General features: G+C 69.9%; 53 protein-coding genes and 2 pseudogenes (2 of these 55 cut by a window edge). 24 read left to right on the forward strand and 31 right to left on the reverse strand.

What is annotated here, in order from left to right; all coding sequences use genetic code 11:
- Positions 1–199 carry the 3' end of a TetR/AcrR family transcriptional regulator gene (locus AB0K05_RS11950; protein ID WP_364228715.1) on the forward strand. Its footprint begins 485 nt before the window's first position, so 199 of the gene's 684 nt are visible here — the last part of the coding sequence; the start codon falls outside the window, past its left edge; the stop codon is at positions 197–199.
- On the opposite strand, the gene AB0K05_RS11955 is transcribed toward AB0K05_RS11950, so the two are convergent.
- From AB0K05_RS11955 to AB0K05_RS11970, 4 genes are all read right to left on the reverse strand, one after another.
- On the reverse strand, positions 166–2244 hold the full coding sequence (locus AB0K05_RS11955) for an iron ABC transporter permease (protein ID WP_364228717.1): 2079 nt from the start codon (positions 2242–2244) through the stop codon (positions 166–168). The two genes, AB0K05_RS11950 and AB0K05_RS11955, sit on opposite strands and share 34 nt — an antisense overlap.
- On the reverse strand, positions 2241–3218 hold the full coding sequence (locus AB0K05_RS11960; protein ID WP_364228719.1) for an iron-siderophore ABC transporter substrate-binding protein: 978 nt from the start codon (positions 3216–3218) through the stop codon (positions 2241–2243). Before AB0K05_RS11960 ends, AB0K05_RS11955 begins: the two co-directional genes overlap by 4 nt.
- 11 nt (positions 3219–3229) lie before the next feature.
- On the reverse strand, positions 3230–4048 hold the full coding sequence (locus tag AB0K05_RS11965) for an ABC transporter ATP-binding protein (protein ID WP_364228721.1): 819 nt from the start codon (positions 4046–4048) through the stop codon (positions 3230–3232).
- 109 nt (positions 4049–4157) lie between these two features.
- Complete coding sequence (locus tag AB0K05_RS11970; RefSeq protein ID WP_364228723.1) at positions 4158–4592, reverse strand: hypothetical protein; 435 nt, start codon at positions 4590–4592, stop codon at positions 4158–4160.
- Between the two features lie 223 nt (positions 4593–4815).
- Here AB0K05_RS11970 and AB0K05_RS11975 point away from each other — a divergent pair, with 223 nt between their 5' ends.
- From AB0K05_RS11975 to AB0K05_RS11995, 5 genes are all read left to right on the forward strand, one after another.
- Positions 4816–5268, forward strand: coding sequence for a hypothetical protein (locus tag AB0K05_RS11975; RefSeq protein ID WP_364228725.1), 453 nt, complete (start codon positions 4816–4818; stop codon positions 5266–5268).
- A gap of 101 nt (positions 5269–5369) precedes the next feature.
- Positions 5370–5942: a hypothetical protein gene (locus AB0K05_RS11980; protein WP_364228727.1), complete on the forward strand. Its 573-nt coding sequence runs from the start codon at positions 5370–5372 to the stop codon at positions 5940–5942.
- Positions 5943–6209: 267 nt separating this feature from the next.
- Entirely contained in the window at positions 6210–6560 is a 351-nt protein-coding gene (locus AB0K05_RS11985) for a hypothetical protein (protein ID WP_219545269.1), read from the forward strand.
- Positions 6561–6589: 29 nt separating this feature from the next.
- Positions 6590–8215, forward strand: coding sequence for a YDG/SRA domain-containing protein (locus tag AB0K05_RS11990; RefSeq protein ID WP_364228824.1), 1626 nt, complete (start codon positions 6590–6592; stop codon positions 8213–8215).
- A 192-nt stretch (positions 8216–8407) separates the two neighbouring features.
- Positions 8408–9382: a hypothetical protein gene (locus AB0K05_RS11995; protein ID WP_364228729.1), complete on the forward strand. Its 975-nt coding sequence runs from the start codon at positions 8408–8410 to the stop codon at positions 9380–9382.
- On the opposite strand, the gene AB0K05_RS12000 is transcribed toward AB0K05_RS11995, so the two are convergent.
- Positions 9356–9706 (reverse strand): hypothetical protein, encoded by a 351-nt coding sequence (locus AB0K05_RS12000; RefSeq protein ID WP_364228731.1) that lies wholly within the window; start codon positions 9704–9706, stop codon positions 9356–9358. The genes AB0K05_RS11995 and AB0K05_RS12000 overlap by 27 nt on opposite strands.
- A complete protein-coding gene (locus tag AB0K05_RS12005; protein WP_364228733.1) occupies positions 9703–10149 on the reverse strand; it encodes an ATP-binding protein in 447 nt (148 codons plus the stop codon). The genes AB0K05_RS12000 and AB0K05_RS12005 overlap by 4 nt, the downstream gene beginning before the upstream one ends.
- Positions 10150–10359: 210 nt before the next feature.
- Here AB0K05_RS12005 and AB0K05_RS12010 point away from each other — a divergent pair, with 210 nt between their 5' ends.
- The 3 genes from AB0K05_RS12010 (at position 10360) to AB0K05_RS12020 (ending at position 12069) form a co-directional block, all read left to right on the forward strand.
- Positions 10360–11175 (forward strand): helix-turn-helix transcriptional regulator, encoded by an 816-nt coding sequence (locus tag AB0K05_RS12010; RefSeq protein ID WP_364228735.1) that lies wholly within the window; start codon positions 10360–10362, stop codon positions 11173–11175.
- Positions 11163–11372: a DUF397 domain-containing protein gene (locus AB0K05_RS12015; protein WP_364228737.1), complete on the forward strand. Its 210-nt coding sequence runs from the start codon at positions 11163–11165 to the stop codon at positions 11370–11372. The genes AB0K05_RS12010 and AB0K05_RS12015 overlap by 13 nt, the downstream gene beginning before the upstream one ends.
- A 211-nt stretch (positions 11373–11583) precedes the next feature.
- Positions 11584–12069 (forward strand): hypothetical protein, encoded by a 486-nt coding sequence (locus tag AB0K05_RS12020; RefSeq protein ID WP_364228739.1) that lies wholly within the window; start codon positions 11584–11586, stop codon positions 12067–12069.
- A gap of 8 nt (positions 12070–12077) precedes the next feature.
- Here the strand turns inward: AB0K05_RS12020 and AB0K05_RS12025 are convergent, their stop codons facing one another.
- From AB0K05_RS12025 to AB0K05_RS12035, 3 genes are all read right to left on the reverse strand, one after another.
- Positions 12078–12515: an NUDIX hydrolase gene (locus AB0K05_RS12025; protein ID WP_364228741.1), complete on the reverse strand. Its 438-nt coding sequence runs from the start codon at positions 12513–12515 to the stop codon at positions 12078–12080.
- On the reverse strand, positions 12512–13714 hold the full coding sequence (locus AB0K05_RS12030) for an MFS transporter (protein WP_364228743.1): 1203 nt from the start codon (positions 13712–13714) through the stop codon (positions 12512–12514). The genes AB0K05_RS12025 and AB0K05_RS12030 overlap by 4 nt, the downstream gene beginning before the upstream one ends.
- 91 nt (positions 13715–13805) lie before the next feature.
- Positions 13806–14735 carry a winged helix-turn-helix domain-containing protein gene (locus AB0K05_RS12035; RefSeq protein ID WP_364228745.1) on the reverse strand — a complete coding sequence of 310 codons (930 nt, stop codon included), beginning with the start codon at positions 14733–14735 and terminating at the stop codon, positions 13806–13808.
- A 264-nt stretch (positions 14736–14999) separates the two neighbouring features.
- Here AB0K05_RS12035 and AB0K05_RS12040 point away from each other — a divergent pair, with 264 nt between their 5' ends.
- The 3 genes from AB0K05_RS12040 to AB0K05_RS12050 all read left to right on the forward strand — a co-directional run bounded on the left by AB0K05_RS12040 (position 15000) and on the right by AB0K05_RS12050 (position 17819).
- Positions 15000–15965 (forward strand): endonuclease/exonuclease/phosphatase family protein, encoded by a 966-nt coding sequence (locus AB0K05_RS12040; RefSeq protein ID WP_364228747.1) that lies wholly within the window; start codon positions 15000–15002, stop codon positions 15963–15965.
- Between the two features lie 155 nt (positions 15966–16120).
- Positions 16121–16576, forward strand: coding sequence for a hypothetical protein (locus AB0K05_RS12045; RefSeq protein ID WP_364228749.1), 456 nt, complete (start codon positions 16121–16123; stop codon positions 16574–16576).
- Between the two features lie 397 nt (positions 16577–16973).
- A complete protein-coding gene (locus AB0K05_RS12050; protein WP_271275009.1) occupies positions 16974–17819 on the forward strand; it encodes a winged helix-turn-helix domain-containing protein in 846 nt (281 codons plus the stop codon).
- Here the strand turns inward: AB0K05_RS12050 and AB0K05_RS12055 are convergent, their stop codons facing one another.
- Both AB0K05_RS12055 and AB0K05_RS12060 read right to left on the reverse strand, forming a co-directional pair.
- Positions 17820–18449, reverse strand: coding sequence for a hypothetical protein (locus AB0K05_RS12055; RefSeq protein ID WP_271275008.1), 630 nt, complete (start codon positions 18447–18449; stop codon positions 17820–17822).
- Between the two features lie 11 nt (positions 18450–18460).
- Positions 18461–20614, reverse strand: a complete 2154-nt coding sequence (locus AB0K05_RS12060; protein WP_364228752.1) for a glycoside hydrolase domain-containing protein — start codon at positions 20612–20614, stop codon at positions 18461–18463.
- A 199-nt stretch (positions 20615–20813) separates the two neighbouring features.
- On the opposite strand from AB0K05_RS12060, the gene AB0K05_RS12065 reads away from it, so the two are divergent.
- The 4 genes and pseudogenes from AB0K05_RS12065 (at position 20814) to AB0K05_RS12080 (ending at position 23477) form a co-directional block, all read left to right on the forward strand.
- Positions 20814–21323 carry a hypothetical protein gene (locus AB0K05_RS12065; protein WP_364228754.1) on the forward strand — a complete coding sequence of 170 codons (510 nt, stop codon included), beginning with the start codon at positions 20814–20816 and terminating at the stop codon, positions 21321–21323.
- 98 nt (positions 21324–21421) lie between these two features.
- Positions 21422–22324: a polysaccharide deacetylase gene (locus AB0K05_RS12070; protein WP_148033165.1), complete on the forward strand. Its 903-nt coding sequence runs from the start codon at positions 21422–21424 to the stop codon at positions 22322–22324.
- Positions 22325–22534: 210 nt separating this feature from the next.
- Positions 22535–23191, forward strand: a pseudogene (locus AB0K05_RS12075) (MFS transporter); the annotation flags it as partial.
- 76 nt (positions 23192–23267) lie between these two features.
- A complete protein-coding gene (locus AB0K05_RS12080; RefSeq protein WP_271275002.1) occupies positions 23268–23477 on the forward strand; it encodes a hypothetical protein in 210 nt (69 codons plus the stop codon).
- Positions 23478–23484: 7 nt separating this feature from the next.
- Here the strand turns inward: AB0K05_RS12080 and AB0K05_RS12085 are convergent, their stop codons facing one another.
- Positions 23485–24423, reverse strand: a complete 939-nt coding sequence (locus tag AB0K05_RS12085) for an acyl-CoA desaturase (RefSeq protein ID WP_271275001.1) — start codon at positions 24421–24423, stop codon at positions 23485–23487.
- A 208-nt stretch (positions 24424–24631) separates the two neighbouring features.
- On the opposite strand from AB0K05_RS12085, the gene AB0K05_RS12090 reads away from it, so the two are divergent.
- From AB0K05_RS12090 to AB0K05_RS12105, 4 genes are all read left to right on the forward strand, one after another.
- Positions 24632–25906 carry a cytochrome P450 gene (locus tag AB0K05_RS12090; protein ID WP_364228757.1) on the forward strand — a complete coding sequence of 425 codons (1275 nt, stop codon included), beginning with the start codon at positions 24632–24634 and terminating at the stop codon, positions 25904–25906.
- A gap of 2 nt (positions 25907–25908) precedes the next feature.
- Positions 25909–27492 (forward strand): peroxidase family protein, encoded by a 1584-nt coding sequence (locus tag AB0K05_RS12095; protein WP_364228759.1) that lies wholly within the window; start codon positions 25909–25911, stop codon positions 27490–27492.
- Positions 27493–27638: 146 nt separating this feature from the next.
- Positions 27639–29726: a hypothetical protein gene (locus tag AB0K05_RS12100; protein WP_364228761.1), complete on the forward strand. Its 2088-nt coding sequence runs from the start codon at positions 27639–27641 to the stop codon at positions 29724–29726.
- A gap of 61 nt (positions 29727–29787) precedes the next feature.
- Positions 29788–30030 (forward strand): hypothetical protein, encoded by a 243-nt coding sequence (locus AB0K05_RS12105; protein ID WP_364228763.1) that lies wholly within the window; start codon positions 29788–29790, stop codon positions 30028–30030.
- A 44-nt stretch (positions 30031–30074) separates the two neighbouring features.
- Here AB0K05_RS12105 and AB0K05_RS12110 read toward each other — a convergent pair whose 3' ends face one another.
- The 11 genes from AB0K05_RS12110 to AB0K05_RS12160 all read right to left on the reverse strand — a co-directional run bounded on the left by AB0K05_RS12110 (position 30075) and on the right by AB0K05_RS12160 (position 43222).
- Positions 30075–31514, reverse strand: a complete 1440-nt coding sequence (locus tag AB0K05_RS12110) for a flavin monoamine oxidase family protein (RefSeq protein WP_364228765.1) — start codon at positions 31512–31514, stop codon at positions 30075–30077.
- A 122-nt stretch (positions 31515–31636) separates the two neighbouring features.
- A complete protein-coding gene (locus AB0K05_RS12115; protein ID WP_364228767.1) occupies positions 31637–32224 on the reverse strand; it encodes a hypothetical protein in 588 nt (195 codons plus the stop codon).
- Between the two features lie 94 nt (positions 32225–32318).
- Positions 32319–33608 (reverse strand): acyltransferase, encoded by a 1290-nt coding sequence (locus AB0K05_RS12120; RefSeq protein WP_364228769.1) that lies wholly within the window; start codon positions 33606–33608, stop codon positions 32319–32321.
- Positions 33609–33723: 115 nt separating this feature from the next.
- Positions 33724–35727: a hypothetical protein gene (locus AB0K05_RS12125; RefSeq protein WP_271274993.1), complete on the reverse strand. Its 2004-nt coding sequence runs from the start codon at positions 35725–35727 to the stop codon at positions 33724–33726.
- Positions 35724–36884, reverse strand: coding sequence for a 5'-methylthioadenosine/S-adenosylhomocysteine nucleosidase (locus AB0K05_RS12130; RefSeq protein WP_271274992.1), 1161 nt, complete (start codon positions 36882–36884; stop codon positions 35724–35726). The genes AB0K05_RS12125 and AB0K05_RS12130 overlap by 4 nt, the downstream gene beginning before the upstream one ends.
- A gap of 14 nt (positions 36885–36898) precedes the next feature.
- Positions 36899–37639 carry an NUDIX hydrolase gene (locus AB0K05_RS12135; protein WP_271274991.1) on the reverse strand — a complete coding sequence of 247 codons (741 nt, stop codon included), beginning with the start codon at positions 37637–37639 and terminating at the stop codon, positions 36899–36901.
- A gap of 252 nt (positions 37640–37891) precedes the next feature.
- A complete protein-coding gene (locus tag AB0K05_RS12140) occupies positions 37892–38503 on the reverse strand; it encodes a hypothetical protein (RefSeq protein ID WP_271274990.1) in 612 nt (203 codons plus the stop codon).
- 165 nt (positions 38504–38668) lie between these two features.
- Positions 38669–40438 carry a serine protease gene (locus tag AB0K05_RS12145; RefSeq protein ID WP_364228772.1) on the reverse strand — a complete coding sequence of 590 codons (1770 nt, stop codon included), beginning with the start codon at positions 40436–40438 and terminating at the stop codon, positions 38669–38671.
- 93 nt (positions 40439–40531) lie between these two features.
- Complete coding sequence (locus AB0K05_RS12150) at positions 40532–41272, reverse strand: hypothetical protein (RefSeq protein WP_364228774.1); 741 nt, start codon at positions 41270–41272, stop codon at positions 40532–40534.
- Between the two features lie 524 nt (positions 41273–41796).
- Positions 41797–42810: an NADPH:quinone oxidoreductase family protein gene (locus tag AB0K05_RS12155; protein WP_271274987.1), complete on the reverse strand. Its 1014-nt coding sequence runs from the start codon at positions 42808–42810 to the stop codon at positions 41797–41799.
- Positions 42811–42856: 46 nt separating this feature from the next.
- Positions 42857–43222, reverse strand: a complete 366-nt coding sequence (locus tag AB0K05_RS12160) for a MerR family transcriptional regulator (protein ID WP_148034793.1) — start codon at positions 43220–43222, stop codon at positions 42857–42859.
- A 1422-nt stretch (positions 43223–44644) separates the two neighbouring features.
- Here AB0K05_RS12160 and AB0K05_RS12165 point away from each other — a divergent pair.
- Both AB0K05_RS12165 and AB0K05_RS12170 read left to right on the forward strand, forming a co-directional pair.
- Positions 44645–44689: pseudogene (locus AB0K05_RS12165) on the forward strand (hypothetical protein); the annotation flags it as partial.
- 171 nt (positions 44690–44860) lie between these two features.
- Positions 44861–45469: a LamG domain-containing protein gene (locus AB0K05_RS12170; RefSeq protein WP_271274985.1), complete on the forward strand. Its 609-nt coding sequence runs from the start codon at positions 44861–44863 to the stop codon at positions 45467–45469.
- Between the two features lie 90 nt (positions 45470–45559).
- On the opposite strand, the gene AB0K05_RS12175 is transcribed toward AB0K05_RS12170, so the two are convergent.
- Positions 45560–46039: a heme-binding protein gene (locus AB0K05_RS12175; protein ID WP_271274984.1), complete on the reverse strand. Its 480-nt coding sequence runs from the start codon at positions 46037–46039 to the stop codon at positions 45560–45562.
- 256 nt (positions 46040–46295) lie between these two features.
- On the opposite strand from AB0K05_RS12175, the gene AB0K05_RS12180 reads away from it, so the two are divergent.
- Positions 46296–48086, forward strand: coding sequence for a helix-turn-helix domain-containing protein (locus tag AB0K05_RS12180; RefSeq protein WP_148033152.1), 1791 nt, complete (start codon positions 46296–46298; stop codon positions 48084–48086).
- Between the two features lie 4 nt (positions 48087–48090).
- Here the strand turns inward: AB0K05_RS12180 and AB0K05_RS12185 are convergent, their stop codons facing one another.
- From AB0K05_RS12185 to AB0K05_RS12215, 7 genes are all read right to left on the reverse strand, one after another.
- Positions 48091–48453: a Rieske 2Fe-2S domain-containing protein gene (locus tag AB0K05_RS12185; RefSeq protein ID WP_219545305.1), complete on the reverse strand. Its 363-nt coding sequence runs from the start codon at positions 48451–48453 to the stop codon at positions 48091–48093.
- Positions 48454–48462: 9 nt separating this feature from the next.
- On the reverse strand, positions 48463–49671 hold the full coding sequence (locus tag AB0K05_RS12190) for an FAD-dependent oxidoreductase (protein ID WP_271274983.1): 1209 nt from the start codon (positions 49669–49671) through the stop codon (positions 48463–48465).
- On the reverse strand, positions 49668–50012 hold the full coding sequence (locus tag AB0K05_RS12195) for a Rieske (2Fe-2S) protein (RefSeq protein ID WP_148033149.1): 345 nt from the start codon (positions 50010–50012) through the stop codon (positions 49668–49670). The genes AB0K05_RS12190 and AB0K05_RS12195 overlap by 4 nt, the downstream gene beginning before the upstream one ends.
- Entirely contained in the window at positions 50009–50725 is a 717-nt protein-coding gene (locus tag AB0K05_RS12200; RefSeq protein WP_271274982.1) for an iron-containing redox enzyme family protein, read from the reverse strand. Before AB0K05_RS12200 ends, AB0K05_RS12195 begins: the two co-directional genes overlap by 4 nt.
- A gap of 117 nt (positions 50726–50842) precedes the next feature.
- Complete coding sequence (locus AB0K05_RS12205; RefSeq protein WP_364228778.1) at positions 50843–52300, reverse strand: aldehyde dehydrogenase family protein; 1458 nt, start codon at positions 52298–52300, stop codon at positions 50843–50845.
- Positions 52297–53049, reverse strand: a complete 753-nt coding sequence (locus AB0K05_RS12210) for an Atu1372/SO_1960 family protein (RefSeq protein ID WP_364228780.1) — start codon at positions 53047–53049, stop codon at positions 52297–52299. Before AB0K05_RS12210 ends, AB0K05_RS12205 begins: the two co-directional genes overlap by 4 nt.
- The gene (locus AB0K05_RS12215) at positions 53042–54619 is read right to left on the reverse strand and encodes a gamma-glutamyltransferase (protein ID WP_364228782.1); all 1578 of its coding nucleotides are present in this window, start codon (positions 54617–54619) and stop codon (positions 53042–53044) included. The genes AB0K05_RS12210 and AB0K05_RS12215 overlap by 8 nt, the downstream gene beginning before the upstream one ends.
- Positions 54620–54981: 362 nt before the next feature.
- On the opposite strand from AB0K05_RS12215, the gene AB0K05_RS12220 reads away from it, so the two are divergent.
- A protein-coding gene (locus tag AB0K05_RS12220) for a hypothetical protein (protein WP_364228784.1) crosses the window boundary here: on the forward strand, positions 54982–56181 show its 5' portion. The gene runs 330 nt beyond the window's last position; the window shows 1200 of its 1530 coding nt (coding positions 1–1200); its start codon is at positions 54982–54984; its stop codon lies off the right edge, out of view.

Raw genomic sequence — 56181 nt, forward strand, 5'->3', positions numbered from 1 at the left:
CGACGACCGCGTGGACGTCGCCGCGGCCTTCACCGCCGGGGCGCTCATCGGCGTGGCCACCGACTGGCTCCAGCGCGGCTGCCACCGCACCCCCGCCGACATGGCCGCCCTGACCTGGCCGCTGGTCGGCGCCCTCCAGCCGCTGTACGTCCCGGAGGGCGCCGATCAGGTGGAGGGCCGGGCCCGCCACAGCAGGTAGACGAAGTACGGCGTGCCGATCAACGCCGTCACCAGTCCGGCCGGCACCTGCGCCGGCGCGATCACCGTACGGCCGAGCGTGTCGGCCAGGCTGACCAGCAGCGCGCCGAGCAGCGCGGCGACCGGCAGCACCCGGTTGTGGTGCGCCCCGACCAGGGCGCGCGCCGCGTGCGGGGCGACCAGCCCGACGAAGCCGACGACCCCGACCGCCGACACGGCCGTGGACGTGAGCAGCACCGCGCAGGCGAGCGCGGTCAGCCGCACCGGCTCCAGCGGCACGCCCAGGACCCGCGGCGTGTCCTCGTCCAGCGACAGCAGGTCGAGGTCCCGGCGCAGCCAGGCCAGCAGCGGCACCGTGACCACGAGCGCCAGTGCCACCGGGATGAGCTGCGCCGGCACGCGCCCGTACGTGGAGCCGGAAAGCCAGGTCAGCGCCTTGGCCGTGTTCCACGGGTCGGACAGCACGATGATCAGGACGATGATCGACGTGCACGCGTACTGAACGCCCACCCCGATCAGCACCAGCCGGTCCGAGCTCAGCCCGCCACGCCACGACAGCCCGTAGACCACGGTGAAGGCGATCAGCGCGCCCACGCCCGCCGCCGCCGACATCGTCCAGATCCCGGCCATCGGCACCACGGTGAGCAGCGTGATCGCGCCGACCCCCGCCCCGGCCGTCACGCCCAGCACGCCGGGCTCGGCCAGCGGGTTGCGGCACACGGCCTGCACCGCGGCCCCCGCCACGGCCAGCGCGACCCCGGCCAGCGCGGCGGCCGCGACCCGGGGCCACCGCTGGTCGAGCACGAACGTCAGCGCCCGCCCGCTGCGCCCCTGCAGCCAGTTGACCACGTCGCCGGTCAGCAGCCACCGGTCACCACCGAGCAGCCCCAGCACCAGCGCCCCCACCAGGAGCACCACACCGGTCGCGACCACGGCCAGGAAGGCCCCCCGCGACCGGGACGCGCCCGTGCGCGCCTCCGGTGGCCGTCGGGTCGGCCCCGCGTCACGGTAGCGACGCGCCAGCCAGATCATCACCGCCGCGCCGAACACGGTGGTCACCACGCCCGGCGGCACCTCCACCCCCGCCTGCGCGCCCAGCACGGCCCGCAGCGCGATGTCGGACCCCAGCACGACCAGCACGCCGACCAGCCCCGCCAGCGGCAGCATCGTCCGGCTCCTGTGCAGGCCGGGGATCGACCGGGGGAGCAGGCGCACGATCACCGGCGCGCACAGCCCGACGAACCCGATCGGCCCCGCGATCGTCACCGCCGCCGCCGCCAGCAGCACCGCCAGCATGGTCAGCCACAGGCGCAGCCGCGGCACGTTCACCCCGAGCACGGTGGCGGTGTCGTCGCCCAGGCCGAGGATGTCCAGCCGCGGCCCGGCCAGCACCGCCGCGACCAGCGCCACCGCGATCACCGGCCCGAGCTGCGTGACCGCGACCAGGTCGGTCTGGACGAGCGAGCCGCTGCCCCACGCGAACAGCCCGGTCGTCTCCTGCTCGAACAGGATCATGAGCAGGTTCGTCAGCGAGCTGAGCGCCAGCGCGGTGGCCGACCCGGCCAGGATCAGCCGCGTCGTCCCCGTACGCCCGCCCGACGACAGCGCCAGCACCAGCGCGGCGGCGGCCAGACCGCCGATCAGCGCCAGCACGCCGGAGACCGGCACCGGCAGCGCCAGCCCGACCACGCTCCCCGCGACGACCGCCAGATAGGCGCCCGCGCTGACGGCCAGCGTGTCCGGCGAGGCCATCGCGTTGCGCGCGATCGCCTGCAGCAGCGCGCCCGCCACGCCCAGCGCGACGCCCACGCAGACCCCGGCCAGCAGCCGCGGCAGCCGCGAGGCCAGCAGCACCCGGGCCGCCTCGTCGCTGCCGCCGAACGGCAGCGCCAGCAGGTCGAGCGCGCCGACCGAGGAGGTGCCCTGCGTCACGTGCACGGCGGCCACCAGGACGACGGCCGCCGAGGTCAGGAGAAAGACCCCGGCGGTGCCCAGCCGCCGCAGCGGCGTGTCGGGCACCGACGGGGTCAGGACTTCGGTGCTCAACCGGTGAACGCCTTGACCAGCGCGTCGGCGTACTGCTGGGCGGAGAGCGGCCCGCCGAACGTCCAGATGCCGTCGGGCATCCGGGTGACCTGCTGCTTCTCCACGAACGGCAGCGACTTCCAGATGGCGTTCTTGGCCAGGCCGTCGGCGAAGACGTCCTCGCCGTCGGAGGCGTTGTAGAAGAAGCGGGTCTCGGGGTCCTTGAGCACGGTCAGGCCCTCGACGTCGGTGGTGCCCAGGCCCCACTGCTTGTCGACCTCGCCCTTCCAGGCGTTCTCCAGCCCGAGCTGACCGCCGATCTCGGACACCAGCGAGCCCTTGCCGAACAGGCGGATGGAGATCGAGCTGCCCTGCTTCCACCCGTCGGCCATCACGAACGGCTTGCCGGCGCCGCCCGCGGCCTCGATCTTCGCCTTGCCGTCGGCCAGCGCCGCGTCGAAGTCGCTCAGCAGCTTGGCGCCCTCGTCGGTCTTGCCGACCGCCGTCGCGATCATGGTGACGTCCTCGCGCATCCGCTCCAGGTTGCGCGTGGCGTCGCTGCCCTTGGCCACCAGCACCGGCACGAACTTCTCCAGCTGCGCCGCCAGCTCGACGTCGTCGGACTCCATGACCACCAGGTCGGGGTCGAGCGCGCTGATCGAGTCGACGCTGGGCTCCTGCCGCATGCCGACGTCCTGCACCGAGGGGTCGAGCTTGACGGCGGTGTTCCAGACGGCGAACCCCTTCACGTCGGCCGCGCCCACCGGCATGACGCCCAAACTGGCCAGGATCTCGGTCTCGGCCCACTCCAGGCTCACGACCCGGGTCGCCGGCTGGTCGAGCTTGACCTCCTTGCCCCGGCTGTCGGTCACGGTCACGGGGGCCGCCGACGGCTCCGCGCTCGCCGACGCCGCCTGCTCGGGTACGGGTGCTTCGGTCGTGCCGCAGGCGGCGAGAAGGGCGATGGCCGCGATGGCCGTCAGGGCACTGCGCATGGTGGTTCCTGTCATGTCGTTGCGATGACGCTCTTGCTGTGCCGGCCGATCGGCCGGGTGGTCACGGTCCCGCTCACCGGGTCATGGCTGACCTCGATGCGGATCCCGTACGTGTCACTGAGCAGGTCCTCGGTGAGGACCTGCGCGGGCGGCCCGTCGGCGCGGACCCGCCCCTGATGGAGCAGGACGACGTGGTCGGCGATCTCGGCGGCCTGGTTGAGGTCGTGCAGCACGACCCCGATCGCCACGCCGTGCTCGTCGGCCAGGTCGCGCATCAGCTCCAGCAGCTCCACCTGATAGCGGAGGTCGAGGAACGTGGTGGGCTCGTCCAGCAGCAGGACGCCGGTGTCCTGCGCCAGGCAGGTGGCCAGCCAGACGCGCTGCAGCTCGCCGCCGGACAGCTCGTCGACCGGCCGCTCGGCCATCGCCGTCACGCCGGTCAGCTCCATCGCCCGCGCCACAGCGGCGGCCCCGTCAGGATCCGCCGCCTTCCAGCGCTTCCGGTACGGGTGCCGCCCGTACCCGACGACGTCCGACACCCGCACCCCGCCGGGCGTGGGCCGGCTCTGCGCCAGCAGCGTCACCCGGCAGGCGAAGTCGCGTGCCGACAGCCCCAGCGCGTCGGCGCCGTCGCCCAGCGTCACCGCGCCGCTGTCGGGCCGGTGCAGCCGGGCGAGCGCGCGCAGCAGCGTGGACTTGCCGCTGCCGTTGGGGCCCACCAGCGCGGTCACACGGCCCGGCCGCAGGGCGATCCGGCCGTCGTGCACCACGGTGGCGCCGTGATAGCTGAGGCACAGCTCCGCCCCGCGGAGAGAGATCTCCTCGGTCATGGGAATAAGGTTAGGCTAACCTTGCTGATCGCGCTACGGCGGGGGCCGCCGGGAATCGAAAACGCCCCCCGGCAGGCCGGGGGGCGTCACTCTGACCTCGTTCAGAGGGTCACACGAGCCAGGAGCCGGTGCATGTGGCCGGGCTCCCGCCGAGGATGGACGCCTTCGCGCACGCCTTGTAGAGGCGGCCGGCGATGGCCCGGTGCGCGGGGGAGTAGGTCGTGTTCTTGATCCCTGTGCCCTGGCTGTCCCACTTCCCCGTCTTGGGGTTGTAGACCTGCAGGATGATGCGGTGGCTGTCCGCGTCGGAGTCCTTGGGCGCGCGAGCCCAGAGATAGCTGTACGACCCCCACTTGCCCGAGCGAAGCTGGATCGTGAAGCTGCCCCCGTTGCCGATACGGACCGACTTCGTCTTCAGGGTCCCCACCTTCGTCGCGTACTTCGGCGCCGACGAGCTCCAGTAGCTCGCCGCCGACGCGGGCGTGGTGCTCAACAGGGTGACCCCCGCCACGGCAGCGGCCACGGTTATACGTGCCAGTCGCATGTTGCCCCTTCATGGTGTTCGACTCGCTGTCGTCGAAGACCCTAGGGACCGGCGGTATAGAGGCAGTATGTCCACGCGTACCAGCCTCCGGACACCGCATCGGACGAGACCGGCTCGGCATACCGGCACCATCACGGCCTCCGTGGGATGAACCTGGGCACTCATCGAACCCGTACTCCTCGCTGACCGATCGCGGCGGCGAGGACCGTACGAGGAGGCTTCCATGCCACGACCCACCATGGCGTTACGCGCCGCCATCGCGCTGGCCGTCACGGCCTGCGGCGGAGGCCCGGACGAGATCACGCTTGTCGGCCGGGATCCGCAGATCATCGTCAACACGCCGAGGGACATCAGCCTTGAGATGAGCATCCCCGGAATCCTCGGCTACGACGCCAGGAGCAAGTGCCTCACCATGACCTTGGAGAGCGGCTACGAAGGGGAAGTCGCGGCCCCGGTGTGGCCCGCCGGCAGCAAGCCGGTGATGCGGCAGGGGAAGCGCGGCGTCGAGGTGCCCCACGCCGGCACGATCCTCGAAGGCGAGCGTCTGTACGGGGACTCGTACGCTCCCCACACCACCGACGGCTTCGACCACCTCAACCTGCCTGATGAATGCGTTCCGCCGAACCGCGGCTACGTCTTCATCACCCCGGACCAGCGGCCCCTGGAAGACCCCTAGGTCATCACGCCAAGACTCCGCTCCCTCTGAATCCGCTGCCGCCGTGGGATCGTCAGGCGCAGTATGTTCACCCGTACGTGTCCGCACTTGGGGGGAGCGTCATGAAGAAGGCTCCGTTGATGGTCGCGCTCCTCGCCGTGTCGGCCTGCGGTGCGCAAGGCGTGCTCAGCCAGGCCGCCATCGACCAGGCCCTCGGCCAGGGCACCGATCCGGAGCTGATCTACGTCGTGGATCTGCCCGGGTACGAGTTGCAGGAGCAGTCCGTCGGCGCGGTGGGTGAGGAAGGGTTCGGGGCCTTCTACGTCTCACGGGACGGCAGGCAGGTGCAACTGCGCGTCGACCGTGGCGCCTTCGACGACGCGGTCTGCCGCGAGCGGCCGGTCACCGACGCCGAGCCGGTCGATGCTCCTGTGCGGTGCACGCCTGATGAGGGCGGCTGGTATCGGGAGGCGGCCGGGCGGCATGAGTACGTCGCCGTCAAGGGTGATGCCTTTCTCCTCCTGGCTGGGAAGGTCACCGACGTGAACCGGGAGACGTTGAAGAACGCGATAGCCGGTGCCCGTCAAGCAGCCGTGACCGCATCGCCGTCACCATGGCGTAGTCCGGTTGAGCGCGGAGACCTGCCTACCACCGGGGACGGGGCTCCGAACAATGAGGTCGGGCCGGGCGGGTGACCACGCGAGCGGGCCGCTCCTGAGAGATGAAGCGCCATGGCGAGAACGGGACCACGATCAACCCTCGCTCGCCCCACAAAGGCCTCGATGCGGCACCGTTATGGATCAGCCCTTTCTTCTATTTCGTGCGCGCCAAATTGACGGCCAGCGAATGGTAGTCGGGGGAACCGCGCGAGGTGCCCGTTTCTTCCTCATTTGGAAGCCCGCGTGGGGCGATTGGCGGTAGCATCCCCCACGCAGATTCGTTAGCAGATTGGCGGTGACGTGGTGACTGAAACGGTCAACCTTCGCATGGATGGAGATTTCGCCGAACAAGAGCTTCGGTCGCTCTACGACTGGCTGATGAGGGATATCGAAGCTCTTGACTATATGGACGTGAGCCTGAAGTCGAAGGATCCAAAGCCTGGCGAGATGGGTGACGTACTCGACCTCATCGCCCTAGCTGTGACCAGCGGCTTGCAATGGCCGGCATTCATCGAGACACTATCGCGGTGGCGCGGTACGCGGCGTCACCTTCCAAAGGTCACGATTGAACGCGGAGGGACAACCGTCGTCGTGTCTGAGGCAGAGTCGGCGCTCATTGTCCAGATTCTCAAAGCGATGGAGGATCACGATTGAACCTCCCTGACCCTTTGACGTCGCGTGCTGTGTTGATTGGCACAAGCGAGTACACCCATCTCAGCCCTCTCCCTGCCGTCGCCAACAACCTCAAGACCTTGGGTGGGTTGCTCCAGCGCTCTGACCTGTGGGGCCTACCAGCAGAGCATTGCACAGTCGTCCATAACCCCGCGTCGGTAGAAGCGATGATGGACCCGCTGTACGACGCTGGAAAAGAGGCTAAGGACACTCTTATTGTATACTTCGCTGGCCACGGGTTGATGCATTCTGTGGAGAGCGATCTCTACCTCACTCTGGTCGACTCGCACCGGGATCGTATGTACAGCGCGGTGGCCTACGACACCGTACGAAACGAGCTTCGGGCGAGTTTGGCGCGGCGTAAAATCATCATCCTCGACTGCTGCTACAGCGGACTTGCGCTTGGGTTGATGGGTGGCGAGGACCCTGTAGAACGGGTGGCTAACAGCACCCGCATCACGGGCTCGTACATGATGACAGCGACGACCGAGAACAAGACTGCGCTCGGCGGTCTGGACGACTATACGGCCTTTACTGGCGAGCTGATCCACCTCATCCGGGAAGGGATCCCCGAGCAGCCAGAGTTGCTGGACCTGGACACGGTTTTCAAGCATGCGCAGGAGTCGCTGCGAGATAAGGGTCTGCCCGTACCACAGAAGCGGGAGACTAACTTTGCAGCTCACATCGCGCTCGTACGCAACCGTGCCCATAAGAATCAGAAGCGCTTCGTCCTCAAAGAGTTCTATGGCCCTATCGACGGCATCCACTCAGGCACCCTTTTCCACAACCGCCGTGCCCTACATGAAGCAGGTGTGCACCGGCCGCTACAGGCGGGCATCTGTGGCACAGCTGAGCGGGGTGGCGCGGAGTCCATCGTGGTGTCGGGTGGATACAAGGATGACGAAGACTACGGGGATGTGATCATCTACACCGGTCATGGAGGGCGTGATCCTAATACCGGTGTGCAGGTCAAGGATCAGTCGGCCGACGATCCGGGTAACGCTGCCCTCATCAAGAGCATCATGACTGCCCTCCCAGTTAGGGTTATTCGTGGGTCTGGTGGCAGTCCGGAGTTCTCGCCGGCGGCCGGTTACAGCTACGACGGACTCTTCACCGTTGCTGACTACTGGACCAAGCGCGGCACCGACGGGCCTACTGTGCTCCAGTTCCGGCTTGAACAGATAAATGACGGCTCTTCCCACAAGCCCTCAGCACGCCACCTGAGCCGCAAGCTTCCCCCAGGGCGGCGGGAAGAGGTTGCCCCCGGTATCTACGCAGACAGATTGCTGGCGACCGAACTCAAGCAGATGTACGACCATGCCTGTCAGGTGTGTGGCGTGGTGCTCGAAGTGCCAGGCGGCCTGCGGTTTGCCACCACGGTGCACATCCGAGGGCTAGAGCAACCTCACCTGGGGCCCGACGTTAAGGCCAACCTGCTGTGCCTCTGCCCCAACCATCGAGACCTGTTTAAGTATGGGGCGATCACCATTGAAGATGACTTCAGCGTGATTGATCAGACGGATGGCGAACCGATCGGCAAGCTGACGCTGAAGCACGACATCGACCGCGACCACCTTCAGTACCACCGTCAGCACCACACGCTTGGCCACCGACGGATCTCGGACGAACTCAGTTAGCTGCGCAGAGCCCGGACTCGGTTTGAGCTGCCGGAGTACACGCTGTCAAGGTCTGGACGTCGACGTAGCAGTTGTGTCTGCGGCCTGGAGTCGTGGTTGCCTCCGATCTGAGGCCGCTTGCCGTCCGAGTCAGTTACCAGGCTGAGACTCGAAAGATGAATATTCTTCGCATGGTCGTCCTAGGCTCCGCTCATGGCGAACCAGCTCAAGCCGGGCGAGATTCGGACACGTGGGCAGCTTGCGCCCATATTCGGAGGAAGTCCTCAAGGTGGGATCTGTCCCTCGGGAACAACCCCCAACGTCCTCCTCTACTCCGATCCTAAAGTGGGTGAACTACGTGGCTATTACGATGGTTGGCTAGCTGAAGTAGATGAGCGGGGCCTGGTATTTGAATATACCGGTCACGGCGAAAGTGATCAGACTTTCGAAGGGCAGCATGGCAGGGGAAATCGTGCAGTCTTGCATCATTTTGATGATGGGCGAGCTCTGCAAGTTTTCAAGGCTGTCGGCGTAGTTCCCGGGACCGGCACTAAGCGCCATCGTTACCTGGGGCGTTTTGAATTGGACGAGGTCAAGCCATATGTAGTGCGGCAAGTGCCTAATAGTAAAGGCATGATGCGGCGCGTTATCGTTTTCCGCTTGCGGCCTATTGCTGATGAGTATGAAAAAGTCGAAGACGATGTCGTTCCGCCGGTGGCCACGACTGTGGCGACGCTTGTGCCGGCAAGCGTAACCGCTAGCAAAATTGTCGAACCTGAGATTAATAATAAGACGAGGAGCTCACGATCTGCCGCGCCTAGGACTATTGCTGAGCGGCGTGAAGCCGAAATCTCCGAGCAGTTTCAAGCCTTTATGGCAACTCATGGTCGAGTCCTCAAGCGATTTCAGATAAGGATAAAAGGGCTCACCGGGACACTACTCACCGACCTGTATGACGCCCAAACGCATGTGTTGTACGAGCTGAAGGGTTCATCCACTCGGGAAGCCGTACGGATGGCTATTGGGCAACTTTACGACTATCGGCGGCACATTAAGCCCGATGACCCGCGACTTGCGGTTCTCTTGCCTGATGAGCCTAACGGCGATCTTCAAGCGTTGCTGGCTAAGCAGGGTATCGCGCTAGTCTACTGGGACGGTAGCTCATTTGTCGGTGTTCCACTTCATTAGCGCGCTGCGCTGAGTGTCTTCCGTATCGGATAATCTCGCCTCTCCCGTGAGGATCGAGTTCCATATCAGCTCTGCCATGCTGCGCGCCCAAGGGCCAGCGTAGGCGACTCGCGGGGGATTGGTTTGATGCGTGCGGCGAATCACGTACATCCCGCCGGAGGCGAGCAGCTCGTACACGATCGTCCGGCACGAGCAGGTGTAGCCCAAGACTCGCGACCGATACGGCCGCTCGGCCGTCCAGTCGAGCGGCATCATCGGCAGACCGATGCGGCCTGGGGGATGCGGGGCGAGCTGAGGGCAGGTCCAGTCCTCCGGGTTGATCATGACGCCTCGCCCAGCATGGCCCAGACGATCTTTCCGCCTGTCTTCGGCCACCGATACCCCCAGGTGATCGCTACAGTGTCGATCACGAGCAGCCCTCGGCCGCCGACTGCCCCCGCGTCCGGACGGCACAGTTGCGGAGGACGGCGGCAGCAGTCCCAGACCTCTAGGACGACTCCATCGGCCGCCCGGTGGAGTCCTATGCGAACCCTCCGATAGGACCCAGCGAGCATCCCGTACGCCTCAATCTCTTCCTCGCTGGGATCCGAGGCTTTGATGCCGTTCGTGACCAACTCGCTGATCACGAGTTGGGCGTCGTCGATGAGGGCGCCGCGCCCCCAGTCCGCCAGCACGCACGCCACATGTCTACGAGCGAGGGACACCGCGATTGGGTGGACCGGCAGCTCCGTGTAGTTCTGCCGGGTCGCCAACAGGTTCACGCTCATGCCGACCTCCCGTGACAAGCAGTGCGTCTAGTACGACTGCGTGGAGTCTCAGCATGAGCTTCGGGAGCGTTCCGCAGGGGCTGTACCTGGCCTTATCCGGCGACGGAAGTAGACACAAGTGCCATGTTGCGCGTCGCATTGCTGTAGTTGTACTGTCACAGAAAGTAAAGACTGCGCAACGCGTCAGCGACCTGTCTATGGAGGAGCAGCATGGACAATGGCATCAGTGACCAGATGTCGCCTCGTGCGCGCTTCGCCGCCGACCTGATGCGCCGCCGCAGGGAAGCGGGCATATCCCAGACCGCGCTGAGCAACAAGGTTCGATGTCATACCTCCCTGATCAGCCATATCGAGCGAGGGCGGCGGGCTCCCACGGTGGAATTCGCGGAGGCGCTTGATCGGGTCTTCCAGCTCGACGGTCACTTCATGGACCTATTCACACAAATATCGCATTCGCCGACCCTCGGCTGGTTTGCTCGCTGGGTAGAGGAGATCGAACCGCAAGCCGCCATCCTTCAGTCGTGGGACCCGCTCGTGATCCCTGGCCTGCTCCAGACACCCGAGTACGCGCGGGCCATCTTCGGCACCACGATCCCGACCGAGCAGGTCGAGGAACGGGTTCAGGTCCGGATGCGACGCATGGAGATCTTCAATGCCCCGAACCCGCCTGTTTTCCTGGCAATCATCGATGAAAGCGCACTGCACCGCCCAATAGGCGGCCCGAAGGTTCTCGCTGAACAGCTCGGCTGTCTTCTGGAACACGTACAGAATTCACGAATCACTATCCAAGTCGTGCCTACCGCGGCTGGGTGCGCGGCTGGCATGATGAGCGCGTTCACGCTGGCACGACTACGCGACGGCGCAGAAGTCGTGTCAGCCGATTCCGTGCTGTCGGGTCTGGTCACGGGCGATCACGAATCCGTTGTTCGGGTCAAAGTGAGGTATGACACCATCAGAGCGGATGCCTACCCTCAATCAATGTCACTGCAGGTCATAGAGGATGCGGTAAGGAAATGGACCCCGTGAACCTTGAGAATGCGGAATGGCGCAAAGCGACTGCCAGCGGCGACAACGGGCAGTGCGTTGAAGTGGCGACGAACCTTCCCGGTGTCGTCGCCGTACGCGACAGCAAGAACCCCCACGGCCCGGCGCTGATCTTCACGCCAGGCGAGTGGAAGGCGTTCGTGGGCGGTGTCCAGGACGGCGAGTTCGACCTGGCCTGACCTACGGCGGCTTCCGGACGCTCGACTGGGACCACTCCCGGAGGGGTACGCATGGCAGCCTGCTACCGGATGTCCGGTCGGGCTGCCTACGCGTCGAGGGTGCACTCAGCGGATGCTTCACCTTCGGTCCGGTCCACGGTCCGTCGAGACAGCAGTGTCACCTCTGCCTGCTTGAATCGCGTGATCGCCCACGGACGAAGGGATAGGCGTCATGGCGGAGCTCATCAAGCACGTGGTGGTGGATATCAGAAGCGCTTGGAATGGCCCCATGGTGGTCGACCCCACCGTCCTCGCCGGCGAGGATCATGCTCCTTGGGATGAGGAGTGGTCGCCGTCCGGGTTAGATGGCTGGGCGCGAGTGGGACGCAATGCGGTGGTCTTCGACAAGCACACGGACATAGACGCTTGCATCCGGCTCGAACTATGGACTGACGAACCTTCCATGACGCAACCGATGTGGAATCGCATGTGGGCCGGCGAGATCTACCTTCGGTCGGGGCAGCTCCAGATCCACGATTTTTATGAGGCATGGTCAAGGGGGGACGTGTTCGACCTGGGGCAGCGAGACGCTACCTGGGCCGTACGGATCCAGCACAGGAGACTGGAAAACGATCAGGAGCCGGACTTTCCGCGCGACATTTACCAGGTGGATATCTTCAAGCTGCAGTTCTGGATGCTTGAGTCCCTTCTCACCTGACTGCGGCGTCACAGCCCGATGTTGGCCTTGTCGCCCATGTACGACCCCGCCCCCGGCCATCCGGCCTGGGCCAACTCGACGAACCGGGAGCCGAACCCGAGCCCCGGCAGCTCGGCCAGGGGCACGAAACGCACGCCCCGGATTCGGTTGGTGTCGACGCCCTCGGTGACGACCCCCAGGGTGCCGCCCACACGGGTGACCTCGAACGTCATGTGGATGACGTGGAGGCCGCCGCCCGGAAAGTTGTCGCACACGTACAGCAGCCGGCCCACCTCCACGTCCAGCCCGGTCTCCTCGCGCATCTCCCGTACCAGCGCGTCGGCGAGCGGTTCGCCTGCCTCGACCCGCCCGCCGGGCAGTGTCCAGGAACGGGTGTCGGTGTCCTGATCCAGCAGGAGGATCCGGTCGTCCTCGATGAGGATGCCGGTGACTCGTACGATGATCATCTCGATGCCCGCCTGCCGACCAGCAGCAGCAATCCGACGGCGGCCAGGATGCCGACGGCGATGGCCGGGACGAGTGCCCCGAAGCCCAGTCCGGTCGCCACCAGGCCGAACAGCGGCGGGCCGAGCAGTGATCCGAGGCTGCCCGCCTGGGCGACCACGCCGTTGCCGACGTCCGCGTGGTCGAGGCGCTCCAGCACCAGCGGCAGGGCGGCGAAGCCCAGGGCGCCCAGGAAGCCGTTCTCGATGGAGACGATCGCCGCGCCCGCCAGCGCGGCTGACGCCGAGCCGTGGTCGCCGAACAGGAGCCAGGCGGCCGGGAGGGTGAGCAACCCGGTCAGGGCCAGGACGCCGACCGGGATGCCCCGGCGGAGCAGCACTCCCACGGCCAGCCCGCCGATCGCGCTGAGCACGGAGATCACCGAGGTCAGGGCACCCGCGGCGGCGGCCGAGTAGCCCTGCTGCTCGATGAGGAGCGTGGGCAGGAGGACGATCACCGGGAGGGTCACCAGGATGGCCAGGCAGAAGGCCGCGGCGAGCACCAGCGGCCACCACAGCGCCCCGGCCCGGGGGCGCGGGCCGGCCGCCTGCCGTCCGGGGCCCCGCGGCAGGCGCGCCCAGAGGACCAGCGCCATCGCCAGCGTCAGGCCGGCGACCAGCGCGATCCAGCCGCGCCAGCCCAGAGCGGAAGCCAGCGCGCCACCCGCGAGCGTGCTCGCCCCGAGTCCCACCGGGACGAACGTGGCCCAGATCGACAGGGCGGTGCCCCGGTCGCGTCCGGTGGCCAGGCGGACGACCAGGGCAGGGCAGGTGATGATGATCAGGAGGTAGCCGATGCCCTCGGCGACCCGGGCGGTCAGCAACCAGCCGAAATCGGGCGCGGCCACGCTCGCCGCGCTCGCCGCCGCGGTCAGGGCGAGGCCCGCGACCAGTGACCGCTCCGCGCCGATGCGGCGTACGAGGTAGCCGGCGGGCAGACCGGCGGCGGCGCCGACGCCGACGACGGCCGAGATCACCCAGCCCAGCTGCGACAGCGACAGCCCGAGCTCGGCCGCCACCTCCGGCCCGACCGGGGAGAACTTGCCGAAGCTCATCGCCGCGACGACCCCGCCGAGGTAGATGACGGCGATCGTCAGCCACGGGGTGCGTCGTGCGGACTCCCCGGCCGGCTCGGACGTGTCCGGCATCGAGGGAGAGTCCATCGGGCTCCTTGTGTGTCGTCGCGGGCACGTCCAGGCTCGATCATGGCTCTGTCGGGTGCCCGGTTCAACCCTTTTGCCGCCACCCGGATCTTCACCGCGCGGACGGCTGGGCACCGCCGGTGGTGCCTTCCAGGAGCGCCGTGCCCAGGGGAGTGAGCGTGTGCAGGACCGCGGTGCCGTCGCGGCGGGTGTCGATCAGTCCCGCCTCTCGCAGCACCGTCGCGTGCCGGCTGGCCGCCGTGGGTGAGATCCGCAGCATGCGGGCGAGCTGCGTGGTCGTGGCGCTGTGGTCGAGCGCGTGCAGCACGGCCGAGCGGTTCGCGCCCATCAGCGCGTCGAGGTCGGCGCGGCGCTCGGCTGCCGGACGCCACCGGTGCCGTTGCTCGATCGGGTAGATCAGCACGGGTGGCAGCTCGGGGTCGGCCAGCGTCATGGGCGTCCGCTGGCAGAAGTACGACGGCACCAGCCGCAGGCCGCGCCCGCCGAGCACCAGGTCCCGGTCGACGACGTACTCGGTCTCCAGGACGGGCGGCGTCCAGCTCATGAGCGGCGCGAACCCGGCGAACAGCCCCTCGACCCCTCCCCGGAGCAGGCCGCGGGCCCGGCAGGCGCGGTCGGCGGCGATGGCGGAGCCGGAGAGTTCCCTGAAGGGGGCGACGGCCGCCTCGTAGTAGTCGCGCAGCGCGGCTCCCATCTCCTGGAGCATGGGCCCGTTGCCCTGGGCGATGGGGCGTACCCACCCGGGCAGGGGCCGGTGGCGGGCGAGCAGGCGCAGCTCGGCGGCCAGTCGCCGGGCGGGGGTGCGGAGCAGCGCGGCCAGGCCGCTGTCCAGTCCGAGAAGTCCTTCGTACGGGGTGAGGAAGTCGGGGAAGTAGGGCCCGGCCGGAACCAGCACGTCGAGCAGGCGGGCTCCGCGCCGCATCCGGGAGGATCGGGCCGGGTCGGCGTGCAGCTCCTCGAACCAGGGCCGGAAGGCCGGCGATCGCACCCGGTCACGGAAGCGGAACCGCGTGAGGATCATTTCCCACAGGGGGTCGGGTTCGTCGGCGAGAGTGACGCGCGTCAGGTCTTCAGCAGTGAAATGGATCCGCAGAGTCCCCATTCCGTCCCCGGTGTTTGACAGCGCCTGTCATCCGGCACGACACCATGGTGAGAATCTCCAGTCAAGCAGGTTTGAGGCTTTTGTCGTTTTTGCGGTAGAGCGCAAAGGCTCTTTCGACCCTCATCCTCCGGGGTCACGATGGAGGGCGTCCTGATCCGTTGATCATCGATGGAGGAAGCGCCCGTGAAGATCGCCCGTCGTCTGTTGACCGCCGTGTCCGCGCTCGCCCTCGTCATGACCTCGCCCGGCTTCGCCGGCCCCGCTCACGCCGAGCCCGTCCAGGTCAAGCCCCTGTCCGTACGGAGCGTCGCGCCGATGGGCGCCGAGGCCGCGGCGCTGACGGCGAAGGCCCGCGGGGGCCAGGCCAGGTCGGCGCTCGCGGCCCGCCCGGACCGGCCCGCCAGGACGCAGGCCGCGCGGTCGTTCTACGAGCTCCAGCTCAACCTGTGCAACAGCGGCAAGGCCGGATGCTACGCCGGCGGCCAGTCGATCTACGAGGGCGGCGACCTGATCTACTACCTCGCCCCCGACCTCGTGACGCTGAACGAGATCTGCTCCGTCGACCTGCCCAACTACCTCCAGCCGTCGCTCGCCGAGGCCTGGCCGAACGACTGGACCTACTCCGTCTTCTACCCGGCGCTCGACAAGCCGACGGGCAACCCGATCACCTGCACGAACGGCGGCACCTACGGCAACGCCGTCCTCGGCCGGGTCCCCGCCGCCCTGTGGCAGGGGGCCAACGGCTGGGTCGGCGAGTACACGACCCAGGACAGCGGCAACGAGGTGCGCACCTTCGCCTGCGCCTACGCGGTGGGCGACCACCTGTCCTGCGCCACCCACCTGAGCGCGAACAGCGAGCCGATCGCGCTGACCCAGTGCCAGGCCCTGATGTTCAGCGCCGTGCCCTACATCAGGTCGCAGGAGGGCCTCTCCGGCAAGACGGTCGTCGGCGGTGACTTCAACCTGGAGTACGACACCTCCGACCCGGAGAACGCGCAGAACTGCGTACCCAGCGGCAACACCCGCAAGGGCGACGGAGACGTGCAGCACGTCATCTTCAGCAACGACTTCACCTTCGTCAGCCGAAGCCTGTACGGGCTGACCTACACCGACCACGACGGCATGCTGATCCGCCTGACCAAGCCGTGACCCCGTTCGGCGTCTGACGGCGGATCCCAGGTATGTCCTCGGAATGTCCGGCTGCTGACCTGTCTGTGATCGGAGCGAAAACGCTATTTTTCTCGCGACGGCCGTTTGTTCATCGCAGGGAAATTCAGCGGGAAATCACAAGGCAGGAGAGGAAAATGAGGAAAACGACCTGGGCTGCCGCGATCGCCCTGACGGCCGGTCTTCTGGCTGGTGGGGCGCCCTCGGCGGCGACGGCGGCCTCGCCGACGGACAACGGGGTTCACAACACCAGCACGATCGCCGTCGGCGCCGTCCAGACCTGGATAACGAACGCCTGTGTTTATCGGCAGGGTTGTTACGACGCCCTGATTCCGGCCGGGCGGTATTCGGGGTGGCGGTACACGGCCGCCGTCTACTTCGGGGACAACTACTGCCTGAGGGTCCGCGCCTGGCAAGCGGGAGGTGGTCTGGGGCCCGTGACGATCACCGGCGAGGGCCCCGCGTACTTCGTGTTCAACAGCGTCCACCCCGGCTTCGACGTGCGGGCGGTGCCGATCAACCACGCCGACTGCCACAGCGCGGCGGCGACCTTCAGCGGCGACGCGGGCGAAGTCGTCCAGGCCGGGCAGTGACATAACCGGGTGCGGGACCAGACGTCCGCGTCCGCTGCGAGATCATCACCGGCCGTGGCCGGGTGGCGATGATGACCGCCGCCCGGCCAGGTGCTGGTGATTCCGCGCGTCCACGTCGCCGGGACGCGGCGTTGATCAGGAAGGCACTCGCGTGACGCGCGATTGATCGGCGGGGATATACCCCCCGCCCCCTTGGGAAAAGCCCCGCGTAGGATGGTGCCCGCGCACGCCATCGCATCTCTACGGGGGGTTCCCGATGGGGACTTTGCGTATTCATTTTACGGCGGATGATTTAGTGCGGACCACGCTCGCCGCCGCTCCCGATCCCTTGTGGGAGGTGGTGCTGAGCCACTTCCGGCTGAGGGAGCGAAGCCTTCGCCCGGTTTATCGTTCCTGGATGGGGGACCTCCGGGCCGACCCGGAGCGGATGGCGCGCGTCAAGACGGGCGCCCGCCTGCTGGACGTGCTCGCGCCGCTGGGCCCGTACTGGCCCGACTTCCTCACACCGCACGAGTCGAAGAGCGGTCTCGCCGGCGGCCTGGACGCGATCATGTCCACGCCGCGTGCCCGATTACGTGAGGAGTTCGAGCGGCTGGCGCAGCATCGGCGCCTGCCCGGCTGGGTCGCCAGCCTGGCCGACGGTGACGTGGAGACGCTGACCCGGGTGAGCGCCGCCATCCGTTCCTACCACGACGCGGCCATCGCCCCGAGCCACCAGCTCATCCACCTGGCGGTCGCCGCCGACCGCGCCCAACGGGCCCGCGACATGCTGGAACACGGCACCGAAGGACTGCTGGCCGGGATGGGCACGCTCATGCGGTGGCGCCCCCCGGTGCTCGAGGTGGCGTACGACATCGACGCCGTGCTCCACCTGGGCGGGCGCGGGCTGAGGCTGGTGCCGTCGTACTTCTGCCAGCGCACCTCCGTCACGCTGGCCGATCCGGAGCTCCCACCCGTCCTCATCTACCCGATCGACCACCAGCACCACTGGTCCACGGTGGTGCGGCGGGGCGTCGAGCCGTTGCTGGGCAGGACCCGCGCGGCCGCCCTGCTCGCCGTCGCCACGAGCGCCCCCACCACCGGCGAGCTCGCCCGGACCCTGCGGATCTCCCCCGCCTCGGCCAGCCGGCAGGCGACGGTGCTGCGGGAGGCCGGGCTGATTCTGACGGTACGTGACGGATCTTCCGTCCTGCACGCGATCACCCCTCTCGGGGAGGCCTTGCTCGAAGGCAGGCCGCTGTGATCAGCCTCCTTGCGTACGCTGAAGCGCCCGGGCCCTGACGCGCCGGGCGGGTGTCGCCGGATCGACCGCCGCGCCCGCCAGGGGGACGGCGGGCGCGCTCCGATCGGTGCGGAGCTCCGCGGCGACCCGTGCCAGCTTCCTGCTGCCCGGCGCCACGTCGATCTGGAAGTGCGACGCCTTCACCGGGGTCAGGTCACCTCCCCAGCGCACCGTGCCCGCGCAGTCGGCGAGGATGTCTCGTACGATCAGCTCCTGGTGAGGCCAGAGCCGCTCCGAGCCGCGCAGCGGATAGGCGGCGGGGTGGATGGCGATGGCGGTCCCCGACAGATAGGCGGACTCGAACGGGGCCTCCACGACCTGGCCGGCCCTGTAGCCGAAGACGCCTCCGCCTTCTCCGCTGTCCACGGCGGCGATCTCGTAGTGCCATCGGCGGGCGACGTGGAGCAGCACGGTCGCGACGTCCCCGGCACGCAGGGCCACGGTCGCGAGCGAGCCTTCGATCGCGTACGTCCTGATCGCGCCGTGGTCGTGGGGCCGGCCGGTGAACGACTCGCCCGCTTTCCCGGGAACGGGGACGGGTACGGCCATCACCAGGGCGCCGGCGGCGATGAAACGGCGGCGTGTGATCACGTGAACGCTCCTCATGGCGAGACGACGGAGGAAACTCCCGGGTCGCCGCCCTGGCGCCACACGTTACGGTCCAGGCCCCACCCGGGCTGGAACGCGTACTCGCGGATCTGGTTGAGCGACCAGTTGGCGGGCAACGGGTAGCCGAGGTTCCCGGAGAACCCCCACGACATCCCGGAGACGAAGGACCAGCGCGCGCCGGCCTCGGCGGACACGCGGCTGCAGACGTTGCGGGAGCCGTAGACCCCGAACTGGTAACGGCCGCCGAGTTGCTCCAGCGCCGTCCTGACCCCGCGGAAATAGGGCACGACATTGCTGGTGATCTCGGTGTCCAGCGCGTCGTAGTCGACCGCGAAATAAATGCAGGCGCCCGGTGGCAGGCCGAACGCGCGGGCCTTCTCGTCGGCTTTCCTGCCCTGGTCGTAGCCCTTGTCGTAGGTGAAGTTGGCCAGCTGGGTCCCGTTGTACTGGAAAATGGGGAACATTCTCAGCCCGGCCGCGAAGATGTTCTGCAGTTCGCCGGGCTTGAGCGCCTTCCCGAGATAATCCGGGTCGCTCGGGGGGAGGTGCTCGTCGAGATAACGGCCGACGATCCGGTAGCCGTTCTGCATGAGCAGCCGGCCGCGCTCAAGCGTGATCTCGGTGATGCAGTCGCAGCCGGTGGCTTCGCGATCGGTGTCGCCCGCGGAGATGAGGAGCTGCGCCCACGTCGTGTAGTCGTTGGTCCCGGTGACGGGAATCTGGGAAAAGCTCTGGAACGTCCGCAGCCAGCTCGTGTGCGTGGCGGTCTGCGTGTCCGTGTAGATGTCCTGGGAGGAGTACGGGACCTGCCGCCCGTTGTCGTAGGTGGGTGAGTTGAAGAAGCAGGCGGCGCGGAACAGCAGGCGGAAATCGCCGGTGAGCGTCCCCGCCCCCCTCGTCCTGAGCCCCGACTGCGTGCCCGGCCCGAAGTAGCCGTTGATGTCGTTCAGCCCGATCCCCAGCTCGTACTGAATGGCCATCATCAGGCCCTTCTGCACCTCACGGGAGTAATAGCCGTCGCACGGCACGAGATTCATCGCCGGGATCGCCCGCTGGGCCACGTAACGCTTGTTGAGGTGTTGCTGGATCGCCTGGGTGGCGGCGTCTCCGCCCGGGACGAGGCGGAACTGGTCCATGGTGAGCAGCGCCCGGGCGATGCGTGCCCACAGCGCGTTGGTGATGACGACGCCGGTCAGGCCCATGTGCCCGATGAGCGCCTGGAAGGAGTCGCGCGATCGGGTGTCCCAGATATAGGGCGGATCGGTCGCGTAGTAACCCTTGCACCACAGGGCGTAGTTGTAGATGGTGATGATGCTCGGATCCGTCTCGGTGTCCGGGCGCAGCGGGTGGTCCTGCACGGCCCGCATCGTGGCCGGGCCGAAACTCTGCACCGTCGGGGAGATGCCCAGCTCGTGCTGGAGCGCCTGCGTGAGCGAGAGCACCGTGGCCCATCCAGTGCGTCCCGTCTCCAGGACCCTGACGTAGCCCGGGGCCACGCCGTCGTACCTGGTGTTCACCCACTTCTGCGCGGCGAACACGTTCATGTCCATGAGCGTGCCCTCGTCCCATGACACCGCCGGGTCGATGGGGGAGCCGTTCGTCGCGTACGGGGTCAGATTGCCCGGGCATTCGGTGTCGTAGCCGGCCGAGTGAGGAAGGATGCGCCGACCGGCCCGCCGACTGGCCGGGGCCTCGCCGCGCAGATGGGCGATGAGGTCCCTGATGCTCCGCAGCATGGCGTCGGTCGGCTGGTCCCACGACCTCAGCAGCCCGCAGATGGAGTAGAAGGCCGTGTTGCGGCCCAGGCTGACGCCGTCGACGGTGATGTAGGCGCCGAAGTTGGCCTCGCCCCGCTCGTAGCCCCGGCCCTCGTAGACGATGCCGTGCGGGCAGACGAAGAAGTTGTACTGGATATCGGCGTAGTCGCCGGTCACGTCATGGGCGAAGACCTCGGCCACGTCTTTCTTGCAGTCTTCCTCGGAACCGGGGGAGAAGGAGCGGTTGCCCCGGTGATGAAGGAAGACGCCTCCGGTCGAGGGCTCCCAGGCTCCGGAAGAAGGCACCGGAGCGGCGAATGCCTGGGCTTTCTGCGCGTCCGTGACGTCCGTCACGTAACCGGCCCAGGTGCTGCGTGCATTGATGGTCACCGACACGAGGGCAGCGTGACCGATGCGCGCCGGGCGGGTCCAGCTCTTTCCGCGTCAACGCAAAAGCCGCGTTCAGCCGCCGATTACGACCGCGCTGCCGGCGGCGGCCAGCGGTTTTCCGGCACGACGCAAAAGCTTTGTCCGCCGGTTCGGGACCGTGCGCTAATTCCGTTGATCCCGAATCGAAGAAGGAGTGCACATGTTCAAACGCCTGGCCTTGTTCGCGGCCACCGCGGTCGTCGCGGCGACCGTCGCCGGAGTGTCGCCAGCGGCGGCGGAGAGCGCTTCCACGGCGCTCGCCTGCTCCGGCACGTCCTGCAACGGGAAGAACCCCAACACGGAGGGCTGCTCGGCCACGGGCACTCCGCGCGAGCTCTTCCTCCACAGCGGGAGATACACCCTGCAACTGCGGGACGGCGCCGGTTGCCGCGCGTTCTGGGGGCGTATCGTGCGCGACGACTGCGACCTCATCCAGGGGTTCGCGCATCTGCGCGTGCAGCGCCGGCAGTGGACCACCTACGGCTGGTACACCACGCACACCTACTACCGGATACAGTCGTCGGTCCCCTGCAACGGCGGTGTCGGATACACGTCCATGGTGGGCAACGCGAACGATGACAACTTCCGTGCCTGCCACTCCGGCTACATCACGGCTTCCGCTCCGTCCACCATCCCCGAGAGCGCGTGGACCTGCACGAGCTGGTACTGAGACGTCGCCGCGGGTGCGGTCCGGCCGCCGGACCGCACCGTGCAGTAGTTCACCTGTTCATGACCGGTACACGGCGATGCTCCGGGTACGTGCGTGGCATGAAAGCCATCAACGTGTGTTTCGGCGTAGACGTGGACGCGGTCGCCGGCTGGATCGGCTCGTACGGGGGGCAGGAGTCCCCGAACGACATCCAGCGGGGTGTCTTCGCGGCCGAGGTGGGGACGCCGCGGCTGCTGCGGTTGTTCGCCCGGGAAGGCATCAGGACGAGCTGGTTCGTACCGGGGCATTCGGCGGAGTCGTTCCCGAGGCAGACGCACATGATCGTCGAAGCCGGGCATGACGTCGGCGCGCACGGCTACATGCACGAGAACCCGGTCGCGATGTCCGCCCAGCAGGAGGAGGACGTGCTGGCGCGCAGCGTCGAGCTGCTCGACAAGGAGTTCGGCGTCCGGCCGAGCGGGTACGTCGCGCCGTGGTGGGAGATGTCGGCGCGCACCATCGACCTGCTGCTCAAGTACGGGTTCAGCTACGACCATTCGCAGTCGTACCGGGACTTCCAGCCCTTCTACGCCCGCCGGGGCGAGGAGTGGACGCGGATCGACTACGACAAGGACGCCTCGACCTGGATGAAGCCGCTGGTCCACGGCGAGGAGGTGGATCTGGTCGAGTTCTCCGCGAACTGGTATCTGGACGACCTGCCGCCCATGATGTTCATCAAGAACTCGCCGAACAGCCACGGCTTCGTGAACCCGCGCGATCTCGAACAGCAGTGGCGCGACCAGTTCGACTGGGTCTACCGGGAGCTCGACTACGCGGTCTTCCCCATCACACTCCACCCGGACGTGAGCGGCCGGCCGCAGGTGCTGCTGATGCTGGAACGGCTGATCCACCACATGCGCGGTCACAAGGGCGTGAAGTTCATGTCGTTCGCCGAGGCGGAGAAGGACTTCCGGGCCCGCTACCCGTTCAAGGAGCGGGCGCGGCCGGCCGACGTCCACTGAGCCGGGGCCATACTGGCAGGCATGAGCTGGACCCCTGAGCCGCCGGTGAACGCCCTCCGCGACGGCTCCACCCACGGCTGAGCCGGGATGAGCCCATCGCCCGCGCGTCTGCGCGCCCGCATCGACGACGCCCCGATGTCCCGATCGCAGTGGTCGGCGATCGTCGTGTGCGTCCTGCTGAACGTCGTCGACGGGTTCGACGTGCTCGTCATGTCGTGCACCGCCGCGGCGGTCTCCGCCGAGTGGCGGCTGTCGGGGACCGAGCTGGGCCTGCTGCTGAGCGCCGGGCTGGTCGGGATGGCGCTGGGGTCGCTGTTCCTCGCGCCGGTCGCCGACCGGACGGGGCGGCGGCCGCTGATCCTCGCCTGCCTGGCGGTGTCGTCGTCCGGGATGCTGCTGTCGGCCCTGGCCGGGAGCGCCGTCCAGCTCGGGCTGCTGCGGCTGGTCACCGGGGTCGGCATCGGCGGCGTCATCGCCGGCAGCAACGTCATCGCCGCCGAGTACGCCAACCGGCGCTGGCGCGGCCTGGCCGTCAGCCTGAACACCGCCGGTTACGCCGTCGGCGGCACGGCGGGCGGTGTCATCGCCGTGGTGCTGCAGAACGCGTCGGGGTGGCGGTCGGTGTTCGCCTTCGGCGGGGTCGCCACCGCGCTGCTCGTCGCCGCCGTGCTCCGGAGGCTGCCCGAGTCGCTCGACTTCCTGCTCACGCGGCGCTCGCCCGGCGCCCTCGACAGGCTCAACGCGCTGCTGGCCGCGATGCGGCAGCCGCCGCTGCGGTCGATGCCCGAGCCGGACGCGCCCACCGGGCGAGCGCCCGGGCTGCGGCAGCCTCTGTCGCCCGCGCGGCGTCGTAACACACTGCTCACCTGGGCCGGCTTCTTCACGGGCATGTCCGGGTTCTACTTCGTGGCGAGCTGGACGCCCCTCGATCTACCCGCCGGAGATGCGGGCCACCGGCGTCGGCTGGGGCATCGGCGTCGGTCGCGTCGGCGCGATCCTGTCGCCTTTGGTCGCCGGCCGGCTGCTGGACGCCGGGTGGGGGCCGGGCGGGCTCTACCTGCTGGCCGCGGCGGTGCTCGCCGCCGGCGGACTGGCCGTGGGCGCCTTCCGCCTGGACGCGGGCTCGCCCGTACCCGTGAAGACGGAGGCGTGACCGCGGCTCAGGGCAGGCGGTCGGTGCGGTGGGCGGAGAGGCGGGCGGGGTCGGGCCAGCGCACGCCGTGCGCCCAGCCCGCCCGCTCGAACCAGCGGATCAGCCGCGCGCTGGGGTCGAGCTGGCCCTTGAGCACGCCGTGGCGGGCGCAGGCGGGCTCCGCGTGGTGCCAGTTGTGCCAGCCTTCGCCGAACGTCAGCAGCGCCACCCACCACACGTTGGACGACCGGTCGCGGGTGCGGAACGGGCGGTCGCCGAAGGTGTGGGCGACCGAGTTGACCGACCAGGTGACGTGGTGGACGACCGCGTAACGGACGAGCCCGCCCCAGAAGAAGGCGGTCCAGGCGCCCGCCCACGACATCGACCACAGCCCTCCGGCGGCGGCGGGCAGCGCGAACGAGAGGGCCACGACGGCCGGGTAGGCGGCGTCGAAGCGCCGCACGTCCGGGTCGGACAGCAGGTCGGGCACCCAGTGGCGGGTGCTGGAGCGGCGCCGGGCGGTGTAGAACCAGCCGACGTGCGCGTGCAGCATGCCGCGCAGCAGGCCCAGGCCGCTCTCGCCGTAGCGCCACGGGGAGTGCGGGTCGCCCTCGCGGTCGGCGTACTTGTGGTGCCTGCGGTGCTCGGCCGCCCACAGCGTGACCGGCCCTTCGACGGCCATGCCGCCCGCCAGCATGAGCGCGACCCTGAGCGCCCGGTTGCAGCGGAAGGCGCGGTGGGTGAACAGCCGGTGGTAGCCGACGGCGATGCCGAAGATGCTCACCGCGTACATCACGGCGGCGATGACCAGGTCGCGCGGGCCGATGCCCCAGCCCCAGGCGGCCGGCACCGCGAGCCCGAGGAGCAGCACGGGCAGCACGACCAGGACGACCAGATAGGCGGTGCGGCGGCCCGTGGTGACCGCCACCGTCTCCGCCGCGCTCCGGCGTGGAATGGCTGACGTCAAGCTTCCTCCCTGTGGTGACCCCGGCTCCCCATTCAACGGCGGGGGTCCTGGAGTGCGGCTATGACCTGACAGTGACGACTCGATTACTATAAGGAGGCAGAACAATGCGCTCCGTAGCCATGAAGAAACGCAGAGGGTCTCCCTAGATTGTGGTTGCACAACGTGATCATTGATGATCGCTCCGGAACCATGCGGAAAGGTCCACGGAATGGGTGCTGTCGGCCAGACGACCACGGGCGGCTATCTGGAGAGGTACGACGAGGCGCTCGCCAGCGCTCCGATGTCCGCGTTCGGGCTGGTCAGAGAGTGGATCCGGAGCGACTGGCGCGGCCTGTTCGCCGAGCTGCGCGAGCGGCGTCCCATCCTCGTCACGCCCGCCTTCACGGTCGTGACCCGCCACGCCGACGTCACCGAGGTGCTCTCCCGCGAGGAGATCTTCTCGGTCCGGGCCTTCGGCCCGCGGCTCGACGCCGCCCTGGGCGGGCCGTTCATGCTCGGCAGGGACTCCACCGCGATGAACTGGCGCGAGAAGGGCCTGATGCAGGTCATGCTCGACCCCGGCGACGTGGCCGGGGTGCGCGAGCTCGCCGGGAACCTCGCCGACGAGCTGCTCGACGCCGCCTCGCCCGGCGGGCGCGTCGAGACGGTCGGCGGGCTGTTCAGGCCCGTCGCCCTGGGGGTGTGCGCCCACTACTTCGGCTTCCCCGGCCCCGACCCGCAGACCCTGTCGCGGTGGACGCGCGCCGTCGTCACCGACGGCTTCGCCAACTTCCACGGCGATCCGGAGATCCAGGCCGCGTCCGTACGAGCCGGCACGGAGATGATCGCCTACCTGCGCGAGCGGCTCGCCGAATACCGGGCGGCGCCCGATCCGCCCGACGACATCTTCGCCCGGCTCGTCCGCTCCTCGCAGGTGCCCGACGACCGCATCCTGATCAACATGGCCGGGCTGCCGCTGGGCTTCGTGGAGAGCGCGCCCGGAGCCATGACGGAGGCGGTCGAGCAGCTGCTGATGCGTCCGGAGGTGCTGGCGGAGGCCGTCGAGGCGGCGGGGGACCCCGAGCGGTTCGACCGTTACGTCTGGGAGGCGCTGCGGTTCAACCCGTTCTTCAAGCTGCTGCCGAGGCTGTGCGAGCGCGATCACGTGCTGGCGGCGGGCACGCCGCGCGCCACGCCGATCCCGGCGGGCACGTTCGTGCTCGCGGCGCCCGCCTCGGCCATGTTCGACGCCGACGTGGTGCCGGAGCCGGGCGAGTTCCGCCTCGACCGCCCGGCGCACCACCACCTGTTCTTCGGCCACGGCCACCACGCCTGCCTGGGCGTCCATCCGGCCAGGGTCGTCGTGAGCGAGACCGTACGGCGTCTGCTGCTGCGTCCCGGCGTCCGCCTGCTGCCCCCGCCGGAAGGCGCTGTCGAGCGCGCCCTCGGCATCTTCCCCGACCGCTTCGTCGTCGGGCTCGGCACCGAGCGGGGGGAGGGCTGACGATGGCGGGCAGCACGACAGCGCGCGGCGTCGCCTCCGACGGGCTCGTCAACCGGCTCAGGTTCCTGGCCCTGACCAGCGGCCGGCCGTTCTGGGACCTCCTGCAGCGGGTCGATCCGGTGCGGCGCAGGGTCAACGCGACCCTGATCGACCAGGCGATCCGCGAGATGCCACCGCGGCCGGAGCCGCTGAGCACCATGGCCGGCTACACCTCCTGGGCCTCGCTGACCGACCGCACCTACAGCGGGCGCCACCTGCCCCCGATCACCGTGGCCGACGACAGGAGGCCCACGCCCGAGCGGGCCGCCGAGCTGTTCACCCGCGGCGAGTCCATGATCCACTGCCCGCGCTCCACGGTGCTGTTCGCGTACTTCGCCCAATGGTTCACCGACGGCTTCCTGCGCGGCGACGTGAACATCCCGCGCGACCCGCGCAAGAACAGCTCCAACCACCACATCGACCTCAACCAGGTCTACGGCCTCGACGAGCGGGCGACCGCCGCGCTGCGCACCTTCGACGGCGGGCTGCTGAAGAGCCAGTTGCTCGACGGCGGGGAGTTCCCGCCCTTCCTGTGCGAGAACGGCAAGATCAAGCCCGAGTTCGCCCCGCTGCGCGTCATCCGCTTCGACGAGCTCAGCGACGAGCAGCGCGACACGCTCTTCGCCACCGGCAGCGACCGGGGCAACATCCAGCTCGGCTTCACCATGCTCACGGTGTTGTTCCTGCGCGAGCACAACCGGGTGGCCCGGCTGCTCGCCAAGAACCATCCGCGCTGGGACGACGAGCGGTTGTTCCAGACGGCCCGCAACATCCTCATCGTGCTGCTGATCAAACTCGTGGTCGAGGAGTACATCAACCACATCACCCCCTACCACTTCCGGTTCACCCTGGACCCGAAGCTGTCGGCGCTGCTGGCGCACGCCCCCTGGCACCGGGAGAACTGGGCCTCGGTGGAGTTCAACCTCGTCTACCGCTGGCACAGCCTCATCCCGTCCCACCTGTCCGTGGGCGGGCACGACCTGCCCCTGGCCCAGACCATGATCGGCGGCACGCTGATCCCCGGCCCCGGGCTCGGCCGGCTCTTCGAGGACGCCTCACGCCAGCGGGCCGGCCGCATCGGGCTGTTCAACACCGACCCGCTGCTGCGGGAGGTCGACGCGGCGAGCATCGCCGACTCGCGCGTGCTCGGGCTGGCCTCGTACAACGACTACCGGCGACACTGCCGCTTCCCCCGGGTGCGCCGGTTCGAGCACGTCTCCGGCGACGCGCGGGTCTCCGGCGCGCTGCGCGACCTCTACCGCGGCGTCGACGACCTCGACCTGTACGTGGGACTCTTCGCGGAGGAACCCGGGTCCCCGGACGCGATCCTGCCGCCGCTGCTCACCAAGATCATCGCCATCGACGCCTTCTCCCAGGCGCTCACCAACCCGCTGCTGGCGCCGCGCGTGTTCAACGCCGCCACCTTCTCCCCGACCGGCGTGCGGATCATCACGGCCACCCGCACCCTCGCCGACGTGGTACGCCGCAACACCCCCGAAGACCCGACCCCCCGCTTCGTCAGCATGACCCGGCAGGCCTTCACATGACCTGCCCTCCCGACCCGTCCCCGTCTGTCCCGTCCAGTCCGTCCGACCTGGTCGCTCCACCTGGCGGGGTCGGCGCGTCTGGCGCGGTCGGTCCGCCTGACCCGTCCGAGGCGTCCCCGGTCGGTTCGTCTGGATCGGCCGCCGCGTTGCTGCGTGCCGCTGCCCGGGAGGTGGTCGATGTCGCGGTCACCCTTCGGGAGGCGGCGGGTCACGCGACGGCCGCGCTCACCGACGGCGAGCTATTGCGTGGCCTGCCGCGTGCCCCCGCCGAGGGCCGGTCCGCCTGCCGTGCGCTGCTGCGGGCCACCACCGGCCGCCGCGGTCTCGGGTACGCGCTCACCGGCGGTCCGCTGGTCACCCTGGCCGCCAAGGCAGGCGCCATGGCCGGGGCCGAGAGCCTGGTCGTACGCGTGCTGGCCACGTCGCTGCGGCTGCGCATCGCCGCCGTCGCGGTGGACCACCCCGAGCTGGCCGAAGACCCGATGATCGCCCGGCTCGTCGACGCGGCCGCGGCCGACCGTGACCTGGAAGCCGTCCGCGCCCTGCGCGCCCTGCTGAAGGACCGCGGCGCGGTGCGCGGGCTCAGCAGGCTCGCCCCCGTCTTCGGTGAGGTCCTCGCGCTGCGGGCGCTCCTGGACGAGAACCCGCTGAACGACGCCACCGCCTGGCTCATCGCGACCGGCCGGGGCCGCGCCACCGCCGACCCGATCACCGGCATCAGCAACCGTGCCATCGCCGTCCTCGACACCGGGGAGGGCGCCGCCCGCCGGACCGACCTGAGCGACGCCGAGTCCGCCCGGCTCGGCGACCGGGGATCACTGCTCGGGTTCCTGGGCAACATCAGCGTCATCGGCCCCACCGGGCGGATCCTCGTCCAGAGCGTCCAGGGCCCTGACGGGGTGGTCCGGCACGTCGTCCAGGTGCCGGGCATGGCGGGGCTGCTCGACGGCGACTCGCCCCAGGACCTGCTCGGCGCGTTCAGCAGCGCCGTGCTCGACAGCAGCCCCTACAGCCGCGCGCTGGCCAGGGCCGTCGCCGACTACGGGCTGCCCGAGGGCGCCGAGGTGGCGCTCGTCGGGCACAGCGCGGGCGGTGCGGCGATCATGAACCTGGCGCAGGACTCCGGCTTCTGCGCCAGGTTCACCGTCACCCACGTCATCGCCGTCGGATCGCCCGTCGACTTCAAGCGGCCCGCCGACCCGCGCACCTGGGTGGCCAGCGTCACCAACCAGCACGACATCATCCCCACCCTCGACGGACAGGGCGCGGGCAACTGCTTCGACCTGAACCCCGGCTGGTACGTCGTCGACTACTACGACTCCACCCACCTGTTCCCGCTCTGCCACCGGCTGGAGCACTACATCGACAACCTCGCCCGCGACCTGCCCGAGGCCCGCGACCACATCGACGACCGGCTCGCGCCCTACCGGGGGCGGGTCGTGCGGTCCCAGGCGTACCAGCTGTTCGACCGCGCGCCCGATCCGGCGGGTTTCCCGTTCCTGACCGTGCCGACCTACTCGCTGGACGGGTCGGTCGAGCTGCCGATCAGGTGCCGTCGCGGCAGCGCGCTCACCGCGCTGTTCGCCGCCGACCGGGAGGCGGTGGCCGGGGTGCTGGAGGGGACCGGGTTCGGGCCCCTGCTCGTCGCGGGCCGCGCCCTGGTCGCCGTGCACGCGGCCTGGAACCGGGACACCAGCTTCGGCGGCTACCGGGAGGCGCACCTCGGCGTCGTCGTGCCCGGCCCGTGGCGGTCGCCCTCGCTCTGGCCCGACCTGCTGCGGAGCGCGGGGCGGCGGCGTTCGGGCAGCCTGCTCGTCGGGTCGGCCGTCGACACCGAGGCCGTCCGTGCCGTCGCGCCGCGGCTGTGGGGTGGTGAGACGCATCTGGAGCCCGTCGATGTGCGGCTCGCCGCGGGGCGGGCGCGGGTCACCGTCGGCGACGCCTTCACCCTCTCCGGGAGACTCGGCCCCTTCCTGCCCGTCGGCGACCGCGACCTGGTCGGCTACACGGCCGGGACCGGTGCCGGCACGCTGCGCTCATGCGTACGGGTCCGCGGCCCTGGACGTCTCCACCCCCTGCCCTTGCTGCGGCTGACGGCCGAACCGGGCTCGGCGCATCCCCTGGCCGAGCGGGTACGCGCCCTCGGGCTCGACGGCGCCAGCCCTCTGTTGTCCTTGTCCTCGCCCGCCCGCCAAACCCTCAGAGACGCCGCCGTCCCCCTGCACTCCCCGTGACCGCCCGCCTGTTGCCGGAGAAGTGTCGCCGTCCTGCTGGTGATCCGCTGATGGAGGAGAAATGCCGGTCGAACACGCAGGGCTCGCCACGCACGCCGAGGTGTTGCGCTCGGACGCCCGCGCGCTCGCCGCCTGCGCCGAGCGCCTGCGCGAGATCGGGGCGCGGCTGGAGGCGGCCGGCGTCGCGCCGCCGTGGCTGCGAGCCTCGGTGAACGCCCACGTCGCCGCCTGCGCCGCCGCCGTCACCGACCTCGACGAGGCCGCGACCCACCTGCACCGCTACGCCGCCCGGGCCCGCCCTTGACGCGGCACGGCTGCCTCGTACGGGACGGACTCGCTCGGGGTGGGTCAGTTCGCTTCGTGGACGGCGCGGGCGGCGCTGAGTCCTGATTCGAGTGCGCCTTCGATCCAGGCGTGCCAGAGCGAGCAGTGTTCGCCGGCGAAGTGGACGCGGCCCTCGGGGGCGATGATGGCGTCGTGCAGGGCCGTCTGCTGGTGGGGCTCGAAGAGGGCGAACGCTCCGGCCGCGTACGGGTCGTTGTACCAGGCGTGGGAGACGCCGAACTCGAAGTGGTCGTAGATCTCCGGGTGGATCTTGGCGACGTCTTCGAGCGCCTGCTCGATGCGTTTCTGGGCGGGCATCGCGCCCCAGCGCAGCGCGTCCTGCCCCCAGGTGTAGGCCGCCAGCAGGACCGCCCGCTCGTCGCCGTCGGCGGGATGCGAGGGGTAGCAGATGCGCCGGATCGGCAGGTCGGTGACCGTGGTGCCGCCGACGATGCCGTCGGTCCGCTCCCAGAACGCCCGCCGCACCTGCAGCAGGATCTTGGTGGAGGCGTTGTAGTTGAGCTCGCGGATGGCGCGCTGCTTGCGGCGGGAGAAGGCGGGCCTGGTCTCGACGTCGCGCAGCACGGAGAACGGGATGGCGCAGATGGCGTGGTCGCCGGTGATCGACGTGCGGCCCGAGCCCGTACGGACGTGCAGGGTCACCGAGTGGTCGTCCTGCTCGATGGCCGTCACCTCGTGGCCGAACCGGATGTGGCGCCTCAGCTCGCGGTAGAACGCGACGGGCAGCCGGTCGGCGCCGCCCACGATCTCCTGCATGTCCTCGAACGCCCGCCCGACGATCTCGCGGAACTGCTCGATGACGGCCGCGTTGAGGTTGGACTCGCGGAAGCTCATCACGCCGTAGAGCTCGATCGCCCCCTCGGAGAACCCACGCTCGCGCAGGAAGCCGCGGATGGAGTAGCGGTCGTACTCGGCGCAGATGCGGTCGAGCGCCTTCTCGCCCTCCAGCGCGTAAAGGTCGTGGATCTCCTGGGTGGCGGTGCGCCACAGATCCTCGTAGGTGCGGCCGCGCTCGTGCTCGGCCAGGCCGAAGTCGACGAGCTGCGGGTTGCGCCCCAGCTCGCCGATGGTCGTCCGGACACCCTGGATGTACGCGAGCGTCCGGGGGTTGTTCATGACGAAGGGGCGCAGGGGCAGCCCGAACCGTTCGCAGTAGGCGAGGGTGAGATCGTGCACGCGGGGTATGCGCATCGCCCCCGCTTCCGCGTACAGACCGGGGGCGAAGTCGCGCAGGGTCAGCACCCGCCCGCCGGCCCGCTGCTGGGCCTCCAGGACCACGGGCTCGTGGCCCTGGCGCATCAGCTCGTAGGCGGCGACCAGCCCGGCCATCCCGGCTCCGATGACCAGCACGCGCTTGCGCGGCCGGCCACCGGCGCCGAGCCCGCGCCCGGCCGTCGCGACCAGCTCGGCCGGGACGCGGAGATCGTGACGCGGGCGGGGCACGCCCGGCGGGTTCGCTTCCAGGGTGCCACGCCCTTCCCTGACGGCTACACAAGGTAATGAAGTGACTACCTGAGGTCAATGCCTCTGTCAAGCCGGGCGCCCGGCTTGACAGTCGGCAGTGGTCAGGAAGACTCCGGCTTGCCGTGACGGTGCTCGTGCGGCCCGTCCATGTGGCGCCGGTCCTTCCCCTTCCCCTCGCCCTCGGACTTGGCCCGGATCGCGACGGCGGTGGCCGTCTCGCCGTCCACCTTCGCCAGGACGGAGACCTTCTGCCCGGTCTTCACCGTGTCGATGGTGGCGTCGCGGTTGATCCGGGTGTCGGCGCCGACCGCGTACTCCCTGGAGTAGCCGTCCTCGCTCTTGACGGTGAGCGAGTCCTGGTCGACGGCCGTGACCTCGCCGCGCTGGGTGGCGACGGTGACGTACTCGCCCTCGCCTTCCCGCACCACGAACTCGCCGTGGAGGTTGATCTTGGGACCGTCCCAGTGCCGGCGGTCCTCCTTCTTGGAAGGCTTGTCGGACGGGCCGGTCGACGGGGACTCGGTGGCCGTGGGGGCGGGGGCGGGGGTGCCCGACGGGGGTGTGGCCGCCGCGGTGGCGACGCCGGCGCCGGTGGCGACGACGAGCGCGGCGGTGGCGGCGAGCAGCAGGGTACGCGGGAAGCGGCGCTTGGACGGCTGGTTCCCCGCGGTTTCCGGCTCAGTGGTCATGTGAGGTTTCCTCCCCGATGTGCAGGTGTTACCCCAAGAGTGCATGTGGCTGCTTAAGGCTGAGTTAAGCGCTGCACCTGCCTTGACCTGCGCTTTAGGTTCGGCGGGCATGGCGGAGGACGGTCGCCCCGGCGAAGTAGGCGACGAGGGCCGGGGTCGACAGACCGGTGGGGCCGTGGTCGCCGGGGCCCGCCACCGCGGCGACGAGCAGACCGGCCAGCACGCCCGCCATCCCGGCGACGGCCGACACGATCGGCGAACTGTGCGGATCGGGCCGTGGACCGGCGCGCCGCTCGATCGGCCCGAACACCGCCACCAGGCCGGCCAGGACCAGGGACAGCGCGAGGAGCCAGGGCACCCGCAGGACGAACCAGGACGAGGAGCCGGCCGGCGGGTCCGGCAGCACCTCCGTCGGATACAGCGCCACCACGCCGATCACCGCGGCCGTCATGTGCCACAGGAACACCGTCATGATCACGGAGTTGACCGCCACGACCGCCATCCAGGGGCGCGGACGGCGCAGCCACCGGTTGGCCGGATCGCGCAGCCACAGGGCCAGGCCCGCCTGCGTGGCGGCCAGCGCCAGCAGCGCGAGGGTGGGCGGGGAGGTGTTCTGGATCTCCTCTCCCGGAATCCCCACCATGCTGATCGGATACGGCCCGGCCACCGTCATCACCACGAGGGCGGTGAACCCGCCCAGGGCGAGCGGCGGCCCGACGCGCCACCCGGACGGCAGGCGCCCGTCCTGCCAGGAGAATCCGAGCTGGTAGACGGCCAGCCAAGCGAGCAGGAAGCTGGCGTACGCCACGAAGCCGAGGACCGAGGTCATCCGCGCCAGGTCACCCACACCGACGAGCACGGTCAGCAGGATCGGCACGGCGAGCCCGTACCTGCGGTGCAGGGCGTGCATCAGCGGGGTGAGGACCACCACGGCCAGGTACGCCACGAGAAACCAGAGCGGGATCGCCGCCAGCCAGACCCCGGTGCCGACCAGCTCCGCATCGACCCCCAGCGCCCGCGCGGCCAGGGCGCAGACCGCGAGCACGCCGAGGAACGCGGTGGTGGGCCGGACGAGCCGGTCCGTACGGCCAAGGATCCAGCTCACGGCGGTGCCGCCGCGCTTCCGGTGGGAGGTGAGGGAGGCCGCGCCGGCGACCCCGCCGACCAGGAAGAAGACCGGCATCACCTGGAACAGCCAGGTCAGCCAGCGCGTCCACGGAACGACGTCCAGCACGCTGCCGCCCCGCAGGCCGCCGTCGTACGTCACGTACACGGCCAGCCAGTGACCCGTCACCACGGCGATGATCGCGACGGCGCGCAGCAGGTCGACCACTCGATCCCGATGCGCCGGGGTGTTCCCGGCCAGCTGCCGCAGCCGTCCCATAGGCATCTGCTTACCCGGGCAGGCAGGGCCGTCACACCGGCGCCGGGGTGCGGGAGATCGCGCGGGCGCCTGTGCGCAGGAGCGGGGCGAGTGGCCGGACGGACGGCGATCGGGGCTATCGATAGAAGCCGCGAGCGGCGTTCGCGAGATCCGTCAAGCGGTCTCGCTCACGCTCGCGTTCGTGCTTGATCCACTCCTTGCCTTCGGCGGCGACGCCTTCGAGGACGTGCAGGGTGTTGCCGAGTCCTGCGGTGTCGAGCGTCACCTGAGAGACGGTGCGCGGGTCCTCCTCCGGTTCCGACTCGGGATTCGGCGGAGGACCGGTCACCTCGACCTCGATCGGGTGGCCGTTCACCAGCGTCAGCTCGAACGTGCGGCGACCGTCGTCGGCATCGATGACCTGAACGGCCGCAACGGCGTCGTACCGGTAGTTGATCCGTCTCCGGTTGTGGAAGGTGACCTTCTGGAAGTCGAGGTCGACGCTCATCTGGCGGACACCGTCGGCGGTGAGCAGGAAGACCAGGAGCTTGTAGCGGGAGTAACGCCAGGGCCCGTTGCGGACCCGCGCTCGTTTGTACGAAGTCGCGGGGGCCTCGATGAAGGCGTGGGCGATGACATCGTCCGGTTGGAGTTTGTAGTGCCGCATCGCCTCCTCCGTCAAGGCCTTGCGGTCGCAGTCCAGCCAGGACGCCATCTCCCGGTCGTCGGGCTTGTCCTTGAGCTTGCGCGTCCACCGGTCGAAGGCAGCCTGGCGTTCGTTCAGCTGCCGCTTTTCCCTGATCCGGTCGGCGGCGTACCACTTGTACTCCAGGACGATGCGCAGCCAGCCGCGGACTGCGACGACGCCCACCACCGCGGCGAGGAGCGCGGCGCCGACGACGCTGAAGGGCGAGATGGTGAACCCGGACCAGAGCAGCGAGACCAGGCCCGCGCCGGAGACCAGGGCGCCGAGGGCGAAGCGCGCCTTGGTCGCTGCAGGAACCCGCAGCAGATCGCGGTCCTGGTGCAGGAGTCCCCGCTGCCAGCGGTCCTTCACGTCGCTCACGAGATATCGGATGAGCCATGAGACGCGTTTTGCGTCGATCTTGCTCTCCCGGTAAAGCTCGATCACCTCGTCCCGAAGGACCTGGCGAATGCCGTCCGTCAAAGCCAGCCATGCCTCCCTCTCGATGGTGCGGGGGACATACCTGGCGAAGTAGTCGATGAACTGCCTGTCGATCCTGCTGCTGAAGCCGCGGGGCAGGCCTTCGGCGGAGCGCTGCCGGGCGGTCCGCAGTTCACGATCCATGGCCCGCAGGCGTTCGCTGCGATAACGCCACTCCACGCCGGCGGGTACGCACCCGTACGCGCCGGCGGCCAGGAGCAGGGTCGCGAGGACCGTCGATGACCAGGAGTACAGCCAGGCCTGGAGGCTGACGTGACCGATGGCCGTCAGCGACAGTGCTGTGGTGGTCGCTGACAGGATCCAGCCGCTGATCGGTGTGTCGGGACTCCTGGCGGGCCGGGCCCGCGGCTCGAACGGCTTGGGCTGGAAGAACTTCCAGACTCGGTCGAGGCGTGCCGAATCGCACCGGTCCCGGTTCGCCTGCGCGAAGGCGCGCGCCCACGAAGCGTTCTGAACGGGGCCGTGCAGGAACAGTTCGAGATGGCGGAGGATCTCGTCCCGCCGGTCGTCGCTCAGCTCTCTGAGCCGCTCCTCGACGCCGGAGGCGTCGACGTCGCCTGCTCGGAGGGACTCAAGAAGGCGGTTGATCACCCTGACAGCCCGGGTCCACTCGTCCTCGGCGTGCCCGGCGATCTTCCCCTGCGCCATGGCCAGGCAGGAGAGCTCGTGGTCCGGCACCTGTTGCAGAGTCCGGCCGCTCAGCAGGGCGAGCAGCAGGTAGAAGCAGGAACGGCTCGTCACGTGACCGTCCACGACAGCTTGGGTGATGTGCTCTCTCGCCTTCCCCACCATGCCGCCCCGCAGGCAGTTGAGCCCTACCGTGAACGCCTGCTCGGGAGACGCGCCCGGGGGGATCATGTACACCGTGATGTCGCCGTGAAATGCCTCCCCCTGGACGGCCACCATGGCAGAACGATCCGCGAGGTTGGTCGTGCCGGGCCCTGGATCGGTCATGAGAGGCCTCGGATTCCGGTGATGACGGCCGTCACCTTGGACGCCAGTTCGGCTACGTCCATCAGCAGCCCGCGCAGTCTCTTCAGAGCTATCAGGGCGCGATTCTTGGTCTGCTCGGTGTCCGCAGGCAGGGATTCCGAGACGACGTCCAGTTCTTCCTCAGCCGCCGCGAACGTTTCTTCGTCGATCTTTCCCGCTGTGCGCGCCCGTGCCAGCGCGTCGCGGAGCTCTGCGAGGAGCGCAGGCAGGTCGGCGGCGGGGCCGGGCGTCTGCCGGATGGAGACGTTGCCGTGGATGATCCCGGCCTGCACGCCGACTTGCGCGTTGCCGGATGCGATGTTCCGCACGTCCCTGGTCATCGATTCGCCTTCCGCCTTCCTCGCCGTACGGGCCCGCCGGTCCGGGCAGGAGTCCTGAGCCAGCTCGGCGGCGAGGGCCGCGGCGAAGGCGGCGGCGTTCGCCACCGCCCGCGGCTGCCAGTTCGCGCCGTCGGAGGTCACCTTCGTGCCGTCGGCCCGGTCGCTCACCCCCCGTATCACGACCATCGGCAGGGACTTGTTCAGATGAGCGGCTTGGGCCACGCCCGCCGCCTCCATCTCGATCGCCAGCGCGTCGTTGTAGGTCTGGCGAACCCACCGGGCATGCGCGGATATCGCGGAGTCCGCGACAACCTCGCCCGCCGCGATCGGCCCGAAGCGGACCTTCGGCACAGTTGCGGCATCGGGAAGGTTCCGTGCCCAGGCGCCACGGCGATCCACGTGGTGCGCCACCTGCGCCGCTTCGTGCGAGATCTCCCATGTGCGCGGACGTGCCTTGAAACCGTCGTCTTCGCTCGTACCGCCGTGGTAGGCGTATACATGGGTCGCCACCACCACGTCGCCCAGACCGACGGCCGGCCAGAGAGCGCCGGCCACGCCGACGAACAGCAGGGCGCAGGGGTCGAACTCGGTGATCGCCCGTTCGGTGAGCACGGCGGAGGGATGGTTCCCCTTGCCCGCCAGCCCCAGCACCGCAGGACGTCCGCCGTCTCTCAGTCGGCCGACCTCGAACAGAGTGCCGGCACGGTGGCGGTGGATGCGCAGGTCGTCCAGGTGCTTCCGGACGGCCTGGTATTCGAGACCCAGCGCTGTGAGGATCACGATGGGACGCTCGTCCATAAACGCACGCCTCCTTAGGGGGCGATCGCAGCCGCCTGACTGCTCAAAGCCTGATTCGTACGGACCATCGGGGGATACAGAAACTGGACCGGTCCTGCCTTGAACAGCCGGGCGGGCCTGCCGTTCTCCGTCCGGCGTTTGGGGCCCGCCGGGACGATGAAGCCCTGCGCGCTCTGCACCTTGCGGTAGAAGTTCCGAGGATCAAGCCGGACACCCCACACCGCCTCGTACACCTGCTGAAGCTCGGTGATGGTGAAGTGCTCCCCACAGAATGCCGTCGCGAGCGTCGTGTGCTCGAGCTTGGCCCGCGCCCGCTCGACGCCGTCTGTGAGGATCCGCTGATGGTCGAATGCCAGTGGTACGCGTGCGGAGCCGGAGATGACATCCTCGACGGGTGTCCAGCGAGCGTCGGCCGCGTCCGTGCCGGCGATGGGCTCCGGCAGTGAGGGCGCGATCGCCAGGTACGCGACGGAGATCACCCGGCCGCGAGGGTCGCGACCCGGCTCGCCGTACACGCCGATCGTCTCCAGATGCACGTCGGTCAGACCGGCCTCCTCCGCGAGCTCCCGGCGCGCCGCCGCCTCGATGCCCTCGCCTTGATGGCTGAGAAAACCTCCGGGCAGGGCGAACGCTCCGTGAAAGGGCTCGACGCCGCGTTCGACGAGCAGGACGTACAGGCGCGCGTCGCGCAAGGTCAGAATCACCAGGTCAACGGCCAGCAGGACGCTCGGCGGCTCCCAGGAGGCGTCTGTCATGGCGCCAAGTTAGCTTTTTGTCGAGCTGACAAAAAGTCCGGGAAGGTGACACTTTCAGCACCGTCCGGTCAGGCCCAGGCCAGGGTGCGCCTCCACGACCGCACTCGGTGAAGCGCAACGTCCCCTGATCGCGGGCAGTGAAGGGCGCCGGTCAGGCAGGGCCGTCACACCGGCGGCGGGGGTTCCACTGCGCCATTTACGGGATATGTCCAGCTGGCCTCGCCGGAGAGATGTCAGGTGTCGTCGATCTCGCTACTTGGGGCGGAACTCCTGTCGGAGCCGCCAGAATTTTTTGCCGGACGCGGTGGTGCAGGCGGTCGCCCCGGAGTAGCCGTACGTGGAGTCGAACCCCGACCGGTTCATCGTCGTGCCCGCCGCGGCCGTGTCGTAGACGCTGTCGACCATGACCTCGACGTGCTTGTCGAACAGCCGGACGACGTCGTCGCAGAAGTACTCCAGGCGTTTCTTGCACGCGTCGCAGGGGCCGATGTTGCTCACCACGAGGACGTGGATGGTGCGGACATTCTGGAGTTGCGTGCCCTGTCCCTCGATCCAGTCGTAGGCGTCCTGCAGCGCGGCGACTTCGCTGTCACGGCTGGACAGGCGTGCCTCGTCCGCGCTGATCCCGGACGGCCGGGGGTGCGCGCCCTTGCTCGCGGAGGTCAGGGAGTAACGCTCCTCCCCTCCGGAGCCGGCCGCCTTGACCGCCGTCCGGTAGCTGTTCGCGTCGTCGAACGAGACGTCGCTGTCGACCATGACCAGGACCTGGGTGAACAGGCCCTGGTGCTGGGCGTGCACGTCCGTCAGCGCCTGGACGACGACCTGGTCGAGCGGGTCGTGCGAATGCGGGGTCGAGGTGGACATCAGGCCTCCTTGCCGATGCGAGAACCCCAATGTTTCACCGGCGGGAAGGGAGTCAACGCCGCGGTGCCGTCCAGGATTGACAGGCCACATCCGGCCGGCACGTGTATCACGGTGAGCCGACGGCCCGGCCAGGGCGGGTGAACGCCTGGGCCGGGCCGGTGGATGTCAGGAGGGTCTGTCGTCAGGTGGGGGTGCGAACTGGCCGAAACGGACGTCGCGGGTCCGGTCCTCGTAGGGCGGCTGGGGCCGGCCCCGCGGGGGCGCGGGATGCCCGTACGGGCCGGCGCCGTGCGGGCCGCTGTGCTGACCGTCCGGCTGGTGGGCGCCGTAGGGACCGCCGCCGTACTGGCCGTGCTGGCCGCCCTGGTGGCCGCCGTACTGGTCCGCGCCGTACGGGACGTTGTTGTGCTGCGGGCCTGAGCCGTACGGGCTCTGCGCCTGGTGATGCGGGGCGGCGGGGAGCTGCTGCATCGGGTACGGCGACGGCTGGGCGTAGCCGCCGCCCGGCGGGTGCGGAGGGAAGGACGGCGGGGGACGCCGGCGGCCGCGCAGGACCTTGACCAGGATCAGCGCGACCACCAGGGCGACCAGCACACCTGCACCGATCAGCACCCACATCAGCATCGGCCGGGGCGACTGGTCCTTGCCCGCGGAGATCGCCTGCTGGGTGTCGCTGATGTACTTGGCCACGTACGGGTGGTTCGGGAACAGCGCCTGGACCTCGCGGAATTTCGGCAGCGCGTCCTCGTAGTAGTGACGGAAGTAGTCGTTCAGCGCCTCGTTGTACCGGGTGGTCGTGGTGGCCTGGGCCGCCTTGATGTTCTTCTCGCCGAGCTTCTCCTTGACGATGCTCACCGGCAGCACGAAGCTCTCGCTCTCCGAGGCCTCGCCGCCCTCGCTCACGGTGCCGGCGATCAGCATGCCGATGACCTTGCCGTCCTTGCTGAAGACGGGGCCGCCGGAGTTGCCGTGGTAGGAGGGCGCCTGGGTCTGGATGTACGGCACGCCGGTCTGCGTCGCGCGCGTGGCGTTGTACGGGCCCTCGGTCAGCGCCGGCTCCAGCCTCGACTCCAGGCTGAAGAACGCCGTGTTGGTGACCAGGCCGGGGAAGCCGCTGATGTAGAGCGTGTCGCCGGTGCGCACGTCGCCGTCGTCACCGAGCGGCACGGTCGGCATGTTCTGCTGGCCGTTGACCTTGAGCAGCGCGAAGTCCTTGCCGGGGTAGTTCTCGCCCACCGAGACCAGCTCGGCCGGTACGGCCTTGGCGGTCTTGTCCACGCCGCCGCCGGGCAGGCTCTGCAGAACCGTCAGGCTCTGCTGCAGGCCGCGGATCTTCATGTGGGTGCTGTTGAACGTGACGAAGATCTGCTGCGCGAGCTTGAGGATCTCCTCGTCCGTCTCGATGCCCTGCAGACCGCTGACGATCCCCTGCGCGTCTTCCTTGTTGAACGTGGCCAGCGCCTGCTGCGCGAACATCTGCGCGAGCTCGGTGTCGCCGACCTGGACGCAGTGCGCGCCGGTGACCATGTAACCGTCGGGGGTCACCCACCAGCCGGTGCACAGGCCGCCGACCTCGGCTTCGACGGTGCGCTCCGGCGAGCTCACGGTGAGGTAGGCGTCCACGTTGCCGGCGATCCGCTGGAACATCCACTTGGCGATGCTGCGCTCGTCCGCGGAGATCTTGCCGGACGTCACGGCGTCGGTGGCCTGCACGGTGAGCTGGTTGAACGCGGCCTGGTTGAGCGCGCTCGACGGCACGGCGACCGTGCCGGTGTAGGTGAGGCTGATCAGCTGCACCGCCGGCTGGGTGCGGGCGGCCAGCCAGGTGCCGACGGGCACGTCGGGACGCTCGTCGGCGCCGTCGTCGGCGACCGCCGGTAGGGCGGGCAGCGCGACCGCCATCGCGACCACCGCGGCTGCGGCGATCTTTCGCAATTTACTGCTGTGATTTCCACGCACAACCGCACATGGTGACGAATCGATCTTGTGGATGACTTGTGGATGACTTGGCGACAGTGCCGCCGAGGGTCACGTGGTGACGGTCACGTCGCGCAGCAGGAGTCGGCTGGCCGCGTAGGCGTGCAGATAGAGGTGGAAATCCTCGGCCTTGGCCTTGGCCGACCTGTCGGCGGTGACGACCGTGGCGACCACGTAATTCTGCGACGGGTTCGTACGGATCATCCCGTAGGCGAAATCGGCATGCGTCATGTCCCTGCGGGTGTTCACCGAATTGCCCGCCTGTTTCTGCAGCTTCTTGGCCGTGGCCCTGGCGACGGAGGCCGTCGGGAACTCCATCATGACCTGCACCGCTTTCACATGTCCGCGGTAGGCCGTGTAGGCGATCTGAATGGCGCGCTGACACTTGTTCCCGGCCAGCACACCCCGGGCGTCCACCGGGTCGCACGTGTCGTACGTCCAGCCGTCGACTTTCTTGGCCGAGTAACGCACGCCCTGGAACTCGAACCGCCAGTCCTGGAACTCGGTGTGCGCGAATCGCGTCCCCGACTCGTCCGGCGCGGCTGTCGGTTCGGGCTCGGCGGTCGGCTCCTGCGAGGGCTCCTCGGACGGCTCGCCCGACTGCCAGGGCGCCGTCGTGGGGAACGAGGGCGCGGTGCTCGGCTGGGCGGCGGGCGCGGAGCCGGAGGCGTTGACGTAGTAGGCCGCACCGGCCACGCCCCCGCCCACCAGGACCACGGCCAGGCCGACGGAAAGCGCGACGATCAGGCCGGTGTTGCGCCTGGGCGGCGGGTCATACGGAGGCAGGTTCATGCCGAACCCGTCCTGCCAGGCCCGAGGGTCGAACTGGTCCTGCGGGCCGTGGTTCCGGTGGCCGGTTCCCCGGGTCTGACCGGTGTTGTCCCACTGTCCGAAGTCGGACCGGGGGAACGCGTGATCGGGGGACGGTTGCCGCCCGTGTCGCATCGGTGGCCGCTGTGGCCGGGAGGCCCAGGGGTCGTCCGGATGAGGCTGTCGAGGGTCGGTCATTGCCCCATTGTGAGATGACTTTTCGCAGTTAATCGGACTACGCCGGTTAATGGCATGGAAGTGAACCGGGCCGCCGCTTTCGTGCGTACTACCTCAATCGAGCCGTCTCGCGAACAACGGGATCCTCACTCACGGGGAAAGGCTGAAACCATTCTCCCTATGCGCCTTTCCCTCCGTCATCGGCAGCGCCGGCCATAAGGAGCAGGGCGGCATGTTCCGCCGGTACATCATCTGGCGGAGCAAGCATGCCGCCGACGAACGGCTCCGCGAGGTCGTGAACAGGGCGGAGGTTGCCGGACGCGGCACGACTAGCGCCACGGATCGAGGGCGTGTTTGCCGCGGGTCCGGCCGGCTTCGAGTTCCCGCAGCACCGTCGCCCCCGCAGCCAGGGGGTGAACCTGGGGGGTGCCGGGCGTGTACACACCGTGGGCGATGAGAGCGTCGATCTCGACGAGCAACGACTGATAGATCGACGGGACCGCGGTCGCCAGCGCACCGATGTGCAGGCCCTTGACTTGAACCTGGTGGGTGAAGACCAGGTCGTGCGTGGTCAGGGTGGCGTCGCCGGAAGCGGCGCCGAACACGATGACGCGTCCGGTGAAGGGTTTGGTGACCGACAGGCTGGTTTTGAACGTGGCCTGTCCCACCGATTCCAGGACCAGGTCGACCCCGCCGGTCAGGCGGGTGATCGCCTCAGCCAGATCGGGACGCCGGCTGTCGAGGATCTCGTCGGCGCCGAGCGCTTCGACGGTGTTGTGCTTCGCTGGTGAGGCCGTGGCGATCACGCGTGCACCGTAGTGGCGGGCGAGACGAACGGCGGCCTGCCCCACGCCTCCGGCCGCGGCATGAACGAGCACCACCTCACCCGTCTTGATCTCGCCCAACGGCTTCAGTGCCGCCAAGGCGGTAGCCCAGTTCAGCACCAGGCCGAGGGCTTCGGCATCGCTCCAGCCGGAAGGCACGGGCAGCACACCCGCAGTCGGCATCGTCATGTACTGCGAGAATGCGCCGGGGCCGGCTCCGACGACGCGGGTGCCGAGCCGCAGTGGCCTCTCAACGTTCGGGCCAACACCCACGATCTCCCCGGCGGCCTCGAAACCCGCCACATAGGGCGCCTGCGGGCCTCCTCCGTAAGTTCCACGGGTCTGCATGACGTCAGCGAAGTTGACCCCGGCGGCGCCCACGCGGATCAGGTACTCGCCGGGCCCTGGGGTGGGGCGGCGATGATCGGCCGTGAGGGTCAGATCCTCCGGTCCCCGGTGCGACCGCTGGACCAGCGCTCGTACCCACTGCTCAGCGGTGTGCTGCTCGTTGATCTCCATGCGCCGAAGGTAGGAGCCTCACACTTACGTCAGGGTCAAGTAGCTGTCAGAGATCAGTGCGGCAGGCTTCTCGAAGGTAGGCGTCGAGTGCCGCCTGCTGATCGCTGAGAATCGCGATGCGCGCGGCGAGCCGATCGCGATAGCTCTGCACCTCGTGCAGGAACTCCGCGCACACCACGCCGGTGCCGGCATCGGGTCCGTCGGTGAGGCGGGGCAGGGCTTCCCTGATCAACCGTACGGGCAGCCCGGACTCCAGCAGCGAGCGGATGATGAGCACCCGGTCGATCGTGGACTGGCAGTAGTCGCGGAACCCATTGCTGAATCGGCCAGGGACGATCAAGCCCTCATCCTCGTAGTGCCGCAGCGATCTCACACTCACACCGCTGACCCTGGAGGCTTCGCTGATCTTCACACTCGGAGACAACACCCAGGAGCACCGCGGTCTTCCAGCGATCACCACGACGAAGTGCACCGCGCCGGGATCAGCGCACGTCACAACAGGGCGAACGTCGCCTGATGCGGCATTAGGGTTGTCGACGCGCGCGCAGGTGGTGACCGGACCGTCCACACCAAGACCGTCAACACCCCCTGGCAGCACGAGACCGCCTCCCGCACCCGCTCCTGGGGCACCTCCGCCGCGGTCCTGACCGGCGTCGCCACCACCCGCACCTGGACCGCCATGGACGGCGGCGGGTGGCGGCAGACCCGCACCGACACCGCCCACGACACCGTGACCGGCCTGCCGACCGAGGTCGACGCTACACGGACGGCCACCCCTACACCGAGCGGATCGACGCCTACGACCACCAGGGCCGTGCCGTCAGATACACCGTCGTCATCCCGGAGACGGAAGGAGCCCTGGCCGGAAGTTACACCTTCACCACCGCCTACAACCCGGACGGCACGGTCCGCACCCAGGGCTTCCCGGCGGCAGGCGGTCTGCCCGCCGAGAGCGTGACCACCACCTATGACGAGTTGGCCCGTGCCACCCGCCTCACCGGCAGTCTCGGCACCTATGTCGGTGCGACCGTGTACTCCGCGATCGGCGACCCTCTGCAGTACGAGCTGACCACCGGTGGCAAGAAGGTGTGGCAGACCTTCACCTACGAGTACGGTTCGGGCCGGCTGGCCACCGCCCGAGCCGAGCGCGAAGGCATGACCGGCGCGGACCGCAACGCTACCTACACCTACGACCAGGCCGGGTCTTTCACCTCGATCTCGGACGTGTCCCGGTCGGGCACTGATACGCAGTGTTTCGACTACGACCACCTCCAGCGCCTCATTCAGGCGTGGAGCCAGGCCACGCCCGGCTGCTCGGCGGTCCCGGCGGTCTCCGCCGTCGGCGGGCCGGCGCCCTACTGGCACAGCTACTCCTACGACGCGACCGGAAACCGCACCCGGGAAGTCCGGCACGGCATCGGCGGCGAGACCGACACCGTCAGGTCCTACGCCAACGCGCCCGCAGGGCAGGGGCACCAGCTCCGCTCGGTCTCCCAGACCGGTGGCGCGAGCCCCCGCACCGAGACATTCGACTACGACGCTGCCGGCGGCGTGACGCTGGGGGTGGACGGTCAGGTGGGGACCGCGATGCGCGGTGACGGCTCGACGGGCCATGCCGAGACGTCCGCATCGGTCGTCGACACCTCCAGGACGTACGCGGTGGGCGCCTGGGTCAGGCTCGCCCACACCGACGGCTTCGCCACCGTCGTCAACCAGGACGGCGACGTGGTCAGCGGCTTCTACCTGCAGTACGTCAAGGACGAGAACCGCTGGTCGTTCAGCCTGACCGACGCCGACGCCGTCCAGGGCCGTCACCTGGAACGCCACCGGCCCGATGGCCATCGGCCGCGCGAAGCACAACGGCGCCGCAGTGGACTTCTTCCCCGGGGAGATCGACGATGTACAGGTCTACGACCGCCTGGTCAGTGCGGAGGAGGCCGCAGACCTGTTCACCCGTCACCCCGTGCTCTCCGGCCGCTGGACGCTCAACACCGACGGGCAGGACGGCACCGGCCACGGCCGCCACCTCACCATGGGGGGTGACGCTCACGTGGATCAGGCGGCCGGCTGGCTGGGCTCCCCGATGGGCGCCCTGGTGCTGGACGGCGCCGGCGACCACGCCGCCACGACCGGGCCCGTGGTGTCGACCAGCCGCAGCTTCGCCGTCGCCGGCTGGGTGACCGCCGCGGGCAGGCCCACCGCCCGATCGGCCGTCTTCTCTCAGGCCGGCAGCACCAACAGCGGCTTCACCGTGCGGTATGACCCTTCCGCCGCGGATGGCGCCGGCGGCTGGCAGGTCGAGATGCCGGGCTCCGACGCGTCAGGCGCGGTGGCTCAGCGGGCGGAGCACTCCGCCTATCAGAGCCAGCTCGACTGGGACCATGTGGCCATCGTGTACGACTCCTTCGCGGACGTCCTGCGTCTGTATGTCAACGGCTGGCTTGAGGAGACCGAGGAACGGGTTTCGGCTCGCTGGCACACGATCGGCTTCGACGCCACCGGCCCGCTCCAACTGGGCCGTACGAAGACCGCGGGTGCCTGGGGCGAGCACTGGTCCGGCGTGATCGACGACGTGTGGGCCTTCTCCGGGGTGCTCACCCAGGAGCAGATCCAGACGCTCGCGGGCTACACGGAACTCCCGTCGGACTCTCCTTTCTGACTTTGGGTGAGATGGCGAATCATCGGTAAACAGAATGGATCTGTAATCGGCGTAAGAAAGAACCGGGCGTGCCTTTTGGCGCCGGTCCGGTCAAGCCGGGGCGTGCGGCGGTTCGCCGTCATTCGGGGCCGAAGCCGCCACCTTCTCCCGGAAAGCGCGCAGTGCCGCGGCGCCCACCGCCTTGTCCTGCTCGCCGTTGCCGCCGCTCACGCCCACGGCGCCGACCACCTGGCCCTCGTGCACGATGGGGAAGCCGCCGACGAAGACGGCGAACCTGCCGGGGTGCATGTGGCTGATGCCGAAGGCCTCGTTGCCGGGCAGGGCGGGGCCGTTCGGGGGTTCGTTGAAGAGGTGGGTGTCGCGCTGGTGGCCGGCCGCGGTGAAGGCCTTGGCGATCGCGATCTCCACTCCGGTGAGGCGGGCGCCGGTCATCCGGTGGAGGGCGATCGGATGGGCCCCGTCGTCGGCGACGCAGATGGTCTGTTTGACGCCGATGCGGCGGGCCTCCTGTTCGGCGGCCTCCAGCATGACGAGGGCGTCCTCAAGGGTGAGGCGGAAAACCGTGTGCATTGCCTTTTCAGCTCCTGCCCGCATGAATATTCCGGCCGTCTGACAAGAGAAAGCGGCGCGACGCCATTTACCGGCGACCCGCGGTCCCTGACATCGGGCTATTGCCTTCCGTTCCCCCGAAATGGAAAATGAGGGAAATCCGTCCTCCCTCCTCACCCGTGACTCGCGGCGACTCCGTTGACACCGTCAGTCTCCGAGGGCCGGTGGCCCACGGCTACGTACACACTGCCGAACCGGCGAGACAGGATTTGGGCACATGGCACAGACGTCCCCCAGCAGTGTCGACCTGATCGATGCCCAGGACCGTGACCCCAGTGGGCAGATCTCCCTGCGAGCGCTTCTGGCCGAACCTCTGCTGCGCGGCCGGGTCATCGCGGGCACGGCCGGGCTGAGCCGGAGCGCGTCCTGGTGCCTGCCGCTGTCCGAGCTGGGGGAGGCCGGGCCGGTGTCCTCGCCGGACCTCTCCGGCATGGTCGTCCACCTGCCCGCGGACGCGCTGGCCGAGCCGGACGAGGCGTGCGCGCTGGTCGCCGACCTCGCCCGCAGGGACGCCGTCGCGCTGCTGGTCTGGCCGTCTCCCGAGGGCCGCGTCCCGGACCTGACCAGGGCCGCGCGGGCGGCCGAGGAGGCCCGCATCCCGCTGCTCGTGCTGCCGGCGGAGGCCGACTACCGTGCGGTGAGCCGTCTGGTGGGGCAGAAGGCCCTGGCCCAGACCTCTCACGTGCTGGAGTACGGCTCGCGGGTGCACCGCACGCTGGCCGAGGTGCTGGCCAGGGGGTCGGGAATCCCGGCCATGGCGCGGGCGGTCGCCGGGCTCGCCCGCTGCCCGGTCCTGGTCATGGACGCCGACGGCGAGACCCTCGTCTGCGCGGGCTTCGAGCCGGGCGCCGCCGGTCTGGCCGCCGAACCGGCCAGGATCGCCGACCTCATCGCCGAACGCCTGCCCGACCTGCGGGAGAGCGACGACTGCGCCCGGACGCTGACGGAGCTCAACCTGCGCGAAGGCGAGCTGGACGACCCGGTCCGTGTCCTGATCGCGCCCATCGTGGTGGGCGGCGACCTGTACGGCAGGCTGGTGCTCGTGGAGAACGTCTGGCCGCCGGACGCCCACGACCTGGCCCAGCACCGGGTCATCGCCGAGCACGGGGCCACCCTGACCGGCTCGGAGATGTTACGCCAGCGTTCGGTGCGGGCCGCCGAGGAGCAGGCCAGGGGCGACTTCGTCGAGTCGCTCGTGCACGGCCGCTTCGCCGACCCGCACGAGCTGGAGGCCCGCGCCCGCCACCACGGCTTCGACCCGGAGGGCCGCTACGCGGTGCACGTGCTGACGGCGGGCGCCCTGCTGCCGGCCGGCCGGCGCGACCAGCGCCGGGCGGGGGCCGTGACCCGCATGGTCCAGGTGGTCGAGCCCTCCGACACCCAGCGGACGCTGGCCGCCGCGATCGGCCCCTTCATCGTGGTCATCCGGCAGGTCACCGGGGACGCGCTGGCCGGGCAGGCGTCCGTGGCGCAGTTCGCCGGGCAGCTGCACCGGGCTCTCCGCCCCCACCTGGGGGACGACCTGCGGCTCACCCACGGGCGCGCGGGCCGGGGCGCGGCGGGGGTGGCGGCCAGCTACTACGAGGCGCGGGTGGCGATGGGGCTGGCCCGGCACACCGGTGCCGCCCCCGTGTGCGGGTACGACGACCTGCGCGTCCACGCCGCGCTGAAGGACGTGGCGGCCAGCGTCGAGGGGCGGGCGTTCGCCAGGGAGATCCTGGACGCGCTGCGCCGCGTGCACAGCCAGACCGGTGACCTGGAGCAGGTGGTGCTCGCCTACATCAGGTCCGCGGGCAACCTGAACGCGGCCGCCCGGACGCTGAAGCTGCACCGCAACACCATGCTGTACAAGCTGGACCGGGCCTCCAGGGCGCTGCGGATGGACATCCGGTCGGCCGACGCCCAGTTCATGGTCTGGCTCGCGCACCACATCGACACTCTCGCGGCGGTCACCGGCGCGCTCTCCGACGAGTTGTCGCCGCCCGTCGACTCCGTCGAGGCCCTCTGACGGCTCAGCCCTGGGCGGCCTGCCGCCGGCGCCTGGGCCCGTCCTGCTCCTTGGCGTCGTCGGGAAGCAGGACGAAGATCTCGCCGTTCTCCTCGCGCACCGGATACACCCTGATGGGACGCGTCGCGGGCGGCAGGATCGGCTCGCCTGACTCGTAGTCGAAGACGCTGCCGTGGCAGGAGCAGAGCAGCCCCTCCTCGGTGGCCCGGCCGGAGGAGAGCAGGCAGTCCAGGTGGGTGCAGTAGTTGGACATGGCGTGGACCCGGCCGTCCCAGCGCGCCACGGCGACCTCCACCTCGTCCACGAAGAATCTGCGTACGAGCCCGTCGGGCACCTGCCCGGACCGTGCGACGCGCCGGTATTCCATGGTCTCTCCTCAGAGCAGGTCGATCAGGTCGGTGTCCTCGTCGCGGAGCGCGGCGGGGTCGGGTGCGGCCCCGGCCGCCATGAGCTGCCGGGCCGCGGACACCTCGGCGCCCCGGTCCATCCCGAAGGCGGCCTTGAGCACGCCCTTGCGCAGGTAGAAGGCGACGAAGTCGAACTCCTCGGCCGAGCCGCGCACGACCAGCTCGTCCCAGCCCTCGGCGTGTCCCGCGTACTGCAGATCGCGGCCGAACTGCTCCGACCAGAACCAGTGGGGGGCTGTGTACGGGACGTCGCGGCCGAGGATGTTCCTGGCCGCCGCGGCGCCCTGGCCGCTGGCGTTGTCGAAGTGCTCCACCCGCACCGGCCTGCCGGCCAGGGGATGGAAGGCGCGGGCGACGTCGCCGGCGGCGTAGACGCCCGGCACGTTCGTCCGGCAGTACTCGTCGGTCAGGACCCCGTCGTCCAGGTCGATGCCCGAGCCGGCGAGCGGCTCGACGTTGGGCACCATGCCGACGCCCACCACCACCACGTCGCCCTCGACGATCCGGCCGGCGCTGGTCCGCACGGCGGCGACGTCCGGCGTCTCGGCGTACTCCACGACGCTCTCCCCGGTGCGCAGCGTCACCCCGCCGGCCCGGAGCAGCGCGGCGCACACGTCGCCCATCTCCTCGCCGAGCACCTGCCCGAGCGGGTGGTCCAGGCGCTCGATCACGGTCACCGCCGCGCCCCTGGCCCGCGCCGTGGAGGCCACCTCGGAGCCGATGAACCCGGCTCCGACCACCACGACGCGGGCCCCGGGCCGCAGGTCGGCGCGGAGCCGGTCGGCGTCGGCCACGGTGCGCAGGTACCGTACCCGGTCGCCGGCCACCCCCGGCAGAGCGCGCGGCCGCCCCCCGGTGGCGATCAGCAGCGCGTCGGCCGCGGCCGTGGAGCCGTCGGCGAGCTCCACGGCGCGGTCCGCGCCGCGCACGGCGGTCACCGCGGTGCCCAGCAGCAGCTCCACCTCGTTGGCCGCGCACCATCGCGCGGTCAGCAGGTCCAGCCCCGCCCGGTCCTCCTCGCCCGCCAGGTACTCCTTCGACAGCGGCGGGCGCTGGTAGGGCGGTTCCGGCTCGGCGCCGACGAGCGTGACACGGCCATCGAAGCCCAGCCGCCGCAGCGTCCGGGCCGCCACGGCGGCCGTCTGCCCGGCCCCGGCCACCAGCACCGACCGGATCATCGGCTCTCCTCCGCCGTCAGCGCCCGCGGCCGCGGGTCCACGTAGACCACGCCGTCATCGACCCGTACGGCGTGCACCGGCTGGCACCGGTCCTGCCCGTCGGCCTCACCGGTGCGCGGGTCGAACGACCACTGGTGGCCCGGGCAGATCACCCTGCCGTGCAGCAGCGTGCCCTTGCTGAGCGAGCGCCGCTTGTGCACGCAGGTGTCGGCCAGCGCGTACACCTCGCCGTCCACCAGGAAGAGCGCGATCTGCTCGGCGCCCACCGTGACCAGCTTGCGGTTGCGCCGCTCCAGCTCGCGGAGCGAGGCGACCTCCACCCACTCGGCCGGCGTGCTCACTCCGCGGCCACGAGGTCCGGCCGGACGTAGTGGTCGTACAGGCCCTGCGTGTACGAGTAGCGCATCTCGGCGCCCCACCGGCACATCCGCAGGCACCGCTGCTGCAGCTCCGGCGTGTCGGCGTGGTCGAGCACGATCTGGTAGCCCCGCTCGCCGTGCACCTCGTCGGAGGTGATGTGCAGGTCGAAGAACTCGATCTCGTCCTCGGTGAAGCCGTAGACCTCGCGCAGGGGGACGATCTGCTTGCGGTAGATGTTCGGCACCTGCGACTCCAGGCCGACGACCAGCGCGGCGGTGGCCACCACGAAGTGCTCGCGCATCGCGACCGCGTAGCACCACGACTGCAGGCCGCGGGTGATCGGGTTCGCGTTGTCCGGGTCCTCCACCCGCTCCCGGGTGGTGCCGCACGCCTCCGCGAACTTGATGAGCAGATCGGTGTGCCGGATGTCCGCCAGCTCCTCCTCGTACATGTTCTGCAGGGTGAAGTCCTTGGCGCCGGTGTACTGGTCGGGGGTGTTGGCGTAGACGTAGGCGAGGTAGTCGGCGAACGGGCCGACATAGTGGTAGTGGTTCTCGGCCCAGCGGGCGAAATGCTCCCGCTTGAGCTTGCCCTCCGCCCAGGCGACGCTGAAGTTCGCTTTCGAGGCCTGCCGGCCCTTGATCGCGTTCTCCAGGGCCGAGCGGAAATCATCCCGCGACAGCAGTTCCGGCATTTCCGGTCTCCCTTTCCCCGAGACGGCTTTTCTCGTCTCACAGTAGGAATTCCGCGGTTCGTTTCGTACGGTCAACCGGCACAGGGAACCGCCGATTTCGTGTGCACGTTGCACGGCTCATTCGAGCGCGGACAGATAAACGCTTTTCTCCTGCGTGTAGAAGAGCATCATCGTGGGCCCGGCCTGCTCCTTGAAGGTCTGCGTCCCGGACTCCTTGAGCCCGCCGAAGGGCACGTTCATCGCCATGCCGGTGGTCGGCTGGTTGACCTTCACCAGCCCGGTACGGCTGCGCCTGGCGAAGTCCAGGGCCCGGCCGAGGTCCCGGGTGACGATGCCGGAGGCCAGGCCGTACTCGGTGGCGTCGGCCAGCGCCAGGGCCTCCTCGAAGTCGGCGGCCCGCTGGAAGGCCAGGACCGGCCCGAAGATCTCCTCGCGGGCCAGCCGCATGTCCGGCCGCACGCCCGCGAACACCGCCGGGGACACGAAGAACCCGCGCTCCAGGCCGTCACCGGTGAGCCTGCGGCCCCCGGTGACGAGCTCCGCGCCCTCCTCCTGGCCGGCGCGCACGTGGTCGAGCACCTTGGCGAGCTGGAAGTCCGCGGCGAGCGGGCCCATGTCCACGCCCGGCGCCCGGCCGTCGCCGACGGTCCGTTCCCCGGCCAGCTTCGCCACCCGCTCCAGCAGCGGCTCGTACACCTCGCCGAGCGCGATCACCCGGCTGGTGCCGGTGCACGCCTGGCCGCTGAGCCCGAACGCCCCGGTCGCGATGATCTGGGCGGCCCGGTCGAGATCCGCGTCGGGCAGCACGACCACCGGGTTCTTGCCGCCCATCTCCAGCTGGACCCGGCGGGACGGCCCGGCGGCGGCGTGCACGGCGCGGCCGGTCGCGGTCGAGCCGGTGAACGTCACCGCTCCCACCCTGGAGTCGCCGGCCAGCGCCGCGCCCGGCTCGGGGCCGCCGTGCACCAGCGCCAGCGCGCGCGCCGGCAGCCCGGCCGCGAGCAGCGCCTCCACCAGCCGCTGCGCCGTCAGCGGGGTGAGCGGCGAGGGCTTGAACACCACGCCGTTCCCGGCGGCGAGCGCGGGACCGAGCTTCCTGGACGGGATGTTGAGCGGGAAGTTCCACGGCGTGATCGCGCCGACCACGCCGACCGGCTCCCGCCAGGTGTAGACCAGGGCGCTGCCGGGGGCGGCGTAGGTCTGCCCGCTCATCCGCACCGCCTCGGCGGCGTGGAAGCGCAGGTTCATCGGCGTCCGGCGGGTCTCCACCGACGCCTCGGCCAGGGTCTTGCCCTCTTCCCGTACGATCTCCGCGGCCAGTTCGGCGGCCCGGGCCTCCAGCAGGTCGGCGGCCTTCTCCAGGACCCTCGCCCGGGTCTCGGCCGGCGTGGCGGCCCACTCCGCCGCGCCCCCGGCCACGGCCGCCACGGCGGCGTCCACGTCGGCGGCGGAGGACTCGGGGAACGCGCCGACCACGTCGTCGACGTCCGCCGGGTTCCTTCGGGTGAACGTCTCACCCGAAAGCGCGGGCACCCACCGGCCCCCGATCAGGTTGCGACCCTCGTGCGCGCTCACCGGCACGCACCCTCGGGCACACGCCGGGGAAGCGCGTCGGGTGTGGCGTTTTGCGGGATGAGGGCGGTGGGTGCGGTGTCTTGCGCGGTGGGGGTGTCGGGTGCGGTGTGCTGCGTGATTGGGGCAGCGGGTGCGGTGTCTTGCGCGATGGAGGTGTCGGGTGCGGCGTCTCGCGGGATCGGGGCGGCGGGCGCGGTGTCCTCCGTGATGGGGGTGTCGGGTGCGGCGTTCTGCGTGGTCGGGAGGTGTTGGGCTGCTGCGGTGAGTTCGATCTCCACGGGGGCGCCGCCTGGTAGGGCCCGTACGCCTACCGCTGTGCGGGCGGGGGTGCCGAGTGTCGGCGCCGTACGGGCCAGCGCGGCGGACGCGCCGTCCGCCACCGCGGACAGCTCCGTGAACCCGTCCACGCAGGCGATGAAGACGCTCAGCCGGAGCAGCCCGCGCAGCCGGTCGAGCCCGCCCGCCGCGTCCGCCACCGCGGCCAGGGCGTTGCGCGCGGCCAGCCCGGCAGCCTCGGCGGCCGCGGCCGTATCGACCTCACCGCCGACCAGGCCGGTCACGGTGAGCGTGCCGTCGCGTCTGGGCGTCATCCCGGCGCTCACCACCAGCGCCGAGCAGGGCACGTACCCGCGTCCCCGGCACAGCGGGTGCGGCTGGCTCACCGCGGCCGCGTAGGCCCCGCGCGGGCACGGCACCTCGGGAAGCCCTTCCGGGACCGCTCCGCCCGTACTCATATCGGTCTCAGACACCGAGAGCCACTCCGTCCTGTCGCGGATCCGCCGCGCCGAGCAGCGCGCCGGACTCCTCGTCGATCGAGATCACCAGGGCGCTGCCGCCCGCCCCCCACGCGCCCTGCGTCCGGACCTCGTGCCCCAGCTCGGCGAGCCGGGCCAGCGTCCGCCGCCCCAGCCGGGTCTCGCACCGCAGCTCGTACGGGCTGCCCAGGGTGTCGGCGTCGCTGCCGGGGTGCACGGTGAACCGGGGGGCGCCCACCGCCCGCGCGGGGTCCGCCCCGTGGTCGAGGAGGTGCGACAGCAGTTGCGTGTTCCACTGCACCTGGCCGTCGCCGCCGGGCGTGTTGCCCACGTGCCGCAGCCGGCCCGCGTCGTCGGTGACCAGCCAGGCGTTGAGCGTGTGCAGCGGGCGGCGGCGGGGAGCCACCTCGTTGGGGTGCCCGTCCAGGAGGTACGCCCCCCGGCCCAGCCGGTTGTTCAGCACCACGCCGCTGCCGGGCACCGTGACCCGGGCGCCGAACGTGAAGGCGAGCGAGTGGATCAGGCTCACCGCGCGCCCGTCGCCGTCCACGGCCACCACCGAGGTGGTGTCGCCCGCCGCCGGCACCGCCGGGGCAACCGGGTGGGGCAGCCGCCCGGCGGCGAGCAGCGCCCGGCGGGCGGCGATCTCCCCAGATGTCAGCAGCTCCCGCCATCCGTCGTCGCCGTCGCCGCAGCGGGCCAGCCGGTCGGCGAACGCGAGCCGCGCCGCGCCCGCCGCCCAGTGCACCGCCTCGGCCGACAGCCAGGGCAGCTCCGCCAGCGTGCCGTCGCAGATCCCCGCCTGCTGGAGCACCATCCACCCGGGGGAGGGCGGCGGGGTCTGGTGGACGTCCATGCCCCGGTAGCGCCCGGTCAGGGCCGGGCCCGGCACGACCTTCCCCGTCTCGGCCCACTCCATCCCGGAGAACGGCGCGCCGGCGGCGGCCAGCGCGGACACGGCCCGCTCCGCCAGCTCTCCGGTGTAGAGGTCACCGGGGTCGCCGGCGAGGCGGCGCAGCGTGGCGGCCAGCTCCGCCTGGACGATCGGGGCGCCCACGGCCGGCACGGCGCCGCCGGGCAGGAACACCGCCGCGGTCCCGGGATCGGCGGCCAGGGCGTCACGGTGTTCCAGGATGTCGGCCCTGGTCTTGGCGGTGCAGCGCAGCCCGCCCAGCGCGGCGTCGATCGCGGGGGCCCAGAGCTCGGTCAGGCTCCGGGTGGCGCCGGCGCCGTGCAGCGCGGCCAGAGCCGCCACCGCGCCGGGCGCGGCCACCGCCAGCGGCCCCTCCATCGGTACGGCGGTCAGCCCGCGCGCCCGGTAGAAGTCCGCGGCGCCCCCGTCGGGGCCGTATCCGCTGCCGGAGAAGGAGACCACCGCGCCGTCCGGGCGCCGCAGCAGGGCGAAGGCGTCCCCGCCCACGCCGCACTGACCCGGCAGCGCCAGCCAGCTCATGGCGGCCATCGCGAGGACCGCGTCCACGGCGTTGCCGCCGTCCTGGAGCACGCGCACCCCGCTGAGGCTGACGGCGGGATGGCTGGAGGCCACCATCCCTCCTGCCGACACCGCCGGTCCCCGTGGAGGGTCCTGCCAGTCCTGTCGTTCTGAACGCACGAACCACAGTGTCTGCCTGTCCGCAATGTCCAGATATGGAGGAAGTGTTGGATTCGGCGTGCGGAACTTGGGCGTCCTGCACATCCGGGGAAGCGCCCCCCGGCGCGGCGACGCGGGCGTGAGCCGGTTCCGGGTCGCCGCCGCATCGGCACGCTGCACAAACAGCCGGGCGCTTAATGTGCAGTTTCCTCATTGTTCGCCTCGGGTCGACCCAGGACATTCTGTGCAACAGTTCGCAGCTTTGGTACGCGATGCCGTACCGAAAGGGAGGTGCCATGGAACTGGGTGCCGCTCACTGGATTTACCTGGCGGGAATGGCAGTGATCATCGGCGTGATGGTCGCCCGCAAGAACATCGTCATCCCCGCCGTCGCCGCCACTTTCCTCACCGCCTGGGCATACACCGGAGACCTCGTCTCCGGGTTCCGGTCCGTCTTCGGCGCCAGCCTCACGGCCGCCGCCGAACTGTTCAACATCTTCCTCATCATCGCCCTGGTGACCGCGCTGCTCGGCGCGCTGAAGTCGCTGGGCGCCGACCGGCGCATGGTCGAGCCCTTCCGGGTGGTCATGCGCAACGGGCACACCGCCTTCTGGGTGATGGCGGCGGTGACCTACGTCATCAGCCTGTTCTTCTGGCCCACCCCCGCCGTGCCGCTCATCGGCGCGATCCTGCTGCCCGCGGCCATCAGGGCAGGGCTGCCGCCCCTGCAGTCCGCCCTGGCCATGGCCATCGCGGGACAGGGGATGGCGCTGTCGAGCGACTACGTCATGCAGGTCGCCCCCGGCCTGTCGGCCACCGCCGCCGGAGTCGAGGCGAGCGTGGTGGCCGACCGCGCCATGGTGCTGTCCCTCATCACCGGCGGCGTCGCGCTGGTCCTCGTCTACGTCATGAACCGCAGGCACATCCTGCGGCCGAGCATGACCCATTTACAGGCGTGGGAGTCGCTCTCCACGAGCGCCGCCGAGACCGTCCAGGAGACCGGCGCCCAGAGCCTGCCCGCCGGGAGCAGCGTGCCGGTGGCGCACACGGCCGCCGGGCCGGTGGAGATGACCGCGGCCGGCGCCACGGTGGCCGTCGCGCCCGCCCCCCAGGACGGCGGGCCGGGCCACGGCGGCCCTCCCGGGGAGGGCGCCGGGGCGGGGCGCTCCAGGGCCTTCGCGGTCATCGTGCCGGTCGTCCTGCTCGCCGTGGTCGGCTACATGCTGCTCGGCAAGTTCACCGGCCTCGTCCCCGAGACGGTGGGCTCGGACGCCGCCGCCCTCGTCGGCGGCGTGGTCGCGCTCCTGCTGCTGGCCGCCTCGATCACCAAGGACGCCCGGGGCAGCCTGGAGGCGTGCGCCGAGCACGTCGTGGACGGCCTGGTGTTCTCGATGAAGGCGATGGGCATCGTGCTGCCGATCGCCGGCTTCTTCTTCATCGGCAACGGCGACTTCGCCGGTCGCATCATGGGCCTGGAGGAGGGCGCCGAGGCGCCGAGCTTCCTGTTCGAACTGGTGAACGCCGCGCAGGGCGCG

The organism is Nonomuraea sp. NPDC049486 (assembly GCF_040676925.1).
Taxonomy (GTDB): Bacteria; Actinomycetota; Actinomycetes; order Streptosporangiales; family Streptosporangiaceae; genus Nonomuraea; species Nonomuraea ferruginea.

Excerpts from the sequence above, each read along its gene's own strand:
- AB0K05_RS11960 (WP_364228719.1), bottom strand. The coding sequence starts at position 3,218 with ATGCGCAGTGCCCTGACGGCCATCGCGGCCATCGCCCTTCTCGCCGCC.
- AB0K05_RS11965 (WP_364228721.1), bottom strand. The coding sequence starts at position 4,048 with ATGACCGAGGAGATCTCTCTCCGCGGGGCGGAGCTGTGCCTCAGCTAT.
- AB0K05_RS11970 (WP_364228723.1), bottom strand. The coding sequence starts at position 4,592 with ATGCGACTGGCACGTATAACCGTGGCCGCTGCCGTGGCGGGGGTCACC.
- AB0K05_RS11975 (WP_364228725.1), top strand. The coding sequence starts at position 4,816 with ATGCCACGACCCACCATGGCGTTACGCGCCGCCATCGCGCTGGCCGTC.
- AB0K05_RS11980 (WP_364228727.1), top strand. The coding sequence starts at position 5,370 with ATGAAGAAGGCTCCGTTGATGGTCGCGCTCCTCGCCGTGTCGGCCTGC.
- AB0K05_RS11995 (WP_364228729.1), top strand. The coding sequence starts at position 8,408 with ATGGCGAACCAGCTCAAGCCGGGCGAGATTCGGACACGTGGGCAGCTT.
- AB0K05_RS12000 (WP_364228731.1), bottom strand. The coding sequence starts at position 9,706 with ATGATCAACCCGGAGGACTGGACCTGCCCTCAGCTCGCCCCGCATCCC.
- AB0K05_RS12005 (WP_364228733.1), bottom strand. The coding sequence starts at position 10,149 with ATGAGCGTGAACCTGTTGGCGACCCGGCAGAACTACACGGAGCTGCCG.
- AB0K05_RS12010 (WP_364228735.1), top strand. The coding sequence starts at position 10,360 with ATGGACAATGGCATCAGTGACCAGATGTCGCCTCGTGCGCGCTTCGCC.
- AB0K05_RS12015 (WP_364228737.1), top strand. The coding sequence starts at position 11,163 with ATGGACCCCGTGAACCTTGAGAATGCGGAATGGCGCAAAGCGACTGCC.
- AB0K05_RS12020 (WP_364228739.1), top strand. The coding sequence starts at position 11,584 with ATGGCGGAGCTCATCAAGCACGTGGTGGTGGATATCAGAAGCGCTTGG.
- AB0K05_RS12025 (WP_364228741.1), bottom strand. The coding sequence starts at position 12,515 with ATGATCATCGTACGAGTCACCGGCATCCTCATCGAGGACGACCGGATC.
- AB0K05_RS12030 (WP_364228743.1), bottom strand. The coding sequence starts at position 13,714 with ATGGACTCTCCCTCGATGCCGGACACGTCCGAGCCGGCCGGGGAGTCC.
- AB0K05_RS12035 (WP_364228745.1), bottom strand. The coding sequence starts at position 14,735 with ATGATCCTCACGCGGTTCCGCTTCCGTGACCGGGTGCGATCGCCGGCC.
- AB0K05_RS12045 (WP_364228749.1), top strand. The coding sequence starts at position 16,121 with ATGAGGAAAACGACCTGGGCTGCCGCGATCGCCCTGACGGCCGGTCTT.
- AB0K05_RS12050 (WP_271275009.1), top strand. The coding sequence starts at position 16,974 with ATGGGGGACCTCCGGGCCGACCCGGAGCGGATGGCGCGCGTCAAGACG.
- AB0K05_RS12065 (WP_364228754.1), top strand. The coding sequence starts at position 20,814 with ATGTTCAAACGCCTGGCCTTGTTCGCGGCCACCGCGGTCGTCGCGGCG.
- AB0K05_RS12070 (WP_148033165.1), top strand. The coding sequence starts at position 21,422 with ATGAAAGCCATCAACGTGTGTTTCGGCGTAGACGTGGACGCGGTCGCC.
- AB0K05_RS12080 (WP_271275002.1), top strand. The coding sequence starts at position 23,268 with ATGCGGGCCACCGGCGTCGGCTGGGGCATCGGCGTCGGTCGCGTCGGC.
- AB0K05_RS12090 (WP_364228757.1), top strand. The coding sequence starts at position 24,632 with ATGGGTGCTGTCGGCCAGACGACCACGGGCGGCTATCTGGAGAGGTAC.
- AB0K05_RS12095 (WP_364228759.1), top strand. The coding sequence starts at position 25,909 with ATGGCGGGCAGCACGACAGCGCGCGGCGTCGCCTCCGACGGGCTCGTC.
- AB0K05_RS12105 (WP_364228763.1), top strand. The coding sequence starts at position 29,788 with ATGCCGGTCGAACACGCAGGGCTCGCCACGCACGCCGAGGTGTTGCGC.
- AB0K05_RS12115 (WP_364228767.1), bottom strand. The coding sequence starts at position 32,224 with ATGACCACTGAGCCGGAAACCGCGGGGAACCAGCCGTCCAAGCGCCGC.
- AB0K05_RS12120 (WP_364228769.1), bottom strand. The coding sequence starts at position 33,608 with ATGGGACGGCTGCGGCAGCTGGCCGGGAACACCCCGGCGCATCGGGAT.
- AB0K05_RS12125 (WP_271274993.1), bottom strand. The coding sequence starts at position 35,727 with ATGACCGATCCAGGGCCCGGCACGACCAACCTCGCGGATCGTTCTGCC.
- AB0K05_RS12130 (WP_271274992.1), bottom strand. The coding sequence starts at position 36,884 with ATGGACGAGCGTCCCATCGTGATCCTCACAGCGCTGGGTCTCGAATAC.
- AB0K05_RS12135 (WP_271274991.1), bottom strand. The coding sequence starts at position 37,639 with ATGACAGACGCCTCCTGGGAGCCGCCGAGCGTCCTGCTGGCCGTTGAC.
- AB0K05_RS12140 (WP_271274990.1), bottom strand. The coding sequence starts at position 38,503 with ATGTCCACCTCGACCCCGCATTCGCACGACCCGCTCGACCAGGTCGTC.
- AB0K05_RS12150 (WP_364228774.1), bottom strand. The coding sequence starts at position 41,272 with ATGAACCTGCCTCCGTATGACCCGCCGCCCAGGCGCAACACCGGCCTG.
- AB0K05_RS12155 (WP_271274987.1), bottom strand. The coding sequence starts at position 42,810 with ATGGAGATCAACGAGCAGCACACCGCTGAGCAGTGGGTACGAGCGCTG.
- AB0K05_RS12175 (WP_271274984.1), bottom strand. The coding sequence starts at position 46,039 with ATGCACACGGTTTTCCGCCTCACCCTTGAGGACGCCCTCGTCATGCTG.
- AB0K05_RS12180 (WP_148033152.1), top strand. The coding sequence starts at position 46,296 with ATGGCACAGACGTCCCCCAGCAGTGTCGACCTGATCGATGCCCAGGAC.
- AB0K05_RS12185 (WP_219545305.1), bottom strand. The coding sequence starts at position 48,453 with ATGGAATACCGGCGCGTCGCACGGTCCGGGCAGGTGCCCGACGGGCTC.
- AB0K05_RS12190 (WP_271274983.1), bottom strand. The coding sequence starts at position 49,671 with ATGATCCGGTCGGTGCTGGTGGCCGGGGCCGGGCAGACGGCCGCCGTG.
- AB0K05_RS12200 (WP_271274982.1), bottom strand. The coding sequence starts at position 50,725 with ATGCCGGAACTGCTGTCGCGGGATGATTTCCGCTCGGCCCTGGAGAAC.